The following is a 42,411-nucleotide window of genomic DNA, read 5'->3' as shown; positions in this document are numbered from 1 at the left end:
TTTTTGTCAACGAATTACTTAACCTTTACAGTTTCGCAGTAGATAATTGCTTCTTATCAAGACAATAGAAAGCTACTATTTTAGTGTTAAGTAAGGTAAAACCGTAATTAGTTTATGATTTGTTATGCTATATTTTATTCTTAATTTAAAATTCATATCATGTTAAAAAACATTTTAAAACTCGAAGGAGTTCAATTATTGAATAAAAAAGTACAATTAACAATAAGAGGTGGACACGAATGTGGTTGTGATGATCCTGATAATGGGTATGTATGGGAGACTCCTTGTTATGACACCTTTATTGGATGTTAACTTTTAAGCGAACTTCGGTTCGCTTTTCTTTTTCCCTTTTTCATAAAACCATACGACAATTCAGCATCGGAACTTGTCCGAAACGAAATGCCTAACGCTCGTTTTCGGTTATTTACCAACATAAAACTTCGTGTATGTATAATAATAATTCTTCCTTTTGCAGAATGACAAAATAAAACAGAGATTCCGTATTACGTGCGGAATGACGTCTGCGACTAATGTGCTTCTAGCCAGTTTTGACCCAATCCGATTTCAACATCTAACGGAACATTCATTTTAAAAGCGTTTTCCATTTCTTCCTTAATAATTGGTTGAATAATATCCAATTCATCTTTATGAGCATCAAAAACCAATTCATCATGTACTTGTAATAACATTTTCGATTTAAAACCTTCTTGTTCAAAACGATTGTAAATGTTAATCATGGCGAGTTTTATAATATCTGCCGCGCTTCCTTGAATTGGCGCATTTACAGCATTTCGTTCTGCCGCACCACGCACAATAGCATTTCGTGAATTGATATCTTTTAAATAACGACGACGACCCAAAACCGTTTCCACATAACCGTTTTCACGTGCAAATGCTACTTGATCTGACATGTATGCTTTTAACTTTGGATACGTTTCATAATACGTATCAATCAGCTCTTTGGATTCGCTTCGTGTTAAGGATGTTTGATTGCTTAACCCAAATGCAGAAACTCCATAAATAATTCCGAAGTTCACAGTTTTTGCATTGCTACGTTGTTCGCGTGTTACCTCTTCCAATGCAACATTAAATACACGAGAAGCTGTAGAAGCGTGAATATCTGCTCCATCTTTAAAGGCTTTAATCATGGTGTCTTCTTCGCTCAAAGCGGCAATAATTCTAAGTTCTATCTGCGAATAATCTGCGGCAAGCAACACATAATTTTCATCTCTCGGAATAAATGCCTTCCGAACTTGACGTCCACGTTCGGTACGAATTGGAATATTCTGTAAATTTGGATTGTTAGAACTCAATCGGCCAGTAGCGGCAACTGCTTGTGCATATACAGTATGAATACGATTCGTTTTCGGGTTAATTTCATTTGGCAACGCGTCAACATACGTACTTTGTAGTTTTCGATACTGTCGCCATTCCAAAATATCGGCCACAATTTGATGATCTTTTGCTAAGTATGATAATACATCTTCTGCCGTAGAATATTGACCCGTTTTTGTCTTCTTAGGTTTGTCTACCAACTTTAATTTATCAAACAGAATTGGACCTAATTGTTTTGGAGAAGCTAAGTTGAATTCTTCGCCTGCTTGTTCAAAAATATTCTTCTCTAAACGATCAACATCAGTTGTTAAATCTTTCGATAAATCAGCTAAAAAGTCAGGATCAAGATTAATTCCTTCAATTTCCATTGCTGAAAGTACACTTACTAGCGGCACTTCTACATCTGTGAATAATTTGGTCAAATGACTACTTTCCAATTCTTTGATAAAATGCTCTTTTAATTGATATGTAATATCTGCATCTTCAACCGCATATTCCGTTTGTTGCTCCAGCGGCACTTCTCGCATAGACAATTGATTTTTCCCTTTCTTTCCAATCAATTCTACAATAGAAACTGGTTGATAATTTAAATACGTTTCCGATAATACGTCCATATTATGACGCATATCTGGATTGATTAAATAATGCGCAATCATCGTATCAAATAATGGTCCTTTGACGGGCATATCGTAATTTGATAATACTTTGATATCATATTTTAAATTCTGTCCAACTTTTTCAATCGTAGTACTTTCGAAAAACGGACGGAATTCTTCTAAAATTTCTTTTGTTTCCGCCTGATCTTCTGGGAAAGCTACATAATATCCTTTTCCTTTCTCCCATGAAAAGGCAACTCCAACCAATTCTACTTCCAGCGCTTTCAAACCTGTAGTTTCGGTATCAAAACACACACTTTGTTGTTTCAATAGTTTTTGAAGTAACATTTTTCGAGACAACGACGTATTTGCCAATTGATAAAAATGATCGGTAGTTTGTATGGTTTGGTATCCAGAAATACTAACTTCTTCCGAAACATTTCCGCCTCCAGGAGCTGCAAACAAATCAAATTGTCCGCTTGGAGCTGCTGTTTTTGTAGTGTTTGACGTGGTGGTTTTTGGATTCGCTTCCGCTGAATTTTCCTCTGGCGTTTTAAATGTCTTGATCAAATTGTCAAGTAATCTACGGAATTCCAATTCGTTGAAAATTTCTGTAACAGCTTCCAAATCAGGATTGCACATCTCAAAATCCTCTTCATGAAACTCTACAGGAACATCCAGCATAATTGTTGCTAATTGCTTGGAAAGTAAGCCTAATTCGCCATTAGCTTCTACTTTTTCCTTCATTTTTCCTTTCAGCTCATGTGTATTGGCAAGCAAACCTTCCATTGTTCCGTACGCAGCTAAAAACTTTTTTGCAGTCTTTTCGCCAACGCCTGGTAAACCTGGAATATTATCTACAGAATCGCCCATCATTCCTAAAAAGTCAATCACTTGTTCAGGACGTTCTACACCAAATTTCTCTTGTACTTCAGGAATTCCCCAAGTTTCGTATCCGCCACCAAACTTAGGACGATACATAAATATATTCTCTGAAACCAATTGTGCAAAATCCTTATCAGGCGTTACCATAAACGTTTTATATCCTTCTTTTTCTGCCTTTTTAGAAAGTGTTCCGATAATATCGTCCGCTTCGTAGCCTTCTTTTACAATTACTGGAATTTTCATGGCTTTCAAAATATTTTCAATATATGGAATTGCCAATGTAATAGGTTCTGGTGTTTCTTGTCTGTTGGCTTTATATTCGGGAAAAGCTTCCACACGATCAACACTTCCACCTCTATCAAAACAAACCGCCAAATGATCTGGTCGTTCCCGTTTGATTACATCCAATAAAGAGTTTGTAAACCCCATAATTGCTGAGGTGTCAAATCCTTTTGAGTTAATTCGAGGGTTTTTAATAAAAGCATAATATCCTCTAAAAATAAGCGCGTACGCATCGAGTAAAAAAAGTCGTTTTTGGTCTGCCATGAATCGAAAATTTGATGGAAATTCAAATTTAAGAATATTACTAAGATTCTCGAATAAAAAAGAAGTTATTCGTGTGGAGTTGCTATTTTGCACATATAATTAATACTTAAACTTCCATTCATATAATACAAGTTATAGGTTGAGTTTACAATAAAAGTCTAGTATTTAACTTTAGTATATTATCCGTTTGCTTTTATTTTATAAAGTAAATCTTATGAAAATGTTAAAAGACATCTATAATCGTTAAACTATGCCAAATCTTAACAGTCACATTTTTTAAGATACCGTTTTATCCTTAACTTGGAATAAAATAAATAACAACCAAAAAATAGCTATTATGAACAAAGATCAATTTGAAGGAAAGTGGAATCAAATAAAAGGTGATTTTAAAAAGAAATATGGAAAAATCACAGACGATGAGTATACCGAAGCAGAAGGAAGTTTAGATAAACTTGCAGGAAAAATGCAGGAAAAGTATGGAAAAACTAAAGAAGAAGTTAAAAAAGAAATAGACAGCTGGTCATAGTTGTAAATTTCTTTGAAAAAGCGCTTTTGTTATATGAACGAAAGCGCTTTTTTTTTAAAATACATTTTCAATATTTTCAAGTAAATTGGATTACAATTTTAATTTCGCTCATCAAATTAAAGAAAAAAGCAAACGATTTCAATTGCCATTTACGGTGGCGCACAAGAAGTTGCTGATATTGACAGAACGCAGCCTGATAAAATAGACTAAAATTTTCTTCAATTTATGAAATTGTTAAGTGAACATGAATTCATTTAACAGTTTTATTAGTACATTATTATTTCTTTTTTATGTCGGAATTTTCTATATTTAAGTTGTTTTATAATTAATAAATCATAAAATTTTAAATCATGAAAAAAAGAAATCTTAACTCATTACGTCTGAACAAAAAATCTATTTCTAGTTTAGTATTTCCTGCTATAACTGGGCAAGGTCCAAATACGGTGAATCTAACATGCGCAAGTGATTTTACATATGAAGTGCATTGTATAAATTTTACAGAATTTGCTGGATGCTTTCATTCTCTTGATACTGTGTGTGAAGTAACAGATCAAAATGCGACATGTTCTCCAAACTCTAATTTTGTTTGTATGTATTCTGAACTTGAATGTGGAAATGCTGATACTCTAAACTAAAAGAAAAGATTTTCTTAGTCTATTTTATATCTGATTCTAACTGAATAATAAAAGTGCACTAAATATTTTGATACAGCTTCTTGAATTTTAATGCTAACAAATTTGTAATTTTGCAGCATCAAATAAAAAGCGAAATGCAAACGATCTCAATTGCCATTCACGGTGGCGCAGGAACTTTAGTCAAAGGAATGATGACGCCGCAATTGGAAGCGGAATATAAAGCTGCGTTGCAAAAAGCCTTGGATGCAGGTTATGCATTGCTTGAAGCAGGAAAATCTTCGGTAGAAGCTGTTGAAGAAGCCGTAAAGTTGTTAGAAGATTCACATTTGTTCAATGCTGGAAAAGGAAGTGTATTTACTGCGGAAGGAACACATGAAATGGACGCAGCTATTATGGAAGGAAAAACCTTAAATGCAGGCGCAGTTTCACTAATTACAGGCATAAAAAATCCTGTGTCATTAGCACGTGACGTTATGGACAAAAGTGAACATGTGTTTATGGCTGGAGAAGGCGCAATGTACTTTGCCAAAATGCACAAGTATGAATTGGAAGATCCATCGTATTTTTACGATGAATTACGATACAATCAATGGCAAGAAATTAAAGGAACCGATTCTTTTCAACTAGATCATTCGCTAAAGAAGGATTCAAAATTTGGAACGGTCGGCGCTGTTGCATGTGATCAAGATGGAAACATTGCGGCGGCAACATCTACAGGTGGAATGACCAACAAACGTTTTGGTCGTGTCGGCGATTCGCCTATGATTGGTGCAGGAAACTACGCAAACAACGAAACCTGTGCCGTTTCATGTACGGGAAGTGGCGAATACTTTATTCGTGGCGTTGTGGCGTATGATGTTTCAAGTTTGATGGAATACAAAGAATATTCACTTGAAAAAGCGGCTGATACAGTTATCAACGAACGCATCTTAAAACTTGGTGGCGATGGCGGATTGATTGCCGTTGATGCCAAAGGAAACATTGCAATGCCTTTCAATACAGAAGGTATGTACAGAGCTTGCAAATCTTCAAATGGAGTAGAGGAAGTTTCAATTTATAAGTAGTTTTTTGTATAAAAATTGCTAGATGTGAGATGTTGAATCAAGTTCAGCATGACGTAGTATATATAAAAACAAGTCTAACAGGCGAAGCCGTTCTAACATCTAGCAGCGAAGCGCTCTAACATCTATATGAAAGGTGCTTCAATCGGTAATACAGAAACTTTACGATTTTTAATATCAAACTGATCTCCGTTAGACAATACATGGATGGTCATATTTGCCATTGTCATAGGCGTTCCTTCTTTCAGCACTTTTTCATTATTATGCGTTAAGGTTGAACCGTCAAAAACAATTACCATTCCTGAACCAATTACCGTACAATCGTTTCCGTTTTTAATAATCATTCCAGTATCTTCTGCGAGTCCAATTCCAATCAAATTTGGAAATTTAGCCACCGCTTCCGATTGACGACCAAAACGTCCACGACGAATAAAATGTGTGTCCACAATCAATTCAGGAATCAAACTTAAGCCTTTGTACATCGTTACGGCACCTTTAATAAATGCTTCCGAAGCGCTTCCGCCAGCAATCATTTCGTTTGCCATTGCCATAGCGCCAGCACTGGTTCCAGCAATGACAAAACCTTCTTCATTTCGGTAACGATCGGCTAAAATATCATGAATAGTAGTTCCACCAATTTTATCTGTAATTTTCGATTGATCTCCACCAGAAAACATAATACAATTGGCAGTTTTAATCAATTCGATAGACGATTTTTTTTCCGAATCTTCTTTACTTCTAATATCCAAAACGGTCACATTTGTACAACCCAATTTGGCAAAAGCATCTATATAATTCTCACCAACTTCCACAGGAATACTTGAAGCTGTCGGAATAACCACAATTTTAGCATCAACACCACCAGCTTCTTTTACGACATGAAATAGAATTCCATCGTCAATAAACTCTACTGTATATTGCTCATTTTCCTCAATACCTTTATCTTCATTACCTCCAATCGGAATCAATGTACCTTTGATCTGCTGCATGTTATTGTGATTTTTGTGAGTGCAAAAGTAAAATAATTTTTTGTCTCTGACCGTTTTTTCATGCTAATCTTAACCTACTGATATAGAATCTTGAAAAGAACTAATATATCTGTGAAATTTTTCTATATTTATAACGTAACTTGTTAGGTTTATAAAACAAGTTTAAATAACCAACCAAAGCAAACAACACATGGAAATTAGAAGTATAAACGCAATGCGTGGACCAAATTATTGGTCAGTGAGAAGGCATAAGCTCATCGTTATGGTGCTTGATCTTCAAGAAATGGAAGAATATCCAACGAATAAAGTCGATGGTTTTGGCGATCGATTAAAAGCCATGTTTCCTTCCATGTATTCACACCGATGTTCAGAAGGTTGCGAAGGCGGATTTTTTATGCGTGTCGACGATGGAACTTGGATGGGACACGTAATTGAACACATTGCATTAGAAATTCAAACCTTAGCGGGAATGGACACAGGTTTTGGAAGAACGCGTGGTTATGGAGAAGAAGGCGTATACAATGTAGTATTCTCATACATGGAAGAAAAAGTAGGACGCTATGCTGCAAAAGCAGCCGTTCGTATCTGTGAAGCATTAATTTCTGGCGAAGACTACGATTTGGCAACTGATATTCAAGAAATGCGCGAAATTCGTGAAGAAGAACGTCTTGGACCAAGTACAGGTTCTATTGTAGAAGAAGCCGCGAGTAGAGGAATTCCATGGATTCGTTTAAATAAATATTCACTTTGTCAATTAGGATATGGTGCAAATCAAAAACGTATTCAAGCAACTGTAACAAGTGAAACCAGCAATATTGGTGTTGAAATCGCATGCGATAAAGAAGATACCAAATACTTACTAGAACAAGCAGAAGTTGAAGTACCACGTGGCGATATTATCCGAAGAGAACGAAGCCTGAAAGGTGCCTGCGACTATGTCGGTTATCCGTTAGTGATAAAACCAATTAATGGAAATCACGGACGCGGAATTACGGTTGATATTAATACATATGAAGAAGCGTTAGTAGCTTTTAAAGAAGCACAAGAAATTTCAAGATCTGTTATTGTTGAAAAATTTATAACAGGAGAAGATTATCGTTTATTGGTAATCAATAATAAGTTAGTCGCTGCGGCGAAACGTACACCAGCACATGTTGTGGGAGACGGAAAATCTACGATTCAAGAACTGATTGATGAGGTAAACAAAGACGAACGTAGAGGTTACGGACATGAAAAAGTATTGACGATGATTAAGGTAAATACACTTACTGAAACCTTAATTGCCGCGAAAGGATATACCTTGGAAACCGTCTTGGAAAAAGACGAAGTGATGATTTTAAAAGATACAGCAAACCTGAGTACAGGAGGAACAGCAGAAGATGTTACCGATATGGTGCATCCTGCAAATGTATTTATGGCAGAACGGATTTCGAAAATTATCGATTTAGATATTTGTGGAATAGACGTCATGACTTCAGATATTAGCAAGCCACTTTCGGAAACAGGCGGTGCAGTCTTGGAAGTAAATGCAGGTCCAGGATTCCGTATGCATTTAGCACCAACAGAAGGATTGCCAAGAAATGTGGCAGCTCCAGTGATTGATAAATTATTTCCTCCAGGATCAACATCACGCATTCCAATTATTGCCGTTACAGGAACAAATGGAAAAACAACTACCACTCGCTTGATTGCACACATGGCAAAAATGAAAGGGTACAAAGTTGGATATACTACAAGTGACGGCGTATACATTCAAAATCGATTATTAATGACGGGCGATTGTACAGGTCCAGCAAGTACGGAATTTGTACTAAAAGATCCAACGGTAAACTTTGCCGTACTAGAATGTGCACGTGGCGGATTGTTACGCGCTGGTTTAGGATTTAAAAACTGTGACATCGGAATTGTTACCAATGTTGCCGCAGATCATTTAGGATTAAAAGGAATTCATACTATTGAGCAATTAGCTAAAGTAAAAGGCGTGATTCCTGAAACGGTATTACCAGATGGAACGGCAATTTTAAACGCTGATGACGATTTGGTATATGCTATGCGTAAAAATGTAGATGCGAACGTGGCATTATTCTCGCTTGACGAAAATAATCCACGAATAAAAGCCATGCAAAAACGTGGTGGAATTTCTGCCATCTATGAAAATGGCTATATAACATTGTGTAGAGGCGAATGGAAAATGCGCGTCATAAAAGCAGTAAATGTTCCACTCACATTTGGTGGAAAAGCTACGTTTATGATTCAGAATGTATTGCCAGCTGTAATTGCTGCGTATTTAAAAGGCTTTACACTAGAAGATATGCGAGTTGCATTAGAAACGTTTATTCCTTCAGCTTCGCAAACACCAGGACGATTGAATTTATTCAAGTTTAAAAACTTCCAAATCTTAGTTGATTATGCACACAATCCGGCAGGAATGCGCGCTTTGAAACAGTTTGTAGATAACTTAAATGCTACTAAAAAAGTTGGAATCATTGCAGGAATTGGAGACAGACGTGTAGAAGACAATAACGAAATGGGCGCTTTGGCCGCAGAAATGTTTGATGAAGTAATCATTCGTCAAGACAAACGCTTACGCGGAAAAACAGAAGAAGAACTCATTAAAATGTTGGACGACGGAATAAAAATGCATGATCCAAACAAGAAAACAACGATCATTCCATCGGAAAAAGAAGCAATTTTACATGCTGTGAAGAACGCCAAACAAGGTTCACTCATCGTATTGTGTAGTGATGTTGTGCCTGATGCGTTAGATTTAGTGAAGAAACTAAAAGAAGAAGAATCGAAAGAGTTGTATGATTTTACACCTGACGATATTCCAAATATGCCATCATAAAACAAAAAAAACTCTCGAAATATTTCGGGAGTTTTTTTATAAAGTGTTAAAATTCCCGTAAATCACAAAATTGATTACCAGAATAGCAGTATTTTTGTTAAAATTTAAATATCCCAAATGAGATTTATAATCCTCATCGCCATCGTTCTTTTTCTAGAACTATATACATTTTCCGCCGTTCGAACCTTAACCAGTAATAAAATTATATTAATTGGGTTTTGGGTGGTAACGGTTGCCATTTACGGAATTTTCTTTTACCAACTCAGTCTTACACAGCGCGAAGGACGCTTTAGCTTGTCTACAGGATATGCGATTGCCATGGCTCTTACGTTTTTAGTGCCAAAATTATTTATACTAATCTTCTTATTTACAGAAGATATTTTCCGCTTTTTTGCGAGTTTGTTCAATTACTTTCAACACAATGGAGTTACCGTTAGTGAAGCAATACCGAGCAGACGAAAATTTATCAGTCAACTTGCACTCGGAATTGCCGCAATACCATTTGCAGGATTTTTGTATGGAATATTCAAAGGAAAATACGATTACAGAGTCATCAGACATACCATGTTTTTTGATGATTTGCCAGATGAATTTGATGGATATACGCTTACGCAGATTTCAGACATTCATTCAGGAAGTTTTGATAATAAAGAAAAAGTAGAATACGCGGTTGATTTAATCAATGAGCAAAAAAGTGATATCATAGTATTTACGGGCGATATTGTAAATTCGGTTGCCGAAGAAATGTATCCGTGGATTGACACATTTAAACGTATGGAAGCCAAAGACGGCAAGTATTCTATCTTAGGAAATCACGATTACGGATATTATGCATATCGTACACAAGAAGAAATTAATAATAATCACAAAAAAATAGAAAAAGTACACGAAGATATTGGCTTTAATTTGTTGTTGAACAATAAAAAAACGCTGGAGCGAAATGGTCAAAAACTGCATATTTTAGGTGTTGAAAATTGGGGCGCTTCTCGTCACTTTCCAAAACGTGGAAGTTTGCGCAAAGCTTCGGAAGGTGTTGAAGATGGAGAATTTAATATTTTGCTATCGCATGATCCTTCACACTTTGATTACAAGGAAATGGAAATTCGACAAAAAGAGAAAGAAGATCCAGAAGTAATTACAGATGAACCAAATATTATTGACTTTGAAAAGAAGATTCAGCTTACGCTTGCAGGACATACGCATGGAATGCAGTTTGGTATTGAAATTCCGTTTTTAAACTTCAAATGGAGTCCAGTAAAATATAGATATCCACGTTGGGCAGGATTGTATGAAGAAGCTGGAAAATACTTGCATGTCAATCGCGGATTTGGTGTTTTAGCCTTTCCAGGACGTGTCGGAATATGGCCAGAAATTACTGTGATAGAACTGAAAAAACGAGAGAAAGTAGCATAATCGCAAGAAAATAGTACATTTGTAATACAGAACTGTTATTATTTTTGTTAAAAAAATAGCAATTCTATAAACATAAAAACATTCGCTTATGTCAAAATTTGGTGAATTAATAAATGCAGATATTCCCATTTTGTTAGATTTCTATACAGAATGGAACGAGCAGTCAAAAGCAATGCATCCCGTATTGCGCGATGTTGCTGCTGCAATAGGCGATAGCGCCAAAGTAATAAAAATAGACGTTGATAAAAATAAGGAATTAGCGGAAGCACTTCGCGTTAAAGGACTGCCAACATTGATGATTTACAAAGGAGGAGAAATGGTCTGGAGACAAAGTGGAGAGCAAGATGCGAATACACTTATCGGACTTATTACGGAACACGTCTAAACAGGTATATGTTCAAAAGTATATCCTAATTTGCTAAAGTGTGCCAATACTTTTGGTAACACATAGTTCAGCTTTTCCTTAGCTTTTAAGCTGTCATGGAATACAACAATACTTCCAGAAGTTGTATGTTTTACTACATTTGATAAACATTTTTTTGGCGATAAATCTGTGTCGAAATCTCCACTCAATACATTCCACATAATTATTTTATATCCACGTTTTCGAAGTTTCTTTGATAGTTGAGGTGTAATTTTCCCGTATGGAGGACGAAATAGCTTGTTTTTAGCTTTTTTGGGCGATTCTAAAGCGTTTTCCAGTGTTTCTTCACAATTTATTGTATCTAAAATGTAAGTTTCATTAGAAACCTTCCAAGCATTTACATGGTGTTGTGTATGATTTCCAATAGCATGTCCTTGCTGAATAATTTCAGTATAAATTTCAGAATGCTTCTTTACATTATCGCCAATGCAGAAAAAAGTAGCTTTTGCCTGATAAGTTGCCAATTGTTCCAAAACCCAAGGTGTTACTTCGGGAATGGGTCCGTCATCAAATGTAAGATAGATCGTTTTGGTAGTAACCGAAAACTCCCAAACTAGTTTCGGAAATAACAATTTCACTAGTTTGGGAGTTTTTGCAGTATATAATTTCATGTCAACTAAACTTACTCAGCGTCTTCGGCACCAAAAAGGTGTTTGAATCCTTCTACATAGTTTTGAAATAACATGCGTTCTTTTTCTAACATTGCCTTTTGATCATTGACATCTAAAATACTGATGAGACTTTTGTATTTTTCTAAGTTTAGATAAATATCTTCAATATCATCATATTGCTGACTCATCTTTACACTTTTATAATACTCTAAATACTCAATATATTTTGTTTTAATTTCATTATAAACAGCAATGGCTTTGTCTGTTTTGCCAATTTTGAAATATCCATCAACGAAAGCTTCGTTTAGTGTATAATAACCAAAATATTTAATTGGCATTTTTTCCAATGCAATATCAATAATGTCTTCGGCTTTGTCATTTTTGCCTTCATTGATGAGCTGTTCTACTAGTTTTGCCAAATTTATTTTATACGAAACACTTTGGCGTCTCGTTTGTGGATCGTGATAAATGTCGTCACTATCCGCATTTCCCCAATCCCAACTCATCACATTTTCATACATAAGTTCGCTATTTACGCGTCCCATGTCTAATTCGCTAGGTAATTTTGTTTTAATAGGAATCAACTTGTACACCAATCCGTCAAGCTGTAAATAATCTTTCATCCAAATGTATTCCGCTTTGTCAAAACTTCCACCTGTAAAGTAAATTGGACGTTTCCAATCGTTTTGATTCAACATATCTAACATCATTAGATTGTTTTTGTAAATGGCAGTTTTTGGCAATTCAATATCAATATAATCTACCATTAAATCATGATCTTTTGGATCTACATATTTTGCTGCATTTTCCTTGTTTACTGGCACACGAATTTTATTTACAGGATAATAAATAATATTTCGTTGACTCTGTGGAATGTTAGCATCTTCAACTTCATACACTTGATCAAGCAAGTATCCGTATTTCGTTTCTTTACGATCGCTTAAAACCCAATCCATGAATCGATCTAATTCCCAAACAGTACTGTCTGAAACTGCTGGATGACGTTCGTAACGAATGTAATTACGTGTTCCGTGTTTGTATTGATCATGCGTCATTTCGGAAGGAACAGGATCGCTGTCAAATGCTTGTTTCTTCATTTGATCAATATACCAATCGGTTCCTAAAAGACTTGTGTTGATGGTTCTAACATCTGTACGATAACCTTCTACACTTTGTGCATACCAAAGCGCAAACGAATCGTTGTCTCCAATGGTAAAAATCATCGCGCCTGTATCTTCTTCAATGGAATTGAGATATGCTTTTGCGGTAGATTGTGCCGTGTATCGATTTGATCTGTCGTGATCGTCCCAGTTTTGACTAGCCATTAATAACGGAACTGCCAATAAAGTGACTATAGTAATAGCGCCTGCGGCAATTTTTCCATCAACATACGTACGAAGTGAATCGAAAAGTGCATAGACTCCGTAACCAATCCAAATGGCAAATACATAGAATGAACCTACTAACGCATAATCTCGTTCTCTTGGTTCAAAAGGTCGTTCGCTCAAGAATATTTTTAATGCTAATCCTGTAAAGAGGAAGAAAAGTAAAAGTACCCAAAATTGTTTTGGCGCACGTAGCAATAGAAATACAAATCCTATAATTCCTAAAATCAGTGGTAAAAAGAAGTAGGTATTTCGAGCTTTATTGTTCAAAACATCAGAAGGTAAGTTGTCTTGCGAAGCTCCTAAATGCATTTCGTCGATAAACTTAATTCCGCTGATCCAATTTCCGTGATTGTCCAATTTTCCTTGAATATCATCTTGTCTTCCCACAAAATTCCACATAAAATAACGCCAGTACATGTATCCCATTTGGTAATTGAGCATGTAATACAAGTTTTGCCCAAAAGTTGGTGGTTTTACATCAATATACTCGCGAATTTTTTTGATATATTCTTCATAATCTTCAGCGTAGATTTCGCCGTTTTTGGCTCTCGTTTTAAAATCGTCGATGATTTTAACAATTTGTGGATCGCTTCTATATTGTGGTTTGATGTCAAAATCGAGCAGTCCAGCAAATTCCATATAATTTACGGCATGTTCTGAACTCCACATTCTTGGTAAAAATCCTCTGTGTTTACTATCTGAATTCTGTTTGGCACCTTTCCACGTATTTACGATGACATACTTATCTAACGTTGCATCTTTTTCATACCTTGGTTTGTCGTCTATATACGGTTCATCTGCGTCCAATCCGCCATAAATATCTGTATACATTGGTCCGTACAAAACATGTGTTTCTGGATATTGTTCTAAGTTGTAATATGCTAACAATAAATGCGCATTAGAAGGCTGATTTTCATTGACAACAATGTCCGAATTTGCACGAATAGGAATCATCAACCAAGTGGAAAATCCCATTAAAATGAAAGCCAAACAAAGTGTAATGGTATTTAATAATTTGTAATTTTTCTTTTTAGTGTAGTTTAATGCAAAATAAAAGACAGCAATAAACGAAAGTCCAGCCACAATATATCCTGTATGAAAAGGCATTCCAAAGGTATTTACGAAGAACACTTCCATGTTCCAAAAAATACTCAAAGTTGTTGGTGGAATAAATTTAAACACGAAAAATAAGACAGCTACGGAAACTAGATTGGCTATGATAAAACCTACGGTAGTTACTTTTTCATAATTCTTAAAATAATAAATCATTCCCAAAGCAGGAATTGTTAATAATCCCATTAAATGTACACCAAATGCCAATCCGATGACTAAAGAGATTAAAATTAACCAGCGATCGCCTCTAGGTTTGTGCATTTCGTCTGCCCAACGCAATACCATCCAGAATAAAACGGACATGAGGCAAATTGCCATGGCGTATACTTCGGCTTCAACGGCACTAAACCAAAAACTATCTGAAAAAGTAAACGCAAGTGAACCTACCAATCCGCTTCCAAGTACGGCAATTTGTCTTCCAACGGTAAATTCGACTTCTTCATCTTGACCAGGAAGTTTTTTAAGTGCTACTTTTTGCACCAAATTGGTAATAGACCAAAACATAAATAAAATCGTAAATGCACTCGAAAATACAGACAAATAGTTCACCATAACGGCAATCTGTTCTGGTCCAGAAGCAAAAGTAGCAAATACAGCGCCCATCATTTGGTAAAATGGCGCTCCTGGCGGATGTCCAACTTGTAACTTTGCAGCGGTACTTATATATTCTGCACAATCCCAGTAACTTGCTGTTGGTTCAACAGTTAAGCTAAAAGTTAATAATGCAATTAAAAAAACTCCCCATCCTAGAATGGTGTTCCATTTTTTAAAATCTAATGAAGTCATGAATATTACATTTAATAAAGACTAACGGCGAATTTAAGAATTTATCATGTATCGAGGACATTTTTTTAGAAAAGGTTAAGAATCATTTTTTCTTGAAAATAATTAAAAAAAATATTTGGTCGTTTCAAACTTTGTTTTAAATTTGCATCCGCATTACAGCATTGGCCCATGGTGTAACTGGCAACACGTCTGGTTTTGGTCCAGAAGAGTCTAGGTTCGAGCCCTAGTGGGCCAACAAAAGTTCCTTTCGCAAGATTGGAACTTTTTTTATGCAATTTATTTTGCAAAGTGCTTCGTAGTACAAAAAATGTATGGAAAGCGCAGAATATATGAGCCTTAGCAGACAGAAAAAAGCTTTTTTCAGTAGGAAAGAAGCTTTTTTTTATGACTTTTTTTTTAAAAGTATACAGTCAAATCTTTTCCTAATATACGAATAGAATTCTTCTGTATAATTTATCATAATAATTAAAAATAGTACCGTAACTTAGTCTGCTAAAATGTCTAAATAATATGGAGAAAACTACAACAAAATGCAATATAGATGCTTGTAGACTCCGTTGTTTTAGGGCAAAGTGATATAAGTTAATTGTTAAAATTTAACAAAATTAGTAGATTATAAGTATTTGTAAATCAATTTCATAAATTTTATTAATGTTAATATTAATCTTTTTATATGTCACGTTAATAGTATTACTATTATATTTGCGTTCGTAAATATTAAAGTAGAATAATTAGAAGAGTTTGTTTGAATTTTTCAAAATAAAAGATAACGTTTTTAATATAAAAACATGAAAAAAACTCAGTTAACACCTTGGCAACGTTTTATGGGATTGCTGCAATTGGAGAAAAAAGACATTTTGCAGATTCTCTACTATGCCGTTTTTGCAGGAATTGTTGCGCTTTCGTTACCGCTTGGTATTCAGTCAATTATAAACCTGATTCAAGGCGCGCAAATATCAACTTCTTGGATTGTTCTCGTTACCTTGGTAACCTTAGGAGTTATTTTCTCAGGCGCATTACAGTTAATGCAGTTGCGAATTATTGAAACCATTCAACAGCGAATCTTCATGCGCGCATCGTTTGAGTTGAGTTACCGTTTTCCAAAAATCAAAATGAATGAACTGCGCAATTACTATCCGCCAGAACTAGCAAACCGATTTTTCGATACCTTAACCATTCAAAAAGGGCTTTCGAAAATATTGATAGATGTGCCATCAGCATTACTACAAATACTTTTCGCGTTGATATTATTATCATTTTACCATCCGTTTTTTATCATTTTCGGAATACTATTACTCGTATTAATTTACGTAGTATTCAAATTCACAGCGCAAAAAGGATTGCAAACAAGTTTAGAAGAATCTAAAAACAAATACAAAGTTGCCCATTGGATTCAAGAAGTAGCGCGTACCATGGTAAGTTTCAAACTGTCAGGAAATACAAGCTTGGCTTTGCAAAAAAATGATGTTTTGGTCGAAAAATACCTAAAAGCTCGTGAAAGTCACTTCCGTGTCTTGGTATTGCAATTCATACAAATGATTTCTTTCAAGGTATTAGTAACAGCTTCATTATTATTAATTGGAGGCGCATTGGTGCTAAATCAAGAAATGAACATTGGTCAGTTTGTGGCAGCAGAAATTATCATTCTATTAGTTATTGCTTCTGTAGAAAAATTAATTGTCGGGTTAGAATCATTTTACGACGTATTAACATCGATAGAAAAGTTAGGACAAGTTGTCGATAAAGAATTAGAACCACAAGAAGGAGAAATGCCAGATTTTAGTCCAGAAATGACTATTGAGTTGGACAATGTTTCGTATGAAGTGGTCAATCGTGAAAAACCAATTTTAAAAAATATATCACTCAAAGTAACACCAAAAAGTAGAATTCTAATTCAAGGAGAAAGTGGTTCTGGGAAATCGAGTTTACTACGATTAATCACGGGTGTTGCAGAACCAACTTCGGGAAGTATCTATATAAATAGATTCTCCTTAGAAAGTTTGCACAGAAATCATTACAGATCGCATTTAGGATTATCGCTTTCGGAAGAAACACCATTCGAAGGAACCATCAGAGAAAATTTATCCTTTGGAAACGAAAAAATTTCAGATGAAACCATTTTTTGGGCACTTGAAAAAGTAGGATTAGCACAATTTATAAAAGAACAACCACAAGGATTAAAAACCATTTTAAATCCTGAAGGGAAACAAATTTCGTATAACATTTCTAAAAAAATAGTTTTGGCAAGAGCTATCATCAAAAAGCCAAAAGTATTAATTCTAGAAGATCCACTGGATCAATTTAATGTAGATGAAAGTAATGAAATTATTGATTTCTTAACCGATTCTTCAAATCCATGGGCACTTATTGTAGTCAGTAGCAACGAACGTTGGAAAACGAGTTGCGGCGGATTGTTAACACTAGATAAAGGAGAAATTAAAAGTCGAAAAGCATGTTAAATATATCACATAATCAGCTCAATAAAAAAGTAGATCTTGCCCAGTACAAATCAGGAAAGGAGATCTTCACAAAAAAATACTACAAGCAGCTCAATAAATTTTTATTAGCGTTTGCAATCATTGGACTTATTGTGTTATTCTTACCTTGGACACAAAATATTTCCGGACAAGGGCAAGTAACAACGCTACGACCAGATCAACGTCCACAAACTATTCAGTCGCAAATTCCAGGGCGAATAGAGCAATGGTACGTACGTGAAGGCGATTCCGTAAGAAAAGGAGATACCATTTTAAAAATATCAGAAGTCAAAAGTGAATACTTTGATGACAAATTAATAGAACGTACAGGCGATCAAATTAAAGCAAAATCGTCTTCTGTAATAGCGTACAAAGGAAAAATTGGTGCGTTGGAAAGACAAGTTGCAGCATTGAGAAATGAGCTCAACTTAAAGTTAGAACAAACAGAGAACAAACTGTTGCAAGCCAAACTAAAAATCAAAGGCGATAGTATTGCTGTTGAAGCAGCTCGGATTAACAAAAATATTGCACAGCGTCAATACGATCGTACAGCAACATTAGAAAAAGAAGGTTTGAAGGCAGTAAAAGATGTGGAAGAAAAACGCTTAAAGTTGCAGGAAACGGAAGCCAAATTAATCTCTTTAGAAAATAAATACTTAGCAAACCAAAATGATTTGATCAATGCAAAAATAGAGTTGTCACGAACAAGAGCAACCTATGCAGATAAAATTTCCAAAGCGCAAAGTGACATGTTTACCGCGCAGTCGAGTCAATATGATACGGAAGCACAAGTGACAAAGCTAGAAAACGAATTCACGAATTATTCCGTTCGAAGCGGATTACTTTACATTTTGGCACCACAAGACGGATTTATCAACCGAGCGTTAAAAGGCGGAATAGGAGAAACCTTTAAAGAAGGCGAAGAACTCGTCGGCATCATGCCAGCAGGATACGACTTAGCTGTAGAAAGTTTTGTGCGCCCAATAGACTTACCATTAATTCATATTGGAGAAAAAGTTCGTGTACAATTTGATGGTTGGCCAGCAATTGTATTCAGCGGATGGCCAAATGTTTCTTACGGAACGTATGGTGCCAAAGTTGTGGCCATTGAAAACTTTATAAGCGATAACGGAAAATATAGAATATTACTAGCGCCAGACGAAAGTGATCACGAATGGCCAACGGCAATTCGTGTAGGTTCAGGAGCGCGCACCATAGCATTATTAGACGATGTGCCAATCTGGTTTGAATTGTGGCGACAGCTCAACAGTTTCCCGCCAAACTTCTACCAGCCAACAGACAAAAAAGAAACAAAAAAGAAGAAATAATAAGCCATGCGAAATTACTTTTATTTCATTGTATTTCTTTTCAGCGGAGCGTTGTGTGCGCAAAACACATTGGATTCAATCATGACACTGAATGAATATTTAGGGTATGTAAAAACGTATCATCCAATTGTAAAACAAGCAAATCTAATCATCAACGAAAGTGAAGCAAAGCTCTTAAAAGCGCGTGGAGCTTTTGATCCGAAGTTGGAAGTAGATTACGATCGTAAAAAATTCAAAAACTCAGAATATTACGATAAATTAAATGCGACATTCAAAATTCCAACATGGTACGGAATTGAATTCAAAGCAAATTTTGAAGAAAATACAGGCGAGTTTCTAAATCCTGAATTTTCGGTACCAACAGATGGTTTATACAGCGCAGGAGTTTCAGTATCATTGGCAAGAGGATTTCTAATCAATGAGCGAATGGCAATGCTAAAACAGGCAAAACTATTTACACAACAAGCAAAAGCCGATCAGCAATTGTTGGTCAACGAAATTTTATATGAAGCGTCTATCACGTATTTCAATTGGTTAAAATCGTACAGAAACAAAGAAGTATACAGTTCGTTTTTGTCAAATGCGAGCATGCGTTTTGATGGAATCAAAAGAAGCTATCGCGAAGGAGAACGCGCTGCAATTGACACGTTGGAAGCACGATTGACACTCAATACCCGAAAATTATCCTTAGAAAAAGCACGCATCAAATATATAAAGTCAACCTTAGAATTGTCAAACTTTTTATGGCTAAATGACAATACGCCTGTAGAATTGCAAGACAATATTTTGCCCGATGTGCAAACAGTGGCAAGTGTTGACGACGTATTGCAAGTAACAGGTTTTGACAATGAAGACTTTGATGTTGATGCACATCCAAAAATGCGTTCGTTAGATTTTAAGTATGAAAGTTTACAGATCAACACGCGCCTGAAACGAAACATGCTATTGCCACAAATAGATCTGCAATACAATTTCTTATCGCAAACGCCCGACAACATCGGAACGTTCAATTCTGCCAATTACAAAAGCGGTATCAACATTAGTTTTCCTTTATTCTTACGAAAAGAACGTGGAGATTTACGTTTGGCAAAGCTAAAATTACAAGATGTAGAATTTGAAAGAGCTACAACACGAGTAACGCTCAAAAATAAAATTGATGCTGTAACGCAAGAAATAGAATCATACAATGTGCAAAACAGATTAACAGAAGAATTAGTAGCCGATTATCAAGTGCTATTAGATGCGGAAGAGCGTAAATTTTTCTTAGGAGAAAGTTCGTTGTTCCTTGTCAATTCGCGGGAAGCGAAACTCATAGAAAACACGATAAAGGCAATCGAATTAGAAAACAAATTCTTCAAAACAAAAGCGAGTTTATTTAATATAATGGCTAACCTTTTATAAGCGTAAAACAAAAAAGTTAGTTTCATGAAAAATCCCAATCAACTACGATTGGGATTTTTTAATACTACTACCAATTAAACTATAAAATGCAACATATAAACTCGTTCATTTGCCATCTTAGTTTCTTGTGAATATTTTCCGTAGCTAAGGCTATGTAAAGCATTCACTGTGTCCTATGATACCAAAGCAACTTCGTCTCTAAAGTCGCATTTTACAATCAAATTGGTATAAGTTTTCCTTTTACGGACAATTAATTGGATCTGTTGATTGACAAACTCCTTGTTTATTAAGATTTGGTAGTGTTTTAGGAAACGATAAGCATGCTAAACTTGAAAGTCCACCATTAATGGCATACTGATGTGATACTTTTGCAATTTTTGATTTTTGCAGGTTTAAACGAAAAGTTGATTTTTTAAATTTCATGGTCAAATAAATTTGTGATTACTTTATAAAACTACTATAAGTTTTAGAAATCAATACACTGTTTGCCTGACTGTTGATTGCAATTTATAAATTGCACACCATTTTTAAATATAAGAATCTGAATATTAATCGCTTGCAATTTTTACTTGTTGAATAAAGTCAGAAGGTTGCATCTTGGTTTTGCGTCGAAAAGCACGTGCAAAAGATTGCGAATTATTAAAACCAACTTCCAATGCAATTGCTTTTATCGTATATAGTGAAAAATGTTTATCCGTTTGAATTTTATGAATAGCATACGCAATCCGTAAATCATTTAAATACTCTGCAAACTTTTTATTTTTAAACGTGTTAATCACTTTTGATAAATAAGAAGAATTCGTCTTAAATCTTTTCGCCAAGCCTGTCAACGTAATGTCAGATTCTATAAAAGCATTGGAAGCTTCAAATTGAGCAAGTTCGTTCAAAACGGCGTCAATCACTTCTTCAGGAACTCCAATTGCGTCAATTGTTGTCGTATCTACAGGTTCAGATGTTGGTTTGTTAGCTGCATTGTGCGAATTTACAAACTCCTGAAAACGCTTGCGAAGTCGTTTTTGCTTCACATAAAAAGCAATCAGCAACACAACAAATAAGGAAAGTAACAGGAAAGCTCCAATTAAAAAAGTATGGTATTTTTTATCTTTTTTTGTCAACTCTTCATTCAGTTCTTGCTGTTTTTGAAGCAACTCTCTTTGGTCGAACTTATTGGCAATTTTAGTGCTCAACATGCGATATTCTGCCGTACTTTGGCTAGATGCAAACAATGCTTTTTCAATATAAAAAGCTTCCTTTTCAAGATCATTTTGAGTTCTATAATACGTGTACAACGCTTCATAATTCTCCATAATATTACTTGAAATATGTTTCGGATTCAATAAAAAAATGGAATCTACTTTTTTGTAATTTGCAATAGCTTTTTGCTTATTTCCCAACGAATCGTAGGCTTTTCCCAAATGGAAATAACCGTTAATAATAGGAAGTTTATCAGGGTATTCGTTGACAATTGGTAACGTATTTTCAAAAACGTCAATAGCTTTCATGTACACTTTTCTGTAAAAAGAATTCATGGCGCTATTCAATACAAAAAAATGATACATTTCGTCATTTGCTTCTCGCTGTGCAATCTTTCTTCCCAACGCATTGTACTTTTCGGCAGAATCAATTTGCTGAATTTCCGTATACACATCTGCTAACGCCAAATGTGAACGGATAAAATCTTCAGGATCATGATCAGGATTTTGCAACTCATACGCATAACATTCTTTGAAAATAACCAAGGCTTCATCATACAATTCAAGCCGTTTCTTCAAGACGCCAATATTGTACTTATTTACATATACCAACTCTGTATTTCCATTTTTCTCAGCAACATCATATGCTTTTACATGATTTTCAAGTGCTTCCTTGTAATTTCCTTCCAAATAGGACAAAGCACCTTTGTAGGTGTACAAAATAGCAGGATAACGTTTGTCATTCAAATCCTTACTAATGGCAATTCCTTTGTCAAAAAAAGAAAAGCTTTCACGGTAATCTGCATTGTGTGCAAAACCCAACAATTCATAGCCAATAGTCATCTGTAAAGCGTCATTTTCTTCTTTCGCTTTCGCGAGATAGGACTTTGCGTATAGAATTCTCTTAGTAGTATCATTTTTTGAATCATCAAACAAAGTCCGAAGCTCAGGATACGTTTTCTGAGAAAGAGAATCTACATGGGAAGAAGAAGCATTTTGTTGTGCAGAAAGAAGCATGGATGCAAACAAAAAAATCGTCATAACGAGTGTATGTGTATACAAACGCAAAGGCAAACCGAATGATGTTACATAAAACCTCTTTTTGGGCATACGAATAAGTAGAAAATTAAAAATTAAGACTTCTTGATGCTTATAAATATAGCTTTTTTTGACGGGAAACGATCAACATTTACACACAATTAAAAATTTGATAAACATGCGTGTTGCAATTCATAAATTGACAGTTGCAATTCGTAAATAGTGCTAATCTTCGTTTTTTTTAGGCAACATATCATCCTACATTTGATTCGTTGCAACACTTCAAACGAATATAAATCAAACACTAAAAATTATGAAAAAAAAGAACATGGGTTTGAGTAAAATGAGACTACACAAAACGCGGATTTCCAATTTTAAAATACAAGGCGGAAACGAAGAAACATCTATTTCGCACTTCGTAGCATGTCCAGTAACAATGCCAGCGCCTACAGGAATAGCTTGCAAGCCTTCCGAGTGGTGCAATTCATGGCGTGTAACACAATGCGATAAAGGTCCATGTGCATCCTAAAAATGGAAATTACACAAAAGGAGCAACCCGAAAATCCTTTAATTGGCCAAAAAGAGTAGGGAAAACCAAAACCAAAATAAAAATGAAAACAACATATATCAAATTGTTTTTCTTCGCAACAGCACTGTTGTTGCTCAATGCTTGTGCTAACGACCAAGTGAGCGTGGAAGAAGAAGCAATTACACTAGATGCGTTAGAAGTGGCAAAACAATCGCCGACGCACGAAGGTTTATTTGAATATGCACGATTACTATCGATGGCAATTCATCAAAAATCGAATATGAATGAAGCGTTGCAGCAAAAAGCATTGCAATTGCAACAAAACGGTTATTACGAGCAAGAATTCTATGTAGGTATGCAAGGAAAAGAAACGCTCAAAGAATTTGGCAGCTTGTCATTACATAATGTGCTAACAGAAGTTGGCGGTGATGAAACAGTGACAAAAATTGATGGATACTTACAAACCAATCCTGCCATGTCTGTTTTATTATTGGGCGATGCAAAATCCAAAGGGTTTTCTAACAGAGTGTATGTAGACAATGGCTTTGATGACAGAAATCCTTCGGAAATAATTTACTACTACGAAAACGGCGAGTTATTTTCAGATGTTGTTAGTAATGAAGTAACGCAGAAAGCATTTATTGTTAGAAACAGTGAAGTGTATATTGATGATACTGACATACACTATAACAGAGCAAATACTTCCAATGAAACGGTATTATTTTCATATGATGATGGAAGATCGGTAAAAATCAACTCAGGAGCAATGGCAGAATTAGTTCCGATTGATGACGGTGAGCCAGGAGGCGGCGGATATCCACCACCGCCACCACCGCCGCCAAGTTGCAACGAACCATGTGAGCGCGATTGCGAATCTGGAACGGAAAACTTATGGCGATTTAGAACAGAAGATGATTACGATGGAGCTTTCAGAGGGAAAGGTGAGTGGTTTTTTGTAATCATTTGGGCAGATGGCGTAAACTACACTTTGCAAAACGGTGGTGTTTCGGTAACAGGTCCGGCATTGAGTTACCTTCGTACAGGTCAAATAAATAACGTGCGTGGCGATAATTCATGGCACTATCCTAACTTTAGCTCCATCATTTGGAATAGAGAGCCAAGTCCAGGAAATCCAGTTGGAGACAGTAACCGAATGAAAGTTGCTTGTTTTGAATCTGACGGCGGAAGTACAAAAAGCATTTCGTTTACACTTACCTACAGTTTAGAAACGTCAAGTGCAGGAACATTTGGATTCAATTTCCCAGTGAGTTTTACCATCAATGATGGAGACGACTTTATCGGAGAATATTTAGTAGAATATTGTCATGATATTGGGTACAACGGATTCATATATCATCCAGCAGGAGATGTAGATTTCCAACATAACGAACGTTAATATATTGTATGCAGAAAATCCCAATCAACTACGATTGGGATTTTTCATATAAGAATCTTTTCAGTCTTTCAATTTTTTAATCCTTGAATCTTTCAATCCTAAAAAAAATCAAATCTTAAACGTAATCACAGGTCGCATCGCATGATTTACCAAATCTTCACTAATACTCCCGTTAAAAAAATGTGCCAATCCTTGACGTCCGTGTGTGCTCATTCCGATCAAATCGGCATCAATTGACTTTGCAAAATTCAGAATTCCATGTTCAATAGTATCGTCATTATAAATATGCTTTTCAAAATTTGGAATCTCAAAATCAGCAATAAAATTGTTCATCTTCTGTTCGGCTTTTGCTGTACTTACAAAACGACTTGGCGTATTTACATACAATAAATACAATTTGGAATTAAAACTATTTGCAAAATCAAGCGCTTGTTCAAACACTAATTTTTGATCTTCGGAAAAATCGGAAGCAAACACAAAGCTATCTACCTTAAAATGATCCATATCGTTTTTAATAACCAATACAGGTGCATCCGCAGTACGCACAACTTTCTCCGTATTCGATCCGATAAACATTTCTTTCAATCCAGAAGCTCCACTAGAACCCATAACCACCAAATCGATATCATGTTGAATAATAGCTTCTGTAATTCCGTCAAACGCTTTTTGCGATTCTACCGTAACATGTACGGTAATATCTTTCATATATTCCTTTTCCATTGTTTTCTCAAAGCGCTCGTTGGCAATCTTCATAAATAACAATTGTTCAGGAACGTTCAAATTAGTATCTCCAGATAGAAAATGCGAAGGCAGCTCTAGCATATGCATCAAATAAATTTCAGCATCATTCTGTTTGGCTAAAGAAGCGGCAACCTTTAAAGCATATTCGGCTTGTTCTGAAAAATCAGTAGGAAGAAGGATTTTTTTCATAATTGAGTTTAAGAGTTTAACGATATCAATATCAATGAAAGTTACAAATAAAATCCTTTACTCGAATAGTTTTTAAAATTAGAAAAAATATGTATATTTGCACCGTTGTACGACGAAAAGAATCAAAATGAGGGGACTATAAGTCCCCTCTTTTCATACTAAAAAATGTTCAAAGAAAAAGTTAATAATTTAGTACAAGAGGTGCTCTCAGAAGAGCCATCTCTCTTCTTGATTTCAAAAGAAATTACTGCAGGAAATAAAATTGTAGTAGTCATCGATGGCGATAATGGTGTGACACTAAGTGACTGTATGAAAGTAAGTCGCCATATCGAACATAATTTGGATAGAGAAGAAGAAGATTTCTCATTAGAAGTATATTCTTCAGGAGTTTCGGAAGGATTAACACACATTCGTCAGTACAAAAAAAACATACAAAGAAAATTGGAAGTAATCATTGCAGACAACAAAAAAGTAGAAGGTACTTTAGTGGAAGCTGATGATGAAAAAATTAAACTGCAATGGAAAGCGCGCGAGCCAAAACCCATTGGAAAAGGTAAAGTGACCGTTCAAAAAGAACAAGAAATACCTTATAAAGATATTGTAAAAGCAAAAGTTATGGTAACATTTTAATTAAAGACATGTCATGGAGAATATAGCATTGATTGAGTCGTTCTCAGAGTTTAAAGACGACAAGCTAATAGATCGTGTAACGCTAATGGCGATATTAGAAGATGTTTTTAGAAATGCATTAAAAAAGAAATTTGGATCAGATGATAATTTTGATATAATTATCAACCCTGACAAAGGAGATTTGGAAATTTGGAGAAACAGAATTGTAGTTGCAGATGGAGAAGTAGAAGAGCCAAATCAAGAAATTGAGCTTACGGAAGCTCGAAAAATTGAGCCAGATTTTGAAGTTGGAGAAGATGTATCAGAAGAAGTAAAACTAATAGACCTTGGAAGAAGAGCAATATTAGCATTGCGTCAAAACCTAATCTCTAAAATACACGAACACGACAATACAACAATCTATAAGCAGTTTAAAGATTTAGTTGGAGATATATATACTGCAGAAGTGCATCACATCAGACATAGAGCAGTCATATTATTAGACGATGAAGGAAATGAAATCGTGTTGCCAAAAGAAAATCAAATTCCATCAGACTTCTTCCGTAAAGGAGAAAATGTTAGAGGAATTATTGAAAGAGTTGATTTAAAAGGAAATAAGCCAATGATTATCATGTCAAGAACGGCTCCTGAATTCTTGGAAAAATTATTTGAACAAGAAATTCCAGAAGTATTTGACGGACTAATTACGGTTAAAAAAGTAGTGAGAATTCCAGGTGAAAAAGCAAAAGTAGCCGTAGATTCTTATGATGATAGGATCGATCCAGTTGGAGCATGTGTGGGAATGAAAGGTTCTCGTATCCATGGAATCGTGAGAGAATTAGGGAACGAAAATATAGATGTAATCAATTACACAACAAATTTACAACTATACATAACACGTGCCTTAAGTCCAGCAAGAGTGAGTTCACTAAAAATTAGTGAAGACACAAAGCGTGTTGAAGTATTCTTAAAACCAGAAGAAGTTTCAAAAGCCATCGGAAAAGGTGGATTTAACATTCGATTAGCAGGACAACTTACAGGATATGAAATAGATGTGTATCGTGAAGGTGTTGAAGAAGATGTTGAATTAACAGAATTTTCAGATGAAATTGAAGCTTGGGTAATTGAAGAATTTAAGAAAATTGGTCTTGACACCGCAAAAAGTGTATTAGATCAAGAATTAGACTTCCTTGTAAAACAAACAGATTTAGAGGAAGAAACCGTAGGGGAAGTAATTAGAATTCTAAAAGAAGAATTCGAAGATTAATAGAAAAAGCAATTTTTTTATTTAAAAGAGGGTAAAAATTTAAAAAAGCTTATGGCTGAACAGAACAAAATAAGGCTAAGTAAAGTATTACGTGAATTGAATATTTCAATTGATAGAGCCGTGGATTTCTTATCTCAGAATGGACATTCTGTGGAAAAAAGACCTACCGCGAAAATATCACAAGAAATATACAATGTGCTACTTGATGGTTTTCAAACCGACAAGAGCAAAAAAGTGGCTTCTAAGGAATTAGGAGAAGAAAAAAGAAAAGAAAAAGAAGCGTTGAGAGAGCAACTTGTAAAAGAACAAGAAGAAGCACAACGAAGAAAAATGGAGCGTGAAGAAGTGGTGCGCGCTAAAGCAAACCTTTCTGGACCAAAAACGATTGGAAAAATAGATCTAAACCCTCAAAAAGACAAATCGGAACCAGTTCAGAAAAAAGTTGAAGAAGCACCAAAAGCTACACCTGCTAAAGAAGTTCAAGCGAAACCTAAGCAAGAAGAAGCACCAAAAGCTGTAGAAAAGCAAAAAGCTCCTGAAGTAAAAGCTGAAAAAAAGACACCAGTTCAAAAGCCTGCTGAGTCTAAAAAAGCGCCTGTGCAAAAAGCACCTCAAAAGCCCAAAACACCTGCAAAGGTTGTTGAAGAAACTACGAAAAAGGAGGAAACTGAAGCGTCAGTGCCAGAGAAAAAAGTAATTGAAACAAAATATCAAAAGCTTTCTGGTCCGAAAATGACAGGTCAAAAAATTGACTTGACACAGTTCAACAAAGCAAAAAAGAAAAAAGAAGATTCTAAAAAAGAATCAGAAGCAGATAAAAGAAAGAAACGTAAGCGTATTTCTAAATCAGGTCCAGGAGGAAACAACAATCGTCCAGGAGGAAACAATAACAACCGTGGTGGAAACCGTGGCGGAGGAAATAGAGGTGGAAACCGTAGAGGACCACAACGAAAAGCGCCTGTTGTAAAAGTTGAGCCTACTGAAGAAGAAGTGCAAAAACAAGTACGTGAAACGCTTGAAAAACTTCAAGGGAAAAGTAACAAATCTCGTGGAGCAAAATACCGTAAAGGGAAGCGTGACATACACAGACAGAAAACCGAAGAAAGTCTAGAGCAACAAGCAGCAGAAAGCAAAATCTTAAAAGCAACAGAATTTGTAACTGTTGGTGAACTTGCTACCATGATGGATGTCGGAATCAATGAAATTATATCTAAATGTATGATGTTAGGAATCATGGTAACCATGAACCAACGTCTTGATGCAGATACATTGTCCATAGTTGCTGAAGAATTTGGATTTAGTGTAGATTTCGTTGCCGCTGATATTGAAGAAGCAATTCAAGAAGAAGAAGATGCGCCGGAAGACTTATCTGCAAGAGCACCAATAGTAACTGTAATGGGACACGTAGATCATGGTAAAACATCGCTACTTGACCATATTCGTAAAGAAAATGTAATTGCTGGAGAATCAGGAGGAATCACACAGCATATTGGAGCATACGGAGTACAGCTTGAAAATGGACAACGAATCACTTTCTTAGATACACCGGGTCACGAAGCCTTTACAGCAATGCGTGCACGTGGTGCGCAAGTAACGGATATCGCAATCATTGTAATTGCAGCAGACGACGATGTCATGCCGCAAACAAAAGAAGCCATCAGTCACGCGCAAGCGGCTGGAGTTCCTATCATATTTGCGATTAACAAAATTGATAGACCAACGGCAAATCCTGATAAAATAAAAGAAAAATTAGCGGCTATGAACCTTCTCGTGGAAGATTGGGGAGGAAAAATTCAATCGCATGATATCTCTGCAAAAACAGGATTAGGAGTTGACGAATTACTAGAAAAAGTATTGCTTGAAGCTGAATTATTAGAATTACAAGCAAACCCAGATAAAAATGCAGTTGGAACTGTCGTAGAAGCATTCCTTGACAAAGGTCGTGGATATGTATCAACAATTCTAATACAAAACGGAACATTAAAAATTGGAGATTACCTATTGGCTGGAAAGCACAGTGGTAAAATTAAAGCAATGTTTGATGAGCGTGGGAAAAAAGTAAAAACTGCAAATCCATCAACGCCAGTATCAATCTTAGGATTAGATGGAGCGCCACAAGCAGGTGACAAATTCAATGTATTTGAAGACGAAAAAGATGCAAAACAAATTGCAGCCAAACGTACACAATTACTACGAGAGCAATCTGTAAGAACGCAAAGAAGAACAACGTTGACAGACATTGGTCGAAGAATCAAAATTGGTGACTTCCAAGAGCTGAACATCATTCTTAAAGGTGATGTGGATGGTTCGGTTGAAGCATTGACAGATTCATTCCAAAAACTATCTACGGAAGAAATTGAAGTAAAAATCATTCACAAAGGAGTTGGAGCCATCACAGAAAGTGATGTGTTATTAGCAAGTGCTTCTGATGCAATTATCATCGGATTCAACGTGCGACCAGCAGGAAATGCCAGAAACGTTGCTGATAAAGAAGAAATCGATATCCGTACGTACTCCATTATCTATGATGCTATCAATGATGTAAAAGATGCCATGGAAGGACTATTATCTCCTGAAATGAAAGAAGAAATCACGGGTAATGCTGAAATTAGAGAAACCTTCAAAATCTCCAAAATTGGAACAATTGCAGGTTGTATGGTAACAGATGGTAAAATTTACAGAAATGCTGGTATCCGATTAATTCGTGATGGAGTGGTAATCTTTACAGGAGAATTAGCTTCGTTAAAACGTTTCAAAGACGATGTTAAAGAAGTTAGTAAAGGGTATGATTGTGGATTACAAGTGAAGAACTACAACGACATCAAAGAAGGTGATATTGTAGAATGTTTCCAAGAAGTAGAAGTGAAAAAGAAATTGAAATAAATATCAATTACATAACAAAAAAAGGATCGCATTTGCGATCCTTTTTTTATATCATAAAAGTTCAAAAAACAGCTTATTTTTTCTTCTTTGGAGGATTAAACACAAAAGCATTTGGGAATAAATCCTTCACTTCTTCTAAATAACGATCTGCCTCTAAACGCGTTCTAAAATTCCCAATCCAAACCTTGTAATTTGGAGTTTCAAACTTTAATTTTGATTGAATATATGGATGCTTCAATTCAAATCGCGACTTAGCTTTTTCAGCATTTTTACGATTTCCATTAAAGATTTGAATTCGGAAACGATTGTCATTATCCGTTTCTTGGTTAATTTCTGTCTTATATGTAAGTAATTTGTCAATTTTTGGGTCTTGTGACACGTTAATCTGTCCTTCTTGCGCATTTGTAATTTCGGTGCAAAAAAACAGACCAAGCGCCATAAAAGTTAACTTTCTAATCGGTAAAAATCTCATAATGAATACTATTTAGTGCAAATGTAAAATATACTAACGAACTTTAAGCATGAAATCTTATTTAGAATTACTATAAATTACAAATTAAGAGTTCGCTAACATTTCTCAAATTAAACGCTATTTGTATTTTTGCTCAAATTTGGAAAACGCATGAACGTCTAAGATTAAAATAACCTTAGAAAAAATCATGCCAAATTAAGAAGACTTAAAAATATGAAAAAGGTGAATCACCGTAATTCAATTTCAAGAATTTTAGGAATCGCGCTAGCGCTGACGCTAGCATTTTCAACTTCTCTCTTTGCACAAGATAGTGCAGCGGCAGTGGCAGCTGGTAAAAGTTTGTTCAATGCCAACTGTGCAGCTTGTCACAAATTAGACGCCATGTCTACTGGTCCAATGTTGAGGAATATTGAGCAACGCTTAGCGGAAGAGGAAGGTTTAGACAGAGAATGGTTGTACAAGTGGATTAGAAATAGTTCCGCATTGATCAAGTCTGGAGATGCATATGCCGTAAAAGTATATGAGGAAAATGGAAAAAAAGCAATGACGGCTTTTCCAACGTTGACAAATGAGGAAATCGATAACATTCTTGCGTATACGGCTTCTGAGCCAATTAAACCGCCGACGCCAGACGAAAAGACTGTTCAGGTTGTTGAATCTGGTTTCTCAAATCAAATGGTGCTTTGGGCATTAATCGTATTATTTGGATTACTAGCACTAGGATTATTCTTAGTAAATAAAACACTTCGCAAATTTGCTGCAGCAAACGGGACATTAAATCTTGAAGAAGAAACAAAAGGAACACCAATTTGGAAAGCGTTTGCGCAAAATCAATTCTTGGTTATTGTAACTACAATATTCTTCCTATTAGGTTCTGCATACTTTGCATATGGATACTTAATGCAAGTAGGAATCGATCAAGGATATCAGCCAATTCAGCCAATTCACTTCTCGCACAAAATTCATGCAGGAGATAACAAGATAGAATGTAAATACTGTCACTCTTCTGCAAGAGTAAGTAAGCATTCGGGAATTCCGTCACTAAACATTTGTATGAACTGTCACATGAACATTGCAGAATACAATGGAGAGACTTCAGCTAAATATTCAAAAGATTTCTACGATAAAGAAATTCAGAAAATATATAAAGCTACAGGATGGGATCCAGCAACACAAGCGTATGTAAATGAACCGAAACCAGTAAAATGGGTTCGTATTCACAATCTTCCAGACTTTGTGTACTTCAATCACTCGCAGCACGTAACTGTTGCAGGTGTTGATTGTCAAAAATGTCACGGACAAATCCAAGAAATGGAAATCGTTGAGCAACATTCTCCACTAACAATGGGATGGTGTATCAACTGTCACAGAGAAACAGATGTGAATCTAAAAGGAAGTGCATACTACGAAAAGATTCACGAGCAACTAAAAGAAAAATATGGTGTTGAATCATTCAAAGCGTCTCAAATGGGAGCGTTAGAATGTGGAAAATGTCACTATTAATATTAATTAAGAAGCTAATTTTATATATATAATATGGCATCAAACAAGAAATACTGGAAAAGTGTTGAGGAGCTAAATGAGAATAGCACCATTGTTGAGACGCTTAGACAGAATGAGTTTGTAGAAGAAGTTCCTGTAGATGAATTCTTAGGGGATAAAGAGACTTTAGAGTCTTCTTCAACTTCTCGTAGAGACTTTCTTAAATATGTTGGTTTTAGTACAGCCGCTGCTACATTAGCAGCCTGTGAAGGACCAGTAATCAAGTCTATTCCTTATGTAGTGCAGCCTGAAACGATCATTCCAGGAGTTGCAGACTACTATGCAACAACAATTGCAGATGGATACGACTTTGCAAGTATCTTAATTAAAACAAGAGAAGGTCGTCCAATCAAAGTTGAAAACAACAAGGAAGCTGCTGTAAAAGGAAGTGCAAATGCTAGAATTCAAGCATCTGTACTATCTTTATATGACAGTATGAGAGTGAAAACACCTAAAATTGCTGGCGAGGAAACAAGTTGGGAAGAATTTGATGGAGAAGTTTTTCAACGTATAAGAACCGTTGCAGATTCAGGAAAACCATTAGTGTTGTTAACGCAAACCTTTGCAAGTCCTTCAACGGCTAAATTGATTGAAGAATTCAAAGCGAAGTTTTCCAACGTACGTCACGTAACATATGATGCAATATCTGAGTCAACTGCATTAGACGCTTTCGAAGCAAAATACGGAGAAAGAGGTTTAGCTGACTATGATTTCGCGAAAGCAGAACTCATCGTGTCTGTTGGAGCTGATATCTTAGGAGACTGGCAAGGTGGTGGATATGATGATGGATATGCAAAAGGAAGAATTCCTCAAGGAAAACATGGTCAGGCAAAAATGTCAAGACACATTCAATTTGAGTCTAACATGTCTTTATCAGGAGCAAATGCTGATAAGCGTGTGCCATTAACACCATCTGATCAAAAAGTTGCATTAGCTAAAATTTACGCAGGAATTACTGGAAATGCTGTTTCTGGAAGAAAACTTTCTGACAAAGTAGAAGATGCTATCGCAAAAGCGGTTGGTCAAATAAAACAAGCAAAAACAAAAGCAGTAGTTGTATCTGGAATCAATGATGTAGATGCGCAAAGTTTAGTTTTAGCAATAAATGAATACCTCAATAGTGAAGCATTTGATGCAAATGCGCCTCGTAAAATAAGACAAGGAAACGACAAAGCAGTTGCGAAGTTAGTTGCTGATGTTAAAAACGGAGCTGTTGGTGGAGTAATCATGGCTGGTGTAAATCCAGTATACACTTTGGCAAACGGAAAAGAATTCGCTGAAGGTCTTCAGAAATTAGAACTAGCTGTTACGTTTACAATGAAAGAAGACGAAACGGCACTAAATACAAAATACATTGCTCCGGCTCCACATTATTTAGAATCTTGGGGAGATGTTGAAATGAAAAAAGGTCATTACAGTGTAATGCAACCTACTATCCGTCCATTATTTGATACAAGACAATTTCAAGATGCTTTATTAAAATGGACAGGAAGTGAACAAACATATTACGAATACATCAAAGAAACTTGGTCTGCTGATATCTTAGGAGGAACTTCTTGGAACAAAGCTGTTCATGATGGTGTATTCAAAACAACTGCCACGGTAAGTTTAGCTGACGAAGCAACAGATGCCATAGAAAATGCACCTGAAGCTGAAGAAGGAGAAGAAACGGCACCTCAAAGTGTTGATGTAAATGCTCAGGCTAGAAAATTAGCAGGAACAAAAGTAGCTACAGGAATGGAGTTGGTTTTATATGCTAAAACAGGAATGGGAGACGGACAGCAAGCAAACAATCCTTGGTTACAAGAATTCCCTGATCCAATTACAAGAGCTTCTTGGGATAACTATCTAACAGTTTCCAAAGCAGATGCTGCCAAACTAGAATTAGTAAACGAAAATGTTGCGAATGGTGGTTTAAATGGTAGTTATGCAAAAGTAACTGTCAATGGTGTTTCTTTAGAAGTGCCAGTTATCATTCAACCAGGTCAAGCCAAAGGAACAGTTGGTTTAGCAGTTGGTTATGGTAAAGAAGCTGGAATCAAAGAAGAGATGCAGACAGGTGTAAACGCTTACACATTCTACAATAACTTCAACTCAGCTCAAGAAGTAACGGTAACGGCTGCTGCAAGAGAAATGCATGAATTTGCATGTGTACAGTTGCACAATACCTTAATGGGTAGAGGTGATATCGTTAAAGAAACGACCATAGAAATTTTCAATACATACGGTAAAGAAGATCTAAAACACGGATGGAATGTAATGCCACACGTGTCTAAAGATCACGAAATGATTTCTGCAACATCACCAGATGCTGATTTGTGGGATGAATTTGATCGTTCTATCGGACATCACTTTAACCTATCAATTGACTTAAACGCTTGTACAGGTTGTGGCGCATGTGTAATTGCATGTCACGCAGAAAACAATGTGCCAGTAGTTGGTAAAACGGAAGTTAGAAGAAGTAGAGATATGCACTGGTTGCGTATTGATAGATACTATTCTTCAGAAGAAACGTTTGCTGGAGATGACGAGGCAAAAGAAAACTTTGATGGACTTGGTCTTGGGAATTATGTGTTTGGAGATAGAGAAGGAAATGGATCACTTTCTGGTTTTGCTAGATTAGAAGATCCGTCTGAGAATCCACAAGTAGCATTTCAACCAGTAATGTGTCAGCACTGTAACCACGCTCCATGTGAGACGGTTTGTCCAGTTGCTGCAACATCGCACGGTCGTCAAGGTCAAAACCACATGGCATATAACCGTTGTGTAGGAACTCGTTACTGTGCAAACAACTGTCCTTATAAAGTACGTCGATTCAACTGGTTCTTATACAATAAGAATGATGAATTTGATTATCATATGAATGACGATTTAGGTCGTATGGTATTAAACCCAGACGTAGTAGTTCGTTCTCGTGGAGTGATGGAAAAATGTTCTATGTGTATTCAAATGACACAAAAAACAATCCTTGATGCAAAACGTGAAGGTCGTCAAATCAAAGATGGAGAATTCCAAACCGCTTGTTCATCAGCATGTAGCTCAGGTGCAATGGTATTTGGAGATATCAATGACAAGGAAAGTAAAGTTGCTAAGTCTCTAAAAGATGATCGTATGTATCATTTATTAGAACACGTAGGAACGAAGCCAAACGTACAGTATTACGTGAAGGTTAGAAACACTAAAGAAGCATAAAAAAAGAATTAATAAGAAACAATTATAAACGGATTATGGCGTCGCATTACGAAGCACCTATAAGAAAACCCTTAGTAACTGGAGACAAATCATATCATGATGTAACACTTGATATTGTTGCTCCTGTAGAAGGAAAAGCTAATAAGCAATGGTGGATAGTATTTTCTATTGCATTAGTAGCATTCCTTTGGGGAATTGGATGTATTATTTACACAATATCTACTGGTATTGGAGTTTGGGGTCTTAACAAAACTGTCGGTTGGGCTTGGGATATCACAAACTTCGTTTGGTGGGTTGGTATTGGTCACGCAGGAACATTGATTTCTGCCGTACTATTACTTTTCCGTCAAAAATGGAGAATGGCAATTAACCGATCTGCGGAAGCTATGACCATTTTCTCAGTAGTACAAGCAGGATTATTCCCTATCATTCACATGGGACGTCCTTGGTTAGCATACTGGGTATTGCCAATTCCAAACCAATTTGGATCGTTATGGGTAAACTTTAACTCTCCACTACTTTGGGATGTATTTGCAATTTCTACCTATTTATCTGTATCATTAGTATTCTGGTGGACAGGTTTATTACCAGATTTTGCAATGATTAGAGATAGAGCAGTAAAGCCTTTCCAAAAGAAAATTTACAGTTTAGTAAGTTTCGGTTGGAGTGGACGTGCTAAAGATTGGCAACGTTTTGAAGAAGTATCATTGGTACTTGCAGGTTTAGCAACACCATTAGTACTTTCTGTACATACCATTGTATCGTTTGACTTCGCAACATCGGTAATACCAGGATGGCATACGACAATCTTCCCACCATATTTCGTGGCAGGAGCGATTTTCTCAGGATTTGCCATGGTAAACACCTTATTAATCATCATGCGTAAAGTGTGTAATATGGAAGACTATATTACATTACAACACATCGAATTAATGAACATCGTAATCATGATTACTGGTTCTATCGTTGGTTGTGCATACATTACAGAATTATTCATCGCATGGTATTCAGGAGTAGAATTTGAACAATATGCATTCTTAAACAGAGCAACTGGTCCTTACTGGTGGGCATACTGGGCAATGATGACATGTAACGTGTTCTCTCCACAATTTATGTGGTCTAAAAAATTAAGAACAAGTATTATGTTCTCTTTTATAATCTCTATTGTCGTAAACATTGGAATGTGGTTTGAGCGTTTCGTAATTATCGTAACATCATTACACAGAGATTACCTTCCATCATCATGGACGATGTTCTCACCAACATTTGTAGACATAGGAATATTTATAGGTACGATTGGCTTCTTCTTTGTATTGTTCTTACTATATTCAAGAACATTCCCTGTCATTGCACAGGCGGAAGTAAAATCAATCTTAAAATCATCAGGAGAAAAATATAAAAAATTAAGAGACGGTAACCATGAGTAGTAAAGTAATACAAGCAATGTATACCGATGATGATGTACTAATGTCAGCAGTGAAAAAAGTACGTCAAGAAAATCATCACATCGAAGAAGTGTACACGCCATTTCCTGTACATGGACTAGACAAAGCAATGGGACTTGCGCCTACGCGATTGGCAATTACAGCATTCATGTATGGATGTGTTGGATTGGCTGTTGCCACCACAATGATGTATTACATTATGATTGTGGATTGGCCTCAAAATATCGGTGGAAAGCCAAGCTTTAGTTTTATAGAAAACATGCCAGCATTCGTGCCAATTATGTTTGAAATGACCGTTTTCTTTGCAGCACATTTAATGGTAATTACTTTTTACATGAGAAGTAAATTATGGCCATTTAAAGAAGCAGAAAACCCTGATCCAAGAACCACAGACGATCACTTCTTAATGGAAGTGGCAGTTCACGGAGGAAATGAAGAAGAATTAACAGCATTGTTGCTTGCAACGGGTGCTACAGAAATAAAAGTCACTGACAAAAAGCATTAATAAGATGATAAAGAGCCTTATAAAAATAGGAGTCGTTTTTGGAGCAGCAATGCTAATGACTTCATGCTTTAATAAATCACAACCAAACTACCAGTATTTTCCTAACATGTACGAACCTGTAGGATATGAAGCGTATCAAGAAGTTGATGGCGTTCCTTATGGAGGTTTTGCAGAGCACAATATGGAAGCGCAAATTCCAGCAGAAGGAAGTGTAAAAAGAGGTTGGTTGCCTTATGAGTATGAAAATACCAATGAAGGATACGAAGCCGCAAAAGCTGAACTCAAATCACCTTTGGTTACCAATGAAGAAAATATGGCAAAAGGTAAAGAACTATATGGAATTTACTGTGCCATATGTCATGGAAATAAAGGAGATGGACAAGGGATTCTCATGAAGCGTGAAAAATTCCTAGGAATTCCAGCTTACAATGATGCAGGAAGAGCAATTACAGAAGGAAGTATTTACCATGTATTAATGTACGGTAAAAACAACATGGGATCACACGCTAGTCAATTAGATACAAAAGAGCGTTGGCAAGTAGTTCAACATGTATTAAAGTTGAAAGCAGATTTAAAATAAGATCAATAAAGACATAGAATTATATACAATGTATACGTTTTCAAATAGATTAAGACTTTTCGCAATAATTTCCATGATTCTTGGAGGAATATTAGTAGGAGTAAGTTTTGCTACTACACCAGGTTCTGTAGAGGAAATGAAAGCTCATGAAGCTGCACACGGACATGGCGGACATGGAGAAGAAGCGAGTCATGATGATGGTAAAACAGCTCACCATGACGATCACAAAACTGATGCCCATGCAACAAACGATCATCACGGAGAAACTTCTCATGATGATGCGCATGCTTCTGAAGGTCATCATGACGCTGGAGCTGGTCACCACAATTCAGCAAAGCACGATGAGCACAAATTAACACAATTACAAAACAAGCCTTGGGCAGCAATATACATCGCAGCGTTCTTCTTTATGATGATATCATTAGGAGTATTAGCATTCTATGCCATACAACGCGCCGCGCAAGCAGGATGGTCGCCAGTACTTTTCAGAGTTATGGAAGGAATCACTGCCTACATCATTCCTGGAACAATCAGTATCATTATACTTTTGGTACTTTGTATGCCAAGCTTACACTTAAATCACTTATTCCACTGGATGGATCCAAAATTAGTAGACCCTGACAGTGAAATTTTTGACACGTTAACGTATGGTAAAAAAGCATGGTTAAATGTGCCTTGGTTCCTAATCAGAGCCGTAATATATAGTGCTATTTGGGTTGCATATCGTCAACTATCAAGAAAATTCTCGTTACGACAAGATGATGCTGATGATAATAGCAACTTCAAGAAAAACTTCAGATTGGCTGCAATATTTTTAGTACTATTCTTAATCTCTGAATCTATGATGTCATGGGACTGGATTATGTCTTTCGATCACCACTGGTTTAGTACATTATTTGGATGGTACGTATTCGCAAGTATGTTTGTATCTGGAATCACAGTAATTGCTTTAGTAACAATATATCTTAAATCAAAAGGACTATTACCATATGTAAATGATAGTCACTTACACGATTTAGCAAAATTTATGTTCGGTGTTAGTATTTTCTGGACATACTTATGGTTCTCTCAATTCATGTTAATCTGGTACTCAAACATTCCAGAAGAAGTAACATACTTCGTTACACGTATTGAAGACTATAACTTGCCATTCTTCGGAATGATTGCATTAAACTTAATATTCCCATTACTCATCTTAATGAATAGCGACTTTAAGAGACTTAATTGGATTATAGTAATTGCAGGAACAGTGATCCTATTTGGTCACTACATAGATGTATTCAATATGGTTATGCCAGCTACAGTTGGTCCAAACTGGTCATTAGGAATGCCAGAAATAGGAGGAATATTATTCTTCTTAGGATTATTCATATTTGTAGTATTTACAGCACTAACAAAAGCACCATTATTGGCAAAACGAAATCCGTTTATTGAAGAAAGTAAACAATTTCATTATTAATTAATCTCAAAACAGTATAAAATAAGATGACTACTGGTTTACTAACGTTTATAGTAATTATCCTAATTGCAATCGCAATTTGGCAGCTGACGAAGATTTTCGATTTATCGCAAGCGAAAGCAGATAACTCTCAGGTAGCTAATGACAAGGATAACAATATCAATGGATACCTCATGATGGGATTCTTGATGTTCATATACATTATTACAATAATCTCTTTCGTAAAATGGGGTGACTTGCCATTAATTGGAAACGCTGCATCAGAACACGGTGCAAGTGTTGATACCTTAATGATCATATCAATGATATTGATCTTCTTCGTACAAACGCTAACACAAGCATTATTACACTACTTCGCATTCAAATACAGAGGTAGAGAAGGACAAAAAGCATTATACTATGCAGACAATGATAAATTGGAATTTATCTGGACAATCATTCCAGTAATTACATTAGCTGGTTTAATTCTTTATGGACTATTCACTTGGAATGAAATCATGGATGTAAACATGGAAGACGATCCAATTGTAGTAGAATTATATGCACAACAGTTCAACTGGAAAGCAAGATACGCTGGAGAAGACAATGTATTAGGTAAGGCAAATGTACGTTTAATCGATTTAGGTCCTGCGGCAAATATCTTAGGTTTAGATACAGAAGATCCATATGCACAAGATGATATCATCGTACAAGAACTACACTTGCCTGTCAACAGAAAAGTAGTATTCAAAATGCGTTCGCAAGATGTATTACACTCTGCGTATATGCCACACTTCAGAATGCAAATGAACTGTGTTCCTGGGATGATTACCGAATTTGCGATGACGCCAAACATGACGACAGAGGAAATGCGTGAAACATCAAAAATCACAAACAAAGTAAGACGTATCAATGATATAAGAGCTGCTAAAAGTGAAAAACTCCTAGCGGAAGGAAAAGATGCGTTAGAAGCATACGAATTTGATTTCCTATTACTATGTAATAAAATTTGTGGGGAATCACATTACAACATGCAAATGAAAGTGATTGTAGAAAGTGAAGAAGACTACAACAAGTGGATCGCAGAACAAAAAACTTTCGGAGGAAAGGAATAATTAAAAAAATAATTAAAAAGATATAATATATAGATATGTCAGCAACAGCAGTACACGCAGAAGATCACGGACACGACGATCACGGACATCATCACAAAGAGACATTCATGACTAAATACATATTTAGTCAAGATCACAAAATGATTGCCAAGCAGTATCTTATTACAGGTACGATCATGGGAGTTATTGGTATCATGATGTCTATATTTTTTCGTATGCAAATTGCATGGCCAAAGGAATCATTTACAATCTTTGAAATATTTTTAGGGAATTGGGCTCCTGACGGCGTATTGAGTGCAGATAAATACTTAGCCTTAGTTACAATTCATGGTACAATCATGGTATTCTTTGTATTAACGGCAGGTCTAAGTGGTACATTTAGTAACTTACTAATTCCATTGCAAATTGGAGCTAGAGATATGGCTTCAGGATTCCTAAACATGGTATCATACTGGTTATTCTTTATTTCAAGTGTAATCATGGTATTATCCTTATTTGTAGAAGGTGGAGCAGCATCATCAGGTTGGACAATCTATCCACCGTTAAGTGCCTTACCAGAAGCAATTCCAGGATCTGGGTTAGGAATGACGTTATGGTTAGTCTCAATGGCAATATTCATTGCATCATCATTACTAGGATCACTAAACTACATAGTGACGGTAATCAACCTTAGAACAAAAGGAATGTCTATGACAAGATTACCATTAACAATTTGGGCGTTCTTTGTAACGGCTATCATTGGTGTGGTTTCGTTCCCAGTATTATTATCAGCAGCATTATTATTAATATTCGATAGAAGCTTTGGAACATCGTTCTATCTATCAGACATATTCATACAAGGAGAAGTATTACACTATCAAGGTGGTTCGCCAGTACTATTTGAACACTTATTCTGGTTCTTAGGACATCCTGAAGTATACATTGTATTACTTCCAGCATTAGGGATTACCTCAGAAGTAATTGCTACAAACTCTCGAAAACCAATTTTCGGTTACCGAGCCATGGTAGCTTCTATCTTAGCAATTGCATTCCTTTCAACAATTGTTTGGGGACACCATATGTTTATCTCAGGAATGAATCCATTCCTTGGATCAGTATTTACATTTACAACACTATTAATTGCCATACCATCAGCGGTAAAAGCATTTAACTATATCACAACACTCTGGAAAGGTAACTTACAGATGAATCCAGCAATGCTTTTCTCTATCGGATTAGTATCAACATTCATCACTGGAGGATTAACAGGAATTATTCTTGGAGACAGTACATTAGATATCAATGTTCACGATACATATTTCGTGGTAGCACACTTCCACTTAGTAATGGGTATATCTGCTCTTTACGGAATGTTTGCAGGTGTCTATCACTGGTTCCCTAGAATGTTTGGTAGAATGATGAACAAAAACTTAGGATATGTTCACTTCTGGGTAACAGCGATTACGGCATATGGAGTTTTCTTTCCAATGCACTTTATCGGAATGGCAGGTTTACCAAGACGTTATTATACAAACTCTGAATTCCCGTTATTTGACGATTTAGCAAACGTAAACGTAGTTATTACAACATTTGCAATCATTGGTGGAGCATTCCAGTTAGTATTCCTTTACAACTTCTTTAGTAGTATGTTCTACGGAAAAAAAGCGCCACAAAACCCATGGAGATCAAATACATTAGAATGGACAGCACCAGTAGAGCACATTCACGGAAACTGGCCAGGAGAAATTCCTCATGTACACCGTTGGGCATATGACTATAGCAAACCAGGACATGATGATGATTTCGTTCCTCAGAATGTTCCAATGAAGGATGACGAAGAAGAATTACATCACTAACATCTCCGCGAAAACGTAGATCTCACACAAGAGATTCATTATATCAAAGCCTTTCTACTCAGAAAGGCTTTTCTTTTTTT

Annotated in this window: 31 protein-coding genes and 1 tRNA gene; 24 read left to right on the top strand and 8 right to left on the bottom strand. The window is 35.9% G+C overall.

Annotated elements, in window-relative coordinates; all coding sequences use genetic code 11:
* Positions 1-159 precede the first annotated feature (159 nt).
* On the top strand, positions 160-312 hold the full coding sequence (locus AA089_RS24470; protein ID WP_156168859.1) for a hypothetical protein: 153 nt from the start codon (positions 160-162) through the stop codon (positions 310-312).
* A 215-nt stretch (positions 313-527) separates the two neighbouring features.
* Here AA089_RS24470 and polA read toward each other — a convergent pair whose 3' ends face one another.
* Positions 528-3,362, bottom strand: coding sequence for a DNA polymerase I (gene polA / locus AA089_RS01820; RefSeq protein WP_046755191.1), 2,835 nt, complete (start codon positions 3,360-3,362; stop codon positions 528-530).
* Positions 3,363-3,699: 337 nt separating this feature from the next.
* On the opposite strand from polA, the gene AA089_RS01815 reads away from it, so the two are divergent.
* The 3 genes from AA089_RS01815 to AA089_RS01805 all read left to right on the top strand — a co-directional run bounded on the left by AA089_RS01815 (position 3,700) and on the right by AA089_RS01805 (position 5,587).
* Entirely contained in the window at positions 3,700-3,888 is a 189-nt protein-coding gene (locus AA089_RS01815) for a CsbD family protein (protein WP_046755190.1), read from the top strand.
* Between the two features lie 350 nt (positions 3,889-4,238).
* Complete coding sequence (locus AA089_RS01810; protein ID WP_046755189.1) at positions 4,239-4,523, top strand: hypothetical protein; 285 nt, start codon at positions 4,239-4,241, stop codon at positions 4,521-4,523.
* Positions 4,524-4,657: 134 nt separating this feature from the next.
* Positions 4,658-5,587, top strand: coding sequence for an isoaspartyl peptidase/L-asparaginase family protein (locus AA089_RS01805; RefSeq protein WP_046755210.1), 930 nt, complete (start codon positions 4,658-4,660; stop codon positions 5,585-5,587).
* Positions 5,588-5,709: 122 nt separating this feature from the next.
* Here AA089_RS01805 and AA089_RS01800 read toward each other — a convergent pair whose 3' ends face one another.
* Entirely contained in the window at positions 5,710-6,573 is an 864-nt protein-coding gene (locus tag AA089_RS01800) for a cyanophycinase (RefSeq protein ID WP_046755188.1), read from the bottom strand.
* A 190-nt stretch (positions 6,574-6,763) separates the two neighbouring features.
* Between AA089_RS01800 and cphA the strand changes: the two genes are divergently transcribed.
* The 3 genes from cphA to AA089_RS01785 all read left to right on the top strand — a co-directional run bounded on the left by cphA (position 6,764) and on the right by AA089_RS01785 (position 11,219).
* On the top strand, positions 6,764-9,421 hold the full coding sequence (gene cphA, locus AA089_RS01795; protein ID WP_046755187.1) for a cyanophycin synthetase: 2,658 nt from the start codon (positions 6,764-6,766) through the stop codon (positions 9,419-9,421).
* A gap of 117 nt (positions 9,422-9,538) precedes the next feature.
* Entirely contained in the window at positions 9,539-10,834 is a 1,296-nt protein-coding gene (locus AA089_RS01790; protein WP_046755186.1) for a metallophosphoesterase, read from the top strand.
* Between the two features lie 88 nt (positions 10,835-10,922).
* On the top strand, positions 10,923-11,219 hold the full coding sequence (locus tag AA089_RS01785; protein ID WP_046755185.1) for a thioredoxin family protein: 297 nt from the start codon (positions 10,923-10,925) through the stop codon (positions 11,217-11,219).
* On the opposite strand, the gene AA089_RS01780 is transcribed toward AA089_RS01785, so the two are convergent.
* Together AA089_RS01780 and AA089_RS01775 are read right to left on the bottom strand one after the other, a co-directional pair.
* Positions 11,216-11,869 (bottom strand): polysaccharide deacetylase family protein, encoded by a 654-nt coding sequence (locus tag AA089_RS01780; RefSeq protein WP_046755184.1) that lies wholly within the window; start codon positions 11,867-11,869, stop codon positions 11,216-11,218. The genes AA089_RS01785 and AA089_RS01780 overlap by 4 nt on opposite strands.
* Positions 11,870-11,880: 11 nt before the next feature.
* Complete coding sequence (locus tag AA089_RS01775; RefSeq protein ID WP_046755183.1) at positions 11,881-15,156, bottom strand: DUF2723 domain-containing protein; 3,276 nt, start codon at positions 15,154-15,156, stop codon at positions 11,881-11,883.
* A gap of 162 nt (positions 15,157-15,318) precedes the next feature.
* Between AA089_RS01775 and AA089_RS01770 the strand changes: the two genes are divergently transcribed.
* From AA089_RS01770 to AA089_RS01755, 4 genes are all read left to right on the top strand, one after another.
* Positions 15,319-15,391, top strand: a tRNA-Gln gene (locus AA089_RS01770).
* Positions 15,392-15,944: 553 nt separating this feature from the next.
* Positions 15,945-17,615 (top strand): peptidase domain-containing ABC transporter, encoded by a 1,671-nt coding sequence (locus AA089_RS01765; protein WP_046755182.1) that lies wholly within the window; start codon positions 15,945-15,947, stop codon positions 17,613-17,615.
* Positions 17,609-18,961: an HlyD family secretion protein gene (locus AA089_RS01760; protein WP_046755181.1), complete on the top strand. Its 1,353-nt coding sequence runs from the start codon at positions 17,609-17,611 to the stop codon at positions 18,959-18,961. The genes AA089_RS01765 and AA089_RS01760 overlap by 7 nt, the downstream gene beginning before the upstream one ends.
* A 6-nt stretch (positions 18,962-18,967) precedes the next feature.
* Positions 18,968-20,362: a TolC family protein gene (locus tag AA089_RS01755; RefSeq protein WP_173427041.1), complete on the top strand. Its 1,395-nt coding sequence runs from the start codon at positions 18,968-18,970 to the stop codon at positions 20,360-20,362.
* Positions 20,363-20,602: 240 nt separating this feature from the next.
* On the opposite strand, the gene AA089_RS01750 is transcribed toward AA089_RS01755, so the two are convergent.
* Both AA089_RS01750 and AA089_RS01745 read right to left on the bottom strand, forming a co-directional pair.
* Positions 20,603-20,785 (bottom strand): hypothetical protein, encoded by a 183-nt coding sequence (locus AA089_RS01750; RefSeq protein ID WP_156168858.1) that lies wholly within the window; start codon positions 20,783-20,785, stop codon positions 20,603-20,605.
* 125 nt (positions 20,786-20,910) lie between these two features.
* The gene (locus AA089_RS01745; RefSeq protein WP_162200400.1) at positions 20,911-22,596 is read right to left on the bottom strand and encodes a helix-turn-helix domain-containing protein; all 1,686 of its coding nucleotides are present in this window, start codon (positions 22,594-22,596) and stop codon (positions 20,911-20,913) included.
* A gap of 310 nt (positions 22,597-22,906) precedes the next feature.
* Between AA089_RS01745 and AA089_RS01740 the strand changes: the two genes are divergently transcribed.
* Entirely contained in the window at positions 22,907-23,122 is a 216-nt protein-coding gene (locus AA089_RS01740) for a hypothetical protein (protein ID WP_046755178.1), read from the top strand.
* Between the two features lie 82 nt (positions 23,123-23,204).
* Complete coding sequence (locus AA089_RS01735; RefSeq protein ID WP_156168857.1) at positions 23,205-24,518, top strand: hypothetical protein; 1,314 nt, start codon at positions 23,205-23,207, stop codon at positions 24,516-24,518.
* A 108-nt stretch (positions 24,519-24,626) separates the two neighbouring features.
* Here the strand turns inward: AA089_RS01735 and AA089_RS01730 are convergent, their stop codons facing one another.
* Positions 24,627-25,448, bottom strand: coding sequence for a universal stress protein (locus tag AA089_RS01730; RefSeq protein WP_046755176.1), 822 nt, complete (start codon positions 25,446-25,448; stop codon positions 24,627-24,629).
* Positions 25,449-25,613: 165 nt separating this feature from the next.
* On the opposite strand from AA089_RS01730, the gene rimP reads away from it, so the two are divergent.
* The 3 genes from rimP to infB are packed head-to-tail and all read left to right on the top strand — an operon-like array spanning position 25,614 to position 30,207.
* A complete protein-coding gene (rimP, locus tag AA089_RS01725; protein WP_046755175.1) occupies positions 25,614-26,078 on the top strand; it encodes a ribosome assembly cofactor RimP in 465 nt (154 codons plus the stop codon).
* 13 nt (positions 26,079-26,091) lie between these two features.
* On the top strand, positions 26,092-27,324 hold the full coding sequence (nusA, locus tag AA089_RS01720; protein ID WP_046755174.1) for a transcription termination factor NusA: 1,233 nt from the start codon (positions 26,092-26,094) through the stop codon (positions 27,322-27,324).
* Between the two features lie 51 nt (positions 27,325-27,375).
* Entirely contained in the window at positions 27,376-30,207 is a 2,832-nt protein-coding gene (infB, locus tag AA089_RS01715; protein ID WP_046755173.1) for a translation initiation factor IF-2, read from the top strand.
* Positions 30,208-30,280: 73 nt separating this feature from the next.
* Here the strand turns inward: infB and AA089_RS01710 are convergent, their stop codons facing one another.
* A complete protein-coding gene (locus AA089_RS01710; RefSeq protein ID WP_046755172.1) occupies positions 30,281-30,679 on the bottom strand; it encodes an SPOR domain-containing protein in 399 nt (132 codons plus the stop codon).
* Between the two features lie 213 nt (positions 30,680-30,892).
* Between AA089_RS01710 and AA089_RS01705 the strand changes: the two genes are divergently transcribed.
* From AA089_RS01705 to AA089_RS01670, 8 genes are read left to right on the top strand one after another with little or no spacing between them, the layout of a single operon-like run.
* The gene (locus tag AA089_RS01705) at positions 30,893-32,182 is read left to right on the top strand and encodes a cytochrome c3 family protein (RefSeq protein WP_046755171.1); all 1,290 of its coding nucleotides are present in this window, start codon (positions 30,893-30,895) and stop codon (positions 32,180-32,182) included.
* Between the two features lie 33 nt (positions 32,183-32,215).
* Positions 32,216-35,413: a TAT-variant-translocated molybdopterin oxidoreductase gene (locus tag AA089_RS01700; RefSeq protein WP_046755170.1), complete on the top strand. Its 3,198-nt coding sequence runs from the start codon at positions 32,216-32,218 to the stop codon at positions 35,411-35,413.
* 35 nt (positions 35,414-35,448) lie between these two features.
* Entirely contained in the window at positions 35,449-36,840 is a 1,392-nt protein-coding gene (gene nrfD / locus AA089_RS01695; RefSeq protein ID WP_046755169.1) for an NrfD/PsrC family molybdoenzyme membrane anchor subunit, read from the top strand.
* Positions 36,833-37,363: a DUF3341 domain-containing protein gene (locus tag AA089_RS01690; protein WP_046755168.1), complete on the top strand. Its 531-nt coding sequence runs from the start codon at positions 36,833-36,835 to the stop codon at positions 37,361-37,363. Before nrfD ends, AA089_RS01690 begins: the two co-directional genes overlap by 8 nt.
* Before the next feature lie 4 nt (positions 37,364-37,367).
* Entirely contained in the window at positions 37,368-37,943 is a 576-nt protein-coding gene (locus AA089_RS01685) for a c-type cytochrome (RefSeq protein ID WP_173427040.1), read from the top strand.
* Between the two features lie 28 nt (positions 37,944-37,971).
* The gene (locus AA089_RS01680) at positions 37,972-39,402 is read left to right on the top strand and encodes a DUF4779 domain-containing protein (RefSeq protein ID WP_046755166.1); all 1,431 of its coding nucleotides are present in this window, start codon (positions 37,972-37,974) and stop codon (positions 39,400-39,402) included.
* A gap of 26 nt (positions 39,403-39,428) precedes the next feature.
* Positions 39,429-40,496 carry a cytochrome c oxidase subunit II gene (locus AA089_RS01675; RefSeq protein ID WP_046755165.1) on the top strand — a complete coding sequence of 356 codons (1,068 nt, stop codon included), beginning with the start codon at positions 39,429-39,431 and terminating at the stop codon, positions 40,494-40,496.
* A 35-nt stretch (positions 40,497-40,531) separates the two neighbouring features.
* On the top strand, positions 40,532-42,331 hold the full coding sequence (locus AA089_RS01670) for a cytochrome c oxidase subunit I (protein WP_046755164.1): 1,800 nt from the start codon (positions 40,532-40,534) through the stop codon (positions 42,329-42,331).
* Positions 42,332-42,411 lie beyond the last annotated feature (80 nt).

The organism is Kordia jejudonensis, from assembly GCF_001005315.1.
GTDB classification, from domain to species: Bacteria; Bacteroidota; Bacteroidia; order Flavobacteriales; family Flavobacteriaceae; genus Kordia; species Kordia jejudonensis.
Note: the sequence above shows the minus strand (reverse complement) of the source record. Positions and strands in the feature narration are given on the sequence as shown.

Bases quoted from the DNA above. Each gene is read 5' to 3' on its own strand.
- AA089_RS01775 (WP_046755183.1), bottom strand. From the start codon at position 15,156: ATGACTTCATTAGATTTTAAAAAATGGAACACCATTCTAGGATGGGGA.
- AA089_RS01810 (WP_046755189.1), top strand. From the start codon at position 4,239: ATGAAAAAAAGAAATCTTAACTCATTACGTCTGAACAAAAAATCTATT.
- AA089_RS01685 (WP_173427040.1), top strand. From the start codon at position 37,368: ATGATAAAGAGCCTTATAAAAATAGGAGTCGTTTTTGGAGCAGCAATG.
- AA089_RS01800 (WP_046755188.1), bottom strand. From the start codon at position 6,573: ATGCAGCAGATCAAAGGTACATTGATTCCGATTGGAGGTAATGAAGAT.
- AA089_RS01705 (WP_046755171.1), top strand. From the start codon at position 30,893: ATGAAAAAGGTGAATCACCGTAATTCAATTTCAAGAATTTTAGGAATC.
- AA089_RS01735 (WP_156168857.1), top strand. From the start codon at position 23,205: ATGAAAACAACATATATCAAATTGTTTTTCTTCGCAACAGCACTGTTG.
- AA089_RS01780 (WP_046755184.1), bottom strand. From the start codon at position 11,869: ATGAAATTATATACTGCAAAAACTCCCAAACTAGTGAAATTGTTATTT.
- polA (WP_046755191.1), bottom strand. From the start codon at position 3,362: ATGGCAGACCAAAAACGACTTTTTTTACTCGATGCGTACGCGCTTATT.
- infB (WP_046755173.1), top strand. From the start codon at position 27,376: ATGGCTGAACAGAACAAAATAAGGCTAAGTAAAGTATTACGTGAATTG.
- AA089_RS01740 (WP_046755178.1), top strand. From the start codon at position 22,907: ATGAAAAAAAAGAACATGGGTTTGAGTAAAATGAGACTACACAAAACG.
- AA089_RS01710 (WP_046755172.1), bottom strand. From the start codon at position 30,679: ATGAGATTTTTACCGATTAGAAAGTTAACTTTTATGGCGCTTGGTCTG.
- AA089_RS01765 (WP_046755182.1), top strand. From the start codon at position 15,945: ATGAAAAAAACTCAGTTAACACCTTGGCAACGTTTTATGGGATTGCTG.
- AA089_RS01785 (WP_046755185.1), top strand. From the start codon at position 10,923: ATGTCAAAATTTGGTGAATTAATAAATGCAGATATTCCCATTTTGTTA.
- nusA (WP_046755174.1), top strand. From the start codon at position 26,092: ATGGAGAATATAGCATTGATTGAGTCGTTCTCAGAGTTTAAAGACGAC.
- AA089_RS01815 (WP_046755190.1), top strand. From the start codon at position 3,700: ATGAACAAAGATCAATTTGAAGGAAAGTGGAATCAAATAAAAGGTGAT.
- AA089_RS01790 (WP_046755186.1), top strand. From the start codon at position 9,539: ATGAGATTTATAATCCTCATCGCCATCGTTCTTTTTCTAGAACTATAT.
- AA089_RS01670 (WP_046755164.1), top strand. From the start codon at position 40,532: ATGTCAGCAACAGCAGTACACGCAGAAGATCACGGACACGACGATCAC.
- cphA (WP_046755187.1), top strand. From the start codon at position 6,764: ATGGAAATTAGAAGTATAAACGCAATGCGTGGACCAAATTATTGGTCA.
- AA089_RS01745 (WP_162200400.1), bottom strand. From the start codon at position 22,596: ATGACGATTTTTTTGTTTGCATCCATGCTTCTTTCTGCACAACAAAAT.
- AA089_RS01690 (WP_046755168.1), top strand. From the start codon at position 36,833: ATGAGTAGTAAAGTAATACAAGCAATGTATACCGATGATGATGTACTA.
- AA089_RS01730 (WP_046755176.1), bottom strand. From the start codon at position 25,448: ATGAAAAAAATCCTTCTTCCTACTGATTTTTCAGAACAAGCCGAATAT.
- AA089_RS01675 (WP_046755165.1), top strand. From the start codon at position 39,429: ATGACTACTGGTTTACTAACGTTTATAGTAATTATCCTAATTGCAATC.
- AA089_RS01750 (WP_156168858.1), bottom strand. From the start codon at position 20,785: ATGAAATTTAAAAAATCAACTTTTCGTTTAAACCTGCAAAAATCAAAA.
- AA089_RS01700 (WP_046755170.1), top strand. From the start codon at position 32,216: ATGGCATCAAACAAGAAATACTGGAAAAGTGTTGAGGAGCTAAATGAG.
- AA089_RS01805 (WP_046755210.1), top strand. From the start codon at position 4,658: ATGCAAACGATCTCAATTGCCATTCACGGTGGCGCAGGAACTTTAGTC.
- AA089_RS01680 (WP_046755166.1), top strand. From the start codon at position 37,972: ATGTATACGTTTTCAAATAGATTAAGACTTTTCGCAATAATTTCCATG.
- AA089_RS01755 (WP_173427041.1), top strand. From the start codon at position 18,968: ATGCGAAATTACTTTTATTTCATTGTATTTCTTTTCAGCGGAGCGTTG.
- AA089_RS24470 (WP_156168859.1), top strand. From the start codon at position 160: ATGTTAAAAAACATTTTAAAACTCGAAGGAGTTCAATTATTGAATAAA.
- nrfD (WP_046755169.1), top strand. From the start codon at position 35,449: ATGGCGTCGCATTACGAAGCACCTATAAGAAAACCCTTAGTAACTGGA.
- rimP (WP_046755175.1), top strand. From the start codon at position 25,614: ATGTTCAAAGAAAAAGTTAATAATTTAGTACAAGAGGTGCTCTCAGAA.
- AA089_RS01760 (WP_046755181.1), top strand. From the start codon at position 17,609: ATGTTAAATATATCACATAATCAGCTCAATAAAAAAGTAGATCTTGCC.